Origin of the sequence: Bradyrhizobium cajani (assembly GCF_009759665.1) — a bacterium.
GTDB lineage: Bacteria > Pseudomonadota > Alphaproteobacteria > Rhizobiales > Xanthobacteraceae > Bradyrhizobium > Bradyrhizobium cajani.
In genome coordinates this window covers 1-44,481 of the sequence record NZ_WQNE01000048.1, presented here as the reverse complement: position 1 = coordinate 44,481, position 44,481 = coordinate 1, and the positions used below count along the sequence as shown (strand labels likewise).

The window sequence follows — 44,481 nt, the reverse complement described above, 5'->3', positions numbered from 1 at the left end:
GCGAACTCGCATCACCGTGACGCAGCAATTGAGTGCTACGGCTTGCGCTTCGCCTCACAAGGCTTAGCTAAAAGGCACGCGGATTTCCGCTTCACCCCCTTCCATGTAAGATCACGGCATGAGCGAGATCGAGACCCTGTTCGGTGTCCTGCGCCAGTCGGCCGACGCGCCCGTCGTCGACATGCTTGAACGCTTGGTGCGGGAGGGGCCTGACCATGCGCTGTGCAAGATCAACGCGCTGCATCTGGCGAGGGCTTCCGGCCTCGGCGAGGAGCAGGTGATCGCGGGGCTGCTGCATGCGGTCGGGCTCGGCATCCTCGAGATGAGCTGGAGCGTGATGTGCCCGAGCTGCGCCGGCGTGCTCTCGGCCAACAAGAGCCTGAAGACCGTCAACAGCCCGCAATATCACTGCGCCTTCTGCGCCGCCGGCTATGAGACGACGCTCGACAATCTGGTCGAGGTGACCTTCGCGGTCAGCCCGCGCGTGCGCAGGATCGCCGCGCATAACGCCGACGAGCTGCCTCTTGCCGAATATTACCGCCAGGTGTTCTGGAGCTCGGCGATCGAGCTTCCGCCCGATCTCGACGGCCTGATCCGCGAGCTGACGCTGGAAGCCGTCGACCTGCCGCCGGGCGAGCGCGCCATCCTGTCCCTGCAGGTGCAGCCGGGGATGCTGATCGTGTTCGATCCCGTGACCCACACGGCGCAGTACATCGAGGTGAAGGGCGAGGAGACGGCCGAGCGCCAGACCGTATCGCTGATCTTCAACAAGACCGAGGTCCCCGTCGACGCCGTGAGCCTGCGCCCGGGGGCGCTGCGGCTTGCGCTGGAGAACCGCACCGATGGCCGCGTGCTGCCGGCGGTGTGGGTGATGAGCCAGCGGCTCGATGACCTCCTGACGCGGCGCAAGCCGAGCCTCACCGCAAAGCGCCTCCTCACCAACCAGACCTTTCGCGATCTCTATCGCACCGACACGCTCGCGATCGGCCAGCGCCTCAAGATCCTCAGTCTGACCTTCCTGTTCTCGGATCTGAAGGACTCCACCGGGCTTTACGAGCATGTCGGCGATCTCGTCGCCTTCGATCTCGTCAACGAGCATTTCCGCCTGCTCCAGGAGATCATCGCCTCCGAGCAGGGCGCCGTGGTCAAGACCATCGGCGATGCCGTGATGGCGACCTTCGAGACGCCCGACCGCGCCATTGCCGCCGCGATGCGCATGCGCGAAGCCATGAGCGAGCTCGGCGCCCAGCGCCAGCACCAGGGCCTCCTGCTCAAGATGGGCATCCACGAGGGCTCGTGCCTTGCCGTCACCCTCAACGGCCAGCAGGACTATTTCGGCCAGACCGTGAACATCGCCTCCCGCGTCCAAGGCCTCGCGGCCTCGCGCGCGATCATGGTGACGGAGGCGGTCGTCGACAACGCGGAGACGCGGACGTTGCTGGACGCCGGCGGCCTCAACCCGACCCGCCGCAGCGTCGCGCTGAGCGGCATCGCGGACAAGGTTTCGGTGTACGAGATCCCGTGAGGCGGAGCTACGGGCGCGGCCGGTGAGCCATCAGCGGAACAGCGCGACGAAGATGACGTAGAGCCAGCCCAGGATGCCGTGGATGATCGCCCACAGGATCGAATGGTTGTTGGTGTAGGAGATCGCGATGGCGAGCGCCGAGCCGAAGCCCACGCCGTATTTCGCGCCCTCGACGCGGACGCCGTAATAGCGATTGCCGTTCATGACGATCCTTCCGGGAAATTGCGTGGCTCGCGTTGTCGCCCGCCGCACGGCAGCGGGCCGGTCCTCCATCTCTTCCTAAGGGCGCCGCGTCAATCCCTTGATGCACGTCAATTTCATCTTCGCAGACCATTCCGAGAGACATGTCGATTTGCCGTTCTAGGCAAGCCCCTTGATCGCGTGGGCCCGGGCGCCATAGGTGAGGCGGCCATCCGCGCCGGCGGGCAGGCGTGCCTGCACGCGCTGCCGCAAGGTGGCGATCTCGCCGGGCGGCATCGCTGCCATCACCGGAGCGATGGAGGGGGCTTTCGTCTCCACCAGCCAAAACTCTTCGAAATCGCGAAATGTCCGTTCGACGCGGATCTCGCGGGTTTCGATCTGCGCCAGCCCCGCTGTCGTCCAGAACGCGTTCAACGCATCGAGGCGCGAGGCTTCCATGCGGGGCGGGCGTGTCGGCGACAATCCCATCGCGTTCATCTCGGCAAGGATTGGATCGAGTGGAAAACCGCCATCCAGCATGTCCCACATGTAGGTTGCGACCAGACCGCCCGGCCTCGCCACCCGCACCAGTTCTGCAATCCCCTTCGCCGGGTCGGGCACGAAGACGAGGACCAGGGCCATCACCGCGGCATCGAAGCTGTCCGACGCGAACGGCAGCGCCATCGCATCGCCCTGCTGGAAATGCGCGCCGCGTGCCCCCGGCCGCGTTCGTGCAAAGGCGAGCTGCCCCTCGGACGGATCGATGCCCTGCACCTCGGCAGGGGCGCAGCGCGACAGGATCAGCTCGGTGAAGGCACCGTTGCCACAGCCGACGTCGATCCAGCGCAGGCCCAGCCCGGGCTTCAGCCAGTCGAGAAACACGTCGCCGGCCAGCCGGCTCCAGACCCCCATCATCTGCTCATAGGCGACACCATCGTCGAAACGAAGTTCGGGCATGCAATGGCTCCCTGGCGCGCGGCGGGTGAGGGGAGTGTAACTTCGTTGAGCCGCATTGCAATTCGTCGCCGCTGCGCCACTCCGCCTGATGGCCATCGGCGAGGCGTTGCGCTAGAGCGGCTTGGGTTCGGAGTACCGACGAGGGCCCATCATGAGCTTCCTCCTCAACATCGACGTCCCCGACGTCGAAGCCGCCACCACCTTCTACACCGCCGCCTTCGGCCTGACCGTCGGCCGCCGCTTCGGCGCCGATTTCGTCGAGCTGCTGGGCTGGCCCGCGCCGGTGTATCTGCTCACCAAGCGGGCCGGCACGGTGGGCGCCGGCGGCGACCGCCGCCGCTACGAGCGGCACTGGACGCCGCTGCATATCGACGTCGTCGTCGACGATGTCGATGCCGCTGTCGAACGCGCGCTGCGCGCCGGCGCGATCCTGGAGGTCCCCGCAAGCGATGCACCCTATGGGCGGATCGCCATGCTGGCCGATCCGTTCGGGCATGGGTTCTGTCTGCTGGCGTTCAGCGCGCAGGGTTATGACGCGTTGCTCGGGACGTAGGTCGAGCGCGGCAGCAAATCCTTTACCATGGCGTCCGGTCGCGGCTGAACCGGTGGCGGCGTTAAGGAGAAGTCTGCGAAGCTGTGCCTGAAGTTTTCGGGGACGCGCCGGATACGCCGGGCGACGTCGCCGCAGGAGGAGCGCCCAGCTCATGAGCGAACACCGCGCCGCCGTCAGGCATCACACGTTGCGGACCGGGATTGTCGAGTTCGACAACGGCACCGGCAGCATCATCAGCGTGCCCTGCACGATCCGCGATGTCTCAGGTACCGGCGCTCGCCTGCAACTGAACTCGTCGCTCTGGGTCGCCGAGCAGTTCACGCTGATCTTCCAGAGCGGGCTGCGCAAGGCCTGCAAGGTCGCCTGGCGCAAAGGGAGACTGATCGGCAGCGCGTTCACTGACGGCTATGCGAGCGCGGACGAGCAGGCCGTCATGATGACCGCGGACGAGCAGTCCCGGCACCGGCAGGCGATCGGCGCGCGGGTCAGAGCTGCGCGCGAGATGCGCGGCTACACCGAAGCCCAGCTCGCCGAGCGCATCGGCGTCGCGCCCGGCTTCGTGTCGCTGGCCGAGCTGGGCGAGGCGGACATTCCGCTCTACCAGCTCCTGCACGTCGCCGATCTGCTGATGGTCAGCCTCGACGGGCTGGTGGCAGGGCCGGCGCCTGAGGATGTCGACGCGGCGTAGTCGCGTTGCGTCAAAGCAAAACGACGAAAACAACCCCATGCACAGTAAAAATCCCTAGGGATTTCAAAATTCTGCGATACCGAAAATTTTGCGTAGCCTGGACGGAGCGAAGCGTAGTCCGGGACAGGTCCTCGCCGCGCGATTCCCGGATTGCGCTTCGCTCCATCCGGGCTACGTTCGCTCCGGGTTGACTTCGGCGATACCGAAAAGAGTTTGACTCGTCGGGCAAAACAGGGGCACATTGGCAGGGTGGCGCCGGTGCGACGGGGAGAGCTTGCGCGTCGCGTGGCCGCGGGGCGAGATGCCAAAGAAACTGCAAAGAAAACTGAAGACCTACCAGACCTCGCTCGGCTTCTACGACCAGGCGGTCGCCGCGCCCTCGATGAAGGCGGCGCTGGAGGCCTGGGGCGCCAGCTCCAATCTGTTCCATCAAGGCGCTGCCAAGGAGACCGACGACCCCGACATCGTCGCTGCGACCATGGCCAGCCCCGGCGTCGTGCTCCGGCGTCCCGTGGGCTCGGACGGCCCGTTCACCGAAAGCGCCGGGCTGCCGACCGATCTCGCCGATGGCGAAGCCAGGCCGAAACGTAAGTCCAAGAAGCGTCCAGCCAAGACCGCAAAGAAACCACCCCGCAAGACCGACGATCAACAGGCCCGCAAGGCCGCGGCGGCGTTCGAGAAGGAAGAGCGGCGGCGCGAAGCCGAGCGGCGGAAAGACGAGGCCGCACGCGCCAAGGAGCGCGCGCGCCGCGACAGAGCGGTCGCGAGCGCGCAGGCGGCGCTGGACAAGGCGAGGCGCGCGCACGAGGCGCGGGCGGAGGAGATCGAAACCGAGCGGACGGCGATCGATGAACGGGCGGAGGCGGAGCAGGCTCGGTGGGACAAGCAAAGGATGAAGCTGGAGGAGGCGGTACGCCGCGCGCGGGAGTAGGGGCGCATGGTGGGAGGGGGCCAGCAGCTGAGCGATACCTTCCCCTGATTAACGTCGAGGATGTGTCTACATTGTATCTACTTCGATCGGAGGTCGAGGATGGAAGTGGGGAAACAGCCTCGCGCTGCGCGTGCCGAAGGCGTTCGCCGATGAAATCGGTGCCCGTGACGGAAGAGCCGCGGAGATGACCGTGAGCGACGGCAAGCTGGTCATCGAGATCGCGCGGACGCAGCGGCGCAAACGCCGTTATGCGCTCGACGATCTGGTTGCCGGGATCACGCCGGCCAACCGTCATGACGAGATCGATTGGGGACCGGCTGTTGGCAACGAAGTCTGGTGACTATTGTCCGGACGCCGGGGACGTCATCTGGATCGATCTGGACCCCACGGTCGGCCACGAACAAAGCGGCCGGCGACGACCGGTCATGGTCGTGTCGCCGCGCAGCTACAATGCAGTCGCCGGCCTTTGCGTGATCTGTCCAATCACCAGTCGTGTGCGCGGCTATCCGTTCGAGGCTGCGCTGCCTGAAGGTGCGAGCGTCCGCGGCGTCGTGCTCGCAGACCAACCTCGGAGCATCTCCTGGGAGAAACGACCGATCACGCTTGCCGGACGGGCGCCGGACATGCTGCGCACCGAGGTTCGCGAACGGCTGGCTGCGTTGCTGGGAATTGACTGAACGACTCGCTGAGGTGATGTCACCAGTGTGCTTTGGTGCGGGCGGCGGCTAAAGTGCGCCACAGCCAACATCGGTCATTCGAGCAAGCCGAGCGCGAATTGGGCTTGCGTTGCTTTGCGTCCTTGAGCACTCTTCCAACGAAGGAGTCCAACGCATGAAAATAATGACCGTCGCGTGCGCGCTCGGAACGGCCCTGGTGCTGTGCAGCCTTGGGACGTCAGGTGCCGAAGCCCGGACGCGGAAGGCGCAAGTCGTTCGTGAACCGCAGCAGAGGCTCATCGTCACGGCGCCCGTGCTCAGGCCGACGCCGTGGGACTACAATATTGTTCCGCGATATCGTTATCGCCCCGAGGACGACCGGGTCGATCCCTACGCCCCGCCGCCGGTGCCCTCCTATGTCCTCTATGAGGGCTGGCGGTGGCCGTACTGGTGGTGAATAGCGACCACATTCCGGGCATGTGCTGATCGGCCGTCGACGGACGCCGAACTGACGAGCTTGTAGGGTGGGTTAGCCGAAGGCGTAACCCACCACGGGCCTATCAATGGGAAAACGAAAGAGGTGGGTTACGCCGAGCAGATGCGCTTCGTGCATCTGAGGGCTAACCCACCCTGCGCACGTCCCGGCGGACAGGTCGCGTTCGCGCCAAATTGACGATCTTCCCAGAAGTTGAGCGCTTGCAGGTCGACCATCGCTGCATGCGGCGTCAGAGATCGGGGAAAAATGGCAAACCCAAGACTGTCAAGGGCAGATCGGGGCTAGAATGGCATTTTTGCCCGTAATAAACCCAATGCTGTTGGGGGTCCGGGGCGTATTGGGAGGATCAATCAATGGCAAGTGTTGAACAATTGCACAGACGGGACGGAGTGAACCTGGTCCAACTTGAGGCGGACATTGCGTCGGTCCGCTCCGGAAGCTCTATCGCTTCCATTGCTCTGCCTGATTACGTCGAGCACACCGCGGGCGTGACACGCGTCGGCGCGCTCAGCGCTGAGGCGGTCATTCGCGACTATGAGTCCGCTGCAAAAGAGATCGAGGCCATGGGCGCCGAGTTGATCGACGCCGCGCAAAAATGCGAGGCGCTGACAGCCCAGGTCCATGATGCGATTGCCTTCATGCGCGAAACGGCGGCGGGGTATCGTGAAGAGGGACGGAAGATCTTCAAGCGCATCGAAGAATGCGCGCTGTTCACCGAAGACGTCCGCAAGACATGCGAAGAGGTCAAGCGCAGAATGGTGGAAGGCTCGGTCGGCCCATCTTCCGTTGAGGTGCTCGAGCCGCAAGAGCCGGAGCTGAGCGGGATCGCCGCCAAGGTGTCGATGAACGAGATACGGTGAGGCGGGCGTAGAGCTTCGTTCGCAGGATGGGTTGAGCTCTCGCGCTCGCCCATCCTGCGAGCTGGGCTTCAAACCGCATCACCCACAGCCGGGAAACAAGCCGTTTGCGAGTCCCGGTCCGCGGCAGGGCAATCCATATGAGGTGAGCGCTGGGGACGCTGACAGTCTCCACAGCGTCATGGCCGGGCATAGCCGTCCGAAGGACGGCGTCGCTTCCGCTCGCCTATGTCCCGGCCATCCACGCCTTGCCACGTGCACGAAGAACGTGGATGCCCGGGACAAGCCCGGACATGACGATCGTTTGTGAATGTTCAATGGGGTTTGCCCTCCAGTCCGCGGTTTTCGCCCCATCCGCCCCGCGGACTCACCAATCGTCGTAAGGGTCGCCCATATAGGGCGGGGGCATCCAGGGTCCTCGCGGCGGCGGCCTGGGCCGCCGGGGTGCGGCCGCCGGGACGTGAGACCGAGCTGGCGCAGCTTCGTTGTTCGCACTGCGCACGACGGGTTTAGCGGCTGCAGATGCGGATGAAGCAGTCAGTTGCGTTTGCAGCGCCTGGACCTGCGCGGCGAGGCGCGCATTGTCCGCCGCATCCTTCTCCTGCGCCGCCTTGAGCTGTTGAATGGTGTCGGCCTGCTCGCGCAGGGTCTGCTCGTTGCGGCTTTTCAGTTGCTCGAGCTTGCCATTGATGCTCGCAAGCTCGCTGGTGATGGCCTTGAGCGATTGCGCAAGATCAGACGATGATTGGTCGGGTGCTGTGGCGCCGGTTCCTGGAGCGCTGTCCGTTTCCTTGGTGACCTGCGGCGCGGGCACCGGAGCCGGCTGATCCGCAGCAGCCAGCTGCACGGCCGGCGGCGGCGCTGGGCCTTCCACCGCGGACGCTTGCGGGGGCTGGCTCGCGGCCGGCGGCGCCCATCGCGCCATGATCGACTTGCTGATTGACTTGGCCTCATCGCGATATTGCGAAGCGAAGGCGGCGCCGAGCAGGCCGATCACCAGCACGAGGCCCACCAAAGCGCGCAGCATGGTCCGATCTCCCTTCAAGCCTTGATCGCGAACCCCGGCATTCGAAACACCGGCATCCGGCGTCGGGGCCTTGTTTGCGGAAGTCCCGGCTGCCTTGACACCGGCGCTTGCGTGGGACGCCCGCTGGCCTTCGCTGTCGCGTTCCATTCCGGAAACCAGCCGGTCCAGCCGCGCAAGGTCTTCCCCCGCGCTCTTGATCCGGTCGTAGGCCCGCGCCAGCCCGCCGTCGGCGCGCGCCTCGTCCGGCTTGGCGGCATCAGGCTTGGAATGATCAGGGGTATCAGGCTTTGCGGTATCAGGTTTGGGGTCGTTCGTCTTAGGCACCGATGCGCTCTCCATCCGGTCGGGCGTCAATGGGAGGCAGTCCGATCAAGGAAAGGATAGGTCTCGCCGCTGCCCGACACAACGCGCGTGCAAAGGAAAAATTATGGCGGGTTCGGGAGCGGAGCGGAGGCGCTGCCTGTAGCCCGGACGCAGCGAAGCGAAATCCGGGGTCTTGCCTCAAACTGCGCTGGTCCCGGATTGCGCTTCGCTCCATCCGGGCTACGCTCCTCAATTGTCGTCGTTCGCCGCCAGCTGCAGAAACTGCCGTTTCACCGATGCCAGCTCGATGGCATGGCTCGGGATCTGTCGTTAGTGACGTGTCGTGCGGATTTCGAGCGTTGTCTGGGTGAGCCTGGCCACGAACCCCTCAAGATGCATGACCCTTTGTCTGGTCAGTTGTTCATGCAACTCGGCGATCTTCTGGGATTCGGCGACAAACGAGTCGCACACCTGTTTCGCGTACTCCATCTGAAGCTCGAAGGCCTCGACGGGTGAGCGCGCCGCCGCGAGCTTTCCCAGGAAGGTCCAGGCGTGCTCAAGCGACGTCCTGGTGTAGTCGCTATAGGCATCGGCAATCGCCTGCGTGCCAGCCTGGAAGGTTTCCACCGATGCGACGGGCGCGCTTGCGGCGATCTCCATCCCGGCAGCCTTGCCCGGCAAGGCTGCAGCCGAGGGTACCTGCGTACTGATCTCCCGGCTCGTCTCTTGCTCGGTCGCTTGCCTGTTCTCTGGCTCGGTCTTTTGGCTGATCTCCGCCGAGGCATCCGGCACTTGATGGGCTGCACCTGCGTGTTGCTCGCCGGCCCCGGTCCGTTGCCCGGCCTTCTTCTTCCCGCCGCGCCGGCCCGATTTTCCCGTTGGCTTATGTTCCACCGCACTCAACATTGCAGATGGCTCCTGAATATCGCTGAAGCCGCAAGCCTCCGCCGCGTTTGCGCTGAAATCGCGATTGTGGGTTGTCGCTTGCATGGCGGCCGTGTGGTGAGATTTTGCCGGGGACCGGCAGCGCGTAGGATGGGTTGATCTGTTGCGAAACCCGTCTTTTCGCAGAGCGATAACGATGGGTATCGCTTCGCTCCGCCCATCCTACGGGCTCTGCCCATCCTAACGAGCTAAAAGCTCGCGCCTGACGCCATCAGCACTAACTCTCACTGCCCACCCGTAACGGAGGCAGTACATTTCAAAGCAATGGAGGTCGAATAAGTTCCGCTACATCAAGCGCTGCTCGCCGAGCTACGGTAGATGCGTCGCTCCATGCCTCATCCTGCGGGCCAACCGTTGGCTCACCCTTGCCGGCGCTCGCTGGTGGGAGATCCCACACTCATGCGCATTCATTCAGAGGAACAGGCGTTGGGTCCATTCGTTGCGTTGAGGAGCTTTCGGGAGGAGTGACATCATGAAAACAACGATCATCGCGCTCTCTGCTGCTGTTGTCATGGCTACAGCACCGGCCGTGTTTGCTCAGGGCGTATCGAGCAAGGCGCCAGGTCAGGAGATGCAGCAAACAGGTTCCAAGAAAGGCCAGCCGGGCGCTTCCGGCTACGCTCCTGGACATAAGATGCAAAAGGCCTCGAAGGCCTCGAAGAGGACCGGCCCCGGCGCGTCGAATTACGCTCCAGGTCAAACCACCGGCTCGAGCACAAAGTCAGGGTATTGAAGTCCAAGTACTGACGGACACAACAGAGTTACGTGACAGTGCATTCAATTCAAAATGGTGCAGAGTTAACTGCACTGTCACTGTAATCCCACTGTAATCCACGGCGGACGCGTCGCTCAACCATCCTGCGAGCTAATCGCCGTCGTCCGCCGCAAGCCGCAGAAACTGCCGCTTCATCGCGTTGACCCGGGCGACATAGCCCGCGACGAGATGATCGCCGCAGCGCTCGCCGGCCAGCATCTGGAACTTGCGGCGCGCGTAGGCTGTGGCGGGACCTGCGCCGCAGAGATGGATGAAGGCGGTCAGATCCTGCTTCTGCTGCGCGCTCGCCTTCACATCGCCCGCAAGCGTGAGGACCATGGCCACCTGGCGATCCAGATACACCGAAGCCAGCTCGATGGCGTGGCTTGGGATCGCGCGGATGTAGAAGCTGGTGAAGCCGCAGCCGATGTCGGTGACCGCATTGCCACGGACGCAGAACCGCGCAGCTTCTGCAAAGGCCGGATCGGTCATCTGGAAGAGCCCGACGGCGCTGGAGGCCGGCCGGTAGATCGCCAGCGGATTGAAACTCCATCGCCAGCGCCAATAGGTCCGCGCCACCGGATTGCCCGAACTCTCGACCTGCGCCAGCGCGGCCAGCAATTCGGGCGGGATTGTTGCGGTGGCGTAGGTACGGAAGAGGGGGGCGTATTGGCGCCAAGTCTCGGCCGGCTCCTTGTCGAGCGAGGTGCCGATGACGACGAAGAGTTCGGTTGGTTTGCGAAGGACGTGGTAGGCGGTGTTGAGGAGGGCTATGGCCGCAAGCAGGATTGTCGCGACGCTTGCTATCCGGAGTGTCCGCGGTGCTCGCGCGAACGTCTTCCGCGCCCACCGGGCGCCCCGCCGGACGCTGCGAAGGCGAGGGAGGAGGCGTTTGCGTTTTCTCGGCATGGATCTCGGTGGCTAGTGAATCGTTAAAAAGTGAATAGTCTCAATGACCTATGGGGTCATTCCGTGACCCCAGGTTAATGATGAAGCAAAGGCGCCGGTTGAGGGTTTCTCCAAATGGCACCATATTGCGAGGATGTCGAAAGATGCGTTCGAGAACCTGACGTCAGCCGTGACGACGATCAACACGCCGATGCCTGCCAGCATCGACGAAGGGACTCTGCTGGCATGTCTGAAGGGCGAGATTTCCGAGCGAAAATGGCGCGTGTACGTGCAGGCGTTGTTCGACGAGGTCGATGTATCCGTCATCCACAATCTCGTCATTGATCAGGTCGTGACGTTCGATCAGTTATTGAGGGCAATCGACGCCTGGCAAGTCACGGAGTCCGAGAATGAAAGATGGGTCAGGGAGATGGCTTCCTTCGAGGTGGGAAGATCTCCTGCAGAAGGCGCTGATCGCCCTCGATAGTCTGGAGGGCGGCTCCGGACCGTGGACGTTCGGCGGCGGCACTGCCCTGGCGCAGATACTGGGTCATCGGATCAGCTACGACGTCGATATTTTCCTGGATTCAAGCACGGCCTTGAAGAACCTCGCGCCGAACATGAACCCGGTGACGAAGTCGCTTTGTGATACCTGGCAATGGCCAGGCAAGTACCTGAAGCTCATCCTGCGCGACCTGGGTGAGATCGATTTCCTGAACGCTCCGTCCTACACCGCCAATCCGACGTATGAACTGCGAGTTGGCGAGCGTTCCGTTGCGGCGGAGCGGTCCGCGGAAATCGCGACCAAGAAACTGGTCTATCGCGCATCGACATACACGGCGCGCGACGCCTTCGATCTTGCCGCGATCCATTTGCATGATCGCTCGGCGCTAGGCGAGATCGCGCAATCTCCGGCAGTCACCGATCATGTCGTGTCGTCCGCGCTGAACCGGCTCAATCTCGCGAAGCACCAGTATCAATCGGAGATGAGAAGCCTGATCAACGCAACTCCGCGGGGCGAGGAGTTCATCGACAGAGCTTGCGAGATTGCGCTGGAGGCGCTTGCGGAGATTCGGGATTTGATTCCCGAAAATGAGATCGAGCCAAACGCGTAGGATGGGTAGAGCCCTTGCGAAACCCATCATCGTATTGGCTGCGGTTGATGGGTTTCGCTGTGCTCAACCCATCCTACGGGCTGCCATCCTAGGAGCTGAGAGCTTTCAGCAACGCGATTCCACGCGGGGAAAGTTTGTAGGCGTAGGTGCCGTTCGGTGCTTGCTCTACACATTTGAGGTCGAGCAGATAGAGAACCGAGTGCCCCTGTCAAAAAGCCCGCACTTGCAGAGTGCGGACTCTTGTTGATGTCATCAATCTAGTAGGGTGATTCTCACGAACACCCCGTCGTGCTTCCGCAAGTATCGCACTTCATACACGTGCCATTCCGCACCAGCGTGAAGTTGCCGCACTCTGAGCACATCTCGCCTTCGTAGCCCTTGGCCTTGGCTTCGGCGCGGCGCTCGGCCTTGGTTGGCACCAGCGTTTGAGCGCTGCCGGCCTTGCTCCACTGGAGCTGCTCGAGCTTCTCCGTGGGGGAGAGGTCGTGGGCCGCCTCCTGCTTCAGGGCGACGGCGCCTTCGATGGCATCGCCGGCGCGGGCCGAGGTGCCGTGGGAGGCGAGGGCGGTGACCTTGCTGCCGCCGGTCGGCGCGCTGTCGTTGCCCTGGGCGACCGCGGTCGAGCCGCCGCGCATCACGACGAGGTTGTCGGTGCGGGAGCGGGTGAGGCCGCGCGAGACCAGCTTGGTCGCGTGGTGGCCGCCGTCCTCGTCCGGCTCCTTGCCTTCCTCGACGCCCTTGCCGAGCGCGTCAAAGCCCGTCTCGTTGGGATCGACGTGGGCGAGGTCGAAGCGCGAGAGGTAGCTCACCGCGAGCTCCCGGAAGACGTAGTCGAGGATCGAGGTCGCGTACTTGATGCTGTCATTGCCCTGCACGGGGCCCGCCGGCTCGAAGCGGGTGAAGGTGAAGGCGTCGACATATTCGTCCAGCGGCACGCCGTACTGGAGGCCCAGCGATACCGCGATGGCGAAGTTGTTGATGAAGGAGCGGAGCGCTGCGCCTTCCTTGTGCATGTCGATGAAGATCTCGCCGAGACGGCCGTCGTCATACTCGCCGGTGCGCAAGTAGACCTTGTGGCCGCCGACGACCGCCTTCTGGGTGTAGCCCTTGCGGCGATCCGGCATCTTCTCGCGCTCGCGCATCACGATGATGCGCTCGACCAGCTTCTCGACGATCTTCTCCGAGACCTGGGCGGCACGCGCCGCAAGCGGCTTCTCATAGAGCTGCTCGACCGCATCGTCCTCGTCCTCATCATCGCTGATGAGCTGCGAGTTGAGCGGCTGGGACAGCTTGGAGCCGTCGCGATAGAGCGCGTTGGCCTTCAGCGCCAATTTCCACGACAGCATGTAGGCCGACTTGCAGTCCTCCACCGTGGCGTCGTTCGGCATGTTGATGGTCTTGGAGATCGCACCCGAGATGAAGGGCTGCGCCGCCGCCATCATGCGGATGTGGCTCTCGACCGACAGATAGCGCTTGCCGATCTTGCCGCAGGGATTGGCGCAGTCGAACACCGGATAGTGCTCGGCCTTGAGGTGCGGAGCACCCTCCACCGTCATCGCGCCGCAGATGTGGACGTTGGCCGCCTCGATCTCGCGTTTTGTAAATCCGACCGCCTGGAGGAGGTCGAAGCCCGGCGCGGCAATGGCTTCAGCGCCAATGCCGAGCTGGTCGCGAATAAAATCCTCGCCAAACGTCCACTTGTTGAAGGCGAACTTGATGTCGAACGCGGTCGGCAGGGCCTTCTCGACCTTGGCGATGGCTTCATCGGTGAAGCCTTTTGCCTTCAGGGTCGAGGCGTTGATGCCCGGCGCGTTGGAGAGCGAGCCGTGGCCGACGGCGTAGGCCTCGATCTCCGCGATCTCGCTCTCGCGATAGCCGAGCGCGCGCAGCGCGGAGGGCACCGCACGGTTGATGATCTTGAAGTAGCCGCCGCCGGCGAGCTTCTTGAACTTCACCAGGGCGAAGTCGGGCTCGATGCCGGTGGTGTCGCAATCCATGACGAGGCCGATCGTGCCCGTGGGCGCGATCACCGTGGTCTGGGCGTTGCGGTAGCCGTGCTGCTCGCCGAGCTGAAGCGCCGCATCCCAGGCCGCCTTGGCGTGCGCGACCAGGTCTGCCTGCGGGCACGAGGCGTGGTCGAGCGGCACCGGGTTGACGGAGAGGGCCTCGTAGCCGCCAGGCTCGCCATGCGCGGCGCGGCGGTGGTTGCGGATGACGCGCAGCATGTGCGCGGCGTTCTTCTTGTAGCCGGGGAAGGTGCCGAGCTCTGCGGCGATCTCGGCCGAGGTCTTGTAGGTGATGCCGGTCATGACCGCGGTCAGCGCGCCGCAGAGCGCGCGGCCTTCCTTGGAGTCATAGGACAGGCCCATGGTCATCAAGAGGCCGCCGATATTGGCGTAGCCGAGGCCGAGCGTGCGGAACTCGTAGGAGAGCTCGGCGATCGCCTTCGACGGGAACTGCGCCATCATGACGGAGATTTCGAGCACGATGGTCCAGAGCTGGCAGAGGTGCTCGTAGCCCTTCACGTCGAACTGCTTGGTCTCGGTGTTGTAGAACGTCAGCAGGTTGGCGGAGGCGAGGTTGCACGCCGTGTCGTCCAGGAACATGTATTCCGAGCACGGATTGGACGCGCGGATGTCGCCGGACGCCTTGCAGGTGTGCCAGTCGTTCATCGTGGTGTTGAAGTGCAGGCCCGGGTCGGCCGACGCCCAGGCGGCGTAGCCGATCTTCTCCCAGAGGTCGCGCGCCTTCAGCGTCTTCGTCACCTTCTTCGAGGTGCGGGCGTTCAGGTTCCAGTCGCCGTCGGTCTCGACAGCGCGGAGGAAGTCGTCCTTCAGCGAGACCGAGTTGTTGGAGTTCTGCCCCGAAACCGTGAGATAGGCTTCCGAATCCCAGTCGGTGTCGTAGGTGTCGAACTGGATGTCCTTGTAGCCCTGCTTGGCGAACTGGATGACGCGCTTGATGTAATTGTCAGGCACGAGGCTGCGGCGCGCGAGCTTGATCTCGCGGCGCAGGGCAGGGTTCTTCTCGGGGTCGAAGCAATCGTCGCCCGAGCCTTCGCAGTTGACGCAGGCCTTCAGCACCGCCTTGAGGTGCTTCTGGTTGATCTTGGAGCCGGTGACGAGGGCGGCAACCTTCTGCTCCTCCTTCACCTTCCAGTCGATATAGGTCTCGATGTCGGGGTGATCGACGTCGACGACGACCATCTTGGCCGCGCGGCGCGTGGTGCCGCCCGACTTGATCGCGCCGGCGGCACGGTCGCCGATCTTGAGGAAGCTCATCAGGCCGCTCGAGCGGCCGCCGCCGGAGAGCTTTTCGCCTTCGCCGCGCAGGCGCGAGAAGTTGGAGCCGGTGCCGGAGCCGTATTTGAACAGGCGTGCCTCGCGGACCCAGAGATCCATGATGCCGCCCTCGTTGACGAGGTCGTCACCGACGCCCTGGATGAAGCAGGCGTGCGGCTGCGGATGCTCGTAGGCCGACTTGGACTTGGTCAGCTTGCCGGTGAAGGGGTCGACGTAATAGTGACCCTGGCCGGGGCCGTCGATGCCATAGGCCCAGTGCAGGCCGGTGTTGAACCATTGCGGCGAGTTCGGCGCGACCATCTGCATGGCGAGCATGTAGCGGAGCTCGTCATAGAAGGCCTTCGCGTCTTCGTCCGAGGTGAAGTAGCCGCCCTTCCAGCCCCAATAGGTCCAGCAGCCGGCGAGGCGATCGAACACCTGCTTGGCGCTGAGCTCGCTGACATAGCGCTCTTTCTCGGGGAGAGCGGCCAGCGCCTCAGTGTCGGGCACGGAGCGCCACAGGAACGAGGGGACGGATTCCTCCTCGACCTTCTTCAGGCGCGCGGCGACGCCCGCTTTGCGGAAATATTTCTGGGCGAGCACGTCAGAGGCGACCTGCGACCATTCGGTCGGCACCTCGACATTGTCGAGCTTGAACACGACCGAGCCGTCGGGATTGCGAATCTCCGACGTGGTCAGCCGGAAATCGATCCCGGCGTAAGGTGACTGTCCTGAAGTGGTGTGGCGCCGCTCAATCCGCATCGTCTTGCCCCGTCCTTATCTTTGACCAGACCGCCTCCGTTCAGGCGCCCGGGTCGACATTTCGCTTCGCGTTTCCCTGAAGGCCGTTCGGCCGCAAGGCACCGCAGTTCAGCCGGTGGATCCGGCCCTGTTTTTTCCCGACGCGACTCTTCGATGCGCGCACCGATCATCCGCCGGCATGTCCAGACCCCTCCGCCCCAGAGGGATGGGCCCGACCTGCGTTCAACGCCCCACAACGTCACTTCAACCATTTGCCATGCGAGCCTGTTGCCGGCCCGTTCTGGCGCCCGAAAAGTCCGCTATCCGAGGGCAGACAAGCCCTCATCCCGCAGCCCTTGGCCGGCTGGCGGAGTTGAGATTTGCGAGACCCTTTGGGGGAGTGCCGGCGGGACGCAAACTCACTCGCGCCGAACGGACCGAAAGCTAGGACTCTCCGCTGCGCCCGTCAAGAACTAGTGCGAGTTCCTGAATCAAATACTAAATATGGTGGAAAGCGGGGGATAACAGGGGGCAAGCCCGCGCCTGTTGTGGAGCAAGTATCAGTGAGTCCTCAGGGATTCCCAACCGAAAAAATTTGCATGCGATGACGATCTGCGCCCTTCATCCCGCTGTTCACAGGGCAGGTATATTTTTGGGCAACGGGATTGCGTCAGCAGGACTCACGTAGCCTTACGGAAGGTGAGGGCAGGCATGTCCGCCGAGGTGGTGGTCGCCCTCGCGAATCCGCGCCAAGCTGGCCTCGATTTGCCGGACTGCCCACATGCTTGATTCGACTCGCCCGGTGCTGCGGCCACGCATCGCCCCGGCCGGCCTGATGTTCCTCGCCATCACCTCGGTCGGCTGGGGCTTCAACTGGCCGGCGACGAAATTCCTGCTCGCCGAGCTGCCGCCGCTGACCTTGCGGGGCGGCACCGGCGTGCTCGGGGCGGTGCTGCTGGCGCTGCTCGCCCTGGTGCGCGGCGACAGTCTGACGGTGGCGCGGGCAATCTGGCCGCGGCTGCTGCTCGCGGGCCTGCTCAACGTCGCCGGCTGGATGACCCTGATGGGGCTCGCGCTGCTCTGGCTGCCGGCGAGCGAGACGGCGCTGATCGCCTACACCATGCCGGTCTGGGCCTCGCTGATCGCCTGGCCCGTGCTCGGCGAGCGGCCGACGGTCTTGCGCAGCATCGCGCTGATGATGGCCTTTGCCGGCCTTGCCTCGATCATGGGCGGCAACGGCTTTGCCGCCAGCGAGGCGAAACTCCCCGGCATCATCATGGCGCTGATCGGCGCCGCCGGCTTCGCGCTCGGCACGGTGCTGCTGAAGAAGTATCCGATCCAGCTGCCGCCGATCACGGCGGCGGCCTGGCAGATCGGCCTCGGCTGCCTGCCTGTCGTGCTCGCCGGCCTCGCCCTGGAGACCACGCACCTGTCCAACGTGACGCCGGTCGGCTGGGCCCTCCTGGTCTATTCGGTCGTCGGGCAGTTCTGCATCGCCTATGTCGCCTGGTTCGCCGCGCTCGCCCGCCTGCCGGCCTCCGTCGCCGCGATCGGCACCATGGCGGTGCCGGTGATCGGCGTCGTCGCCTCGGCGATCGCCCTGGGCGAGCCGCTCGGGGCGGGCCAGATCGCGGCGCTGATCTTCACGCTCGCCGCCGTGGTGCTGGCGACGCGTTAGGCTTTTTGTTTGAGCATGATCTTGTCGGAAAACCGCTGCACGCTTTGCGCTTACGCGGCCCTACGGGTCCGGATCATGCTCCCATCCCACCGCCGTTCAGCGCCTTGCGGATCATCTCGGCGAGCTGGTTGCGGCGGTAGGGTTTGGTCAGCAGCATCACGCCGTCGTCGAGCTTGCCGTGATGGACGATGGCGTTGTCGGTGTAGCCGGAGGTGTACAGCACCTTCAGCCCCGGGCGCAGCGTCGCCACCTTGTCGGCGAGCTCGCGCCCGCTCATGCCGCCGGGGATGACGACGTCGGTGAACAGCAGATCGAACGGCTCGCCGGCCTCGATCATCTGCAGCGCGGCGCGGCTGTCGGCGGCGGCGATCGTCCTGTAGCCGAGGCTCTGGAGCTGCGCGGTGACGAAGTTGCGCACCAGCGCGTCGTCCTCGACCACGAAAATGGTCTCAGCGCCGCCTTCGGCCTGCGGCGCGGCGGCAGCGGCCACGTCCGCCGTGCCTTCGCCGGGCGGCAGATAGAGCTTGATCGTGGTGCCGTGGCCTTCCTCGCTGTAGATCTTGATGTGGCCGCCGGACTGCTTGACGAAGCCATAGACCATGGAGAGGCCGAGGCCGCTTCCCTTGCCGACCTCCTTGGTGGTGAAGAACGGCTCGAATGCCTTCTGCTGGACCTCGGCCGGCATGCCGGTGCCAGTGTCGCTGACGGCGAGCATCACGTAGGGGCCGGGCCGGACATCCGGATTAGCCTGCGCATAGGTCTCGTCGAGGACCACATGGTGAGCTTCGAACAGCAGCTTGCCGCCATTCGGCATGGCGTCGCGGGCGTTGATCGCCATGTTGAGCACGGCATTGGTGAGCCGGGACGGATCGATATGCGACGTCATCGGTCCCTGTTCCAGCACGGTCTCGATCTGGATCTGCTCTCCGAGGGTGGGACGCAGCAGCTTTGCGATGTCCGCGACCGCGGCATTGATCTCGACGTTGCGCGGCTGGAGCGGCTGCTTGCGCGCGAATGCGAGCAGGTGCTGGATCAGCTCGGCGCAGCGCTCGGCGGCATCGTCGATCAGGCGCGCCACGCGCTGGAGCTCGGGCTGCTGCTTCAGGCTCGAGACCAGGGTCTCGGTATTGCCTGAGATCACCGTCAGCATGTTGTTGAAGTCGTGCGCGACGCCGCCGGTCAGCTTGCCGATCGCATCCAGCTTCTGCGATTGCTGAAGCTGCCGCTCGGTTTCGCGCGAGGCGGTCGCGTCGTGGTAGACGAGCACGGCGCCGGAGATCTCGCCATGGCCGTCGCGCATCGGCCGGCCGCTGATCATGAGATGGCGGGGAGGATTGTCGCTGTGCGGGCGGACGATCATCTCCAGCTCCTCGAACTGCTCGCCCCGCAGCACGCGCGCGGAAGGCAGCTCGTCGGCCCTGAGCGGGGTGACGCCGTCGCCGTGGTACACGTCCGACAGCGCCCGCAGATTGCTCAGGTTCAAGCCGGCACGATGCAGCAAGATGCGCTCCGCAGCCGGATTGGACAGCAGGACATTGCCTTCGCTGTCGATGACCAGCACCGCCTCCGCCATGCTGTGGAACGTGCTTTGCAGCACATTGACCGACAGGCGCAGCTCGTCATGCGCCGCGACGAGATGCTCGGTACGCTCGGCGACCGCCGCCTCGAGCACCTCCTTGGCGGCCTGGGTCTCGTGCAGCGAGCTCTGGAGCTGCACCGTCGCGCGCCGGCTCTCGCGCATCAGCAGCACGACCAGGAGCAGGATCAGCACCGCGCCGGCAACGTCGATGCCGAGCAGGACGATGCCGGATCGCCGTGAATCCGAGCTGCGCGCGGCAAGCAGCCGCTCTTCTTCCGCGGTCAGGCGGTCGAGATTGGCCATCACCGTGTCCATGAGGCCGCGGCCCTCGGCCCTGCGCTGGAGCGCGGCGATCCCGGCCAGGTCGTTCTCCGCGCGCAGCCGCATCGCTTCGGCCGCGATCTCGATCCGGCGCAGGGCGAGGGATTCGGTGCCCTCCAGCAGCGTGACCTGATCCGGATTGTCGCGGACGGCGCGCTTGAGCTCGGCCAGCGCGGGGGCGATCTGGACGCGCACCCCCTGGAACTCGTCGGAGAACGCCGAGCTGCGATAGAGCTCATAGCCGCGCGCAGCGCTTTCGGCCCGCCGCATCAGCACGCGCAAATCGGAGACCTTCTTCAGTGCATCGATGGTGTGATTGACCCAGGCCGCATCGGACCGCGACTTGACGTCGAGGCCGATCGAGGCGGCGGTGATGATCAGGAGGATGGCAAGTCCAGCACCGAGAATGACGCGCTGCGTGGGGATCAAGGGGCTTCTTTCTTGTCCTTCGGCAGTGCGCTCCCGCCGCCGCCGCCGAGGCATTCCCGGATGGTGGTGAGCAGTGCGTCCGGCGTGAACGGCTTGCGCAGGCAGCGCGTGGCACCCAGCTCCAGCGCCATGCGGAGAAAATCCGGAGAGGGCGCGGTCGACGATGCGAACGCGTAGCCGGACATCGCAATCAGCGGGATCGTCGGCGCGCGCTCGTGAAAGATGCGGATGGATTCGAAGCCGCGCATGTGCGGCATGAAGATGTCGACCAGCATCACGTCGAACATCTGCGCTTCCAGCGCCGCCAGTCCCGTTTCCCCGCCGTCGGTGAGCGTGACGTCGAAGCCCTGACGCTGCAGGAGGACCTCAATGGTCGCGCCGACCATCGGATCGTCGTCAACCACGAGAATGCGCCGCATGACACTTCCCAGCAAATCGAAGTCACCACCATATGGGTGATACAGGTGAATCGCGCACCGGGTCAATTTTGGATTGGATCAGAGTAGATATGCACGGTTCGGTGCATACGGGTCCGTTTATTTCGCAAGTACGGCCGGTCGCAATCGCGAGCGGAGCAGGCGTAGCGACGAAATGACAAAGGCGCCGCATCGCTGTGGCGCCTTTGCTTCAAATGCGATCGATCCGGTTACGGGCAGGGATGACGCTGGCCATCGTAGCCGAGATAGGTGCCGGAAGCCGGGTCGTACGATTTGTAGCGCTGCGCGCAGTAGGCTGCAGAGTCGCCGCCGCTATCGGGCACCACCGCCACGGACGGCTCATCATAGTAGCTGTCGCCATAGTAGTAGGGGTCGTCGTAATAGCCGCCGCCGTAATAGGCGTACGAGCCGAGCCCGCCGATCGCCGCACCCGCTGCGAAGCCGGGCCAGAAGCCGCCGCCACGGTGACGCCAGTGACCGCCGTGCCAGCGGCGACCGCTCCAATTGCCGCTACCGCCCTGCCAGTTGCCCGCGGTTGCGACGGGGCGTGGACCGCCGACGGATGGCGATAGCGCGGGGCGGGGCGGCAGGCTGGCTGCGAATCCGCCGCCGCTCGGACGTACCCCTGTGCCGGCCGCGAAACTGCCGCCGCTCGGACGCATCGCTGTGCCGGCCGCGAAACCGCCGCCACTCGGACGCATCGCTGCGCCGGCCGCGACATTGCCACCGCCACCTTGGAACGCCGGGCCGCCACCGCCGATCCGCGCGCCACCGCCGCCGAGGCCGCCGCCTCCCATGCGCGCGCCGCCACCGCCGACGTGAGCACCGCCGCCACCGCCGCCGACATGGGCGCCACCGCCGCCGCCCAAGGCGGGACGATTCTGGCCGAAGCTCGGCGTCGCCAACGGAAGTACCAGCGCCACGGCTGCCGCGGCGCTCAAAACTTTCAGACTTTTCATGACAAGACTCCTTTCCCGGAACCCAACCCTGCGAAAGGGCAGTGGTTCCCGGATCACGCCGGTTTGCGTGGGCGCCATGAGCCTCGCACCGGGCCGCTGTATCCGGCATGAACGGATCGCGTCCGATTTGCGGCAGCGCTGATCCCCGGGGGGCAACCCTATTCGCCGCGGGGCACTGCCGCGCCCGGCGAACTGGACATTTCTGCGCCCGGATGGCATCAGGACCCGACGAAGCAGGGCCCTTGCCGCATGAAACAATTCTTCCTCAAATTCTTCACCTGGTGGAACGGCCAGACTTTTGGCACCCAACTCTGGACCAAGCGGTATGGCGAGCTGGTCGGCCAGGACGAGGAGGGCAACCTCTATTATCGCACCCGCGGCGGGGCGATCGATCCCACGCTCGGTTTCGAGCGGCGCTGGGTGGTCTATAACGGCTACGCCGAAGCGAGCCGCATCCCGCCGTCCTGGCACGGCTGGATCCATCACGTCGTCGATACGCCGCCGACCGAGATCAACTACCAGCCGCGCGAGTGGGAAAAGCCGCACCAGCCGAATCTGACGGGCACGTCCAGGGCGTACCGTCCCTCGGGATCGACGCTGGCCAGCGGCCGGCGGCCGAAGGCAACCGGCGACTATCAGCCCTGGACGCCTGGCTAGGCTTCGCGCACCGCCGAATCTTCGTCGCTGGTTGGATGCACCCGCATCCGGCTCGTACAATTGTGGACAACGGGAACAGCGGGGACGCCGCCTGCGCCGGCGTTGCGCTCACGCGAGAGATCCGGCTCAATGGTCCCATCTTACGGAGATGGGAAACCATCGCGTTCGGTTCGGGCAACAGTTCGCGACTGTCCCGAGATGCAGCGGCCGCCGACCAGGACTCGATCGGGAGATAGGCCCCCGGTCTGGAAGTTCCGAAATCGCCCGATGGAATGTGCAGCCGCCGTAAGACAGGAAAGGCCGCTTGGGAAACCGAGCGGCCTTTTTCTGTTGGGGCACGCGTGGGACGAATGCTGCTGCTCCACGTTCCGTCATTGCGAGCCGTCGGGCCGTGCTACGCGCGGACCCGTTGGCTCGCGATGACGATGCCGATGCAGCTTGCGTCAAACTTCGCTTCGTGCCTCCAAAAGCTAAACCACCCTTTCCGCCGCGCGCTTGACCGCTTCCAGCCGTCGCGCCTGGTTCTGCGCGCCGCGCTCCTTCAGCAACGCCAGCACCTCGGCCGGCGCCGTGTCGGGCGAGCCTGAATTGAAAGGCGGGGCAGGGTTGTATTCCATCTGGAGCTGGATCGCTTGCGCCGTGGTGCGGTCGAGCAGGATCGACACTAGCGTCAGCGCGAAATCGATGCCGGCGGTGACACCGCCGCCGGTGATGCGGTTGCGGTCGATGCAGACGCGCGTCCTGGTCGGCGTTGCGCCGAACTGGCCGAGCATCTCCATCGCGCTCCAATGGGTGGCGGCGCGGTAGCCCTTCAACAGGCCGGCGGCGCCGAGCGCCAGCGATCCCGTGCAGACCGAGGTGACATACTCTGCGCCTTCGGCCTGCCTGCGCAGGAAATCGAGCACCTCCTCGTCGTTGAGCAGGTCGTTGGTGCCGCCACCACCGGGCACGCAGAGCACGTCGAGTTGCGGGCAGTCGGCGAATGTCGTGGTCGGCGTCAGCGTCAGCACGGAATCGCTCGGCACCGGCTCGATCCGTTTCCAGATCAAATGCAGTTCTACGCCGGGAACCATGGCGAACACCTGCAAGGGGCCGGTGAAGTCGAGCTGGGTGACGCGCGGAAACACCAGGAGTCCGATCTGGAGCGGTGACGACATGGGGGCCTCCAATTATGAGCTTGACGCCGGCAAACTGGCATGATGCCCTTCTGTCCGAAACGGCATAATTCCCTCACTTTCGGACATGGCCATGATCGGCATCCTGATCTTCCCGGATTTCCAGTTGCTCGACGCGGCGGGCCCGATCTCGGTGTTCGAGATCGCCGCGCGTTGCACCGGCAAGACGACGCCGGGAATCCGGGTGCTGGCAGCGAACGCGGGAGCCGTGCGCAGCTCGTCCGGCGTCGAGATGGTGGCGCGCGATTTCAAGTCGGTGAATGCGATCACGACGCTGGTCATTGCGGGCGGCGTCGGCGTGACGGACGCCGCACGCTGCGAGGTCACGCGCGCCTTCGTGCAGCGGCTGGCAAGGCGCGGCGTGCGGGTCGCCAGCGTCTGCTCGGGCGCCTATGTGCTGGCCGAAGCGGGCCTGCTCGACGGCCGTCGCGCCACCACGCATTGGGGGCGGACGCGCGAATTCGTCGCGCGCTATCCGAAGGTCAAGTTCGAGCCGGACCGGATCTTCACCCGCGACGGCAATGTGTGGACGTCGGCGGGCATCTCCGCCGGCATCGATCTTGCGCTCGCGATGGTCACCGAGGACCATGGCGAGGAGATCGCGCAGCAGACCGCGCGCCAGCTCGTGCTCTACCATCGCCGCAGCGGCGGCCAGTCGCAATTCTCCTCGCTGCTGGAATTGAAGACGCCGAACGGCCGCTTCGGCGCGCTGCTGTCATGGGCGCGCGAGAATCTCGATGCACGGTTGACGGTTGAAGATCTCGCCGAACGCGCCGGCATGAGCGCGCGGCATTTTGCCCGCGCCTTTGCCGCCGAGACCGGCGCGACGCCGTCCAAGGCGATCGAGCGGTTGCGCATCGAGGTCGCACGCGAGCGCGTCGAGGCCTCGCGCGAGGCGATCGAGCTGGTCGCGGAGGCGACCGGATTCCGCGACCCCGAGCGGATGCGGCGCGCCTTCATCCGCGCCTTCGGCCAGCCGCCGCAGGCGTTGCGGCGCGCGGCGCGGGCGGGTTAGGGCGCCCGGATCAGCCGAACTCTCGCGCGACCTCGCGTCCGGCGGAAGCGATCACCTCGTTTTGCCCGTTCATGTCGAGCGAGGCTCCAGTGAGGTAGACTGCGATGATGAGCGGCGAACGCTGAGGCGGCCAAACAACCGCAACGTCGTTGTTGGTGCCGTTTCCGCCGGCTCCGGTCTTGTCGCCCACGCGCCAGTTTTGTGGAAGACCGGCGCGCAATCGGTAATCGCCTGTCTTGTTTGCAATCAGCCATTTTGCGAGCTGATCGCGAGCTTCCGGCATGAGTTCGTTGCCGAACAGCAAGCGCCTGAAATTCCCTGCCATTGCGTTCGGACTCGTGGTGTCTCGGGGATCTCCCGGCGCGGCTTCGTTCAATTGGGTCTCGGTCCGGTCCAGTCGCGTCACCTTGTCGCCAAGACTGCGCGCGAAGGCGGTGAGGCCGGCGGGGCCGCCCATGTTCTTGAGAAGCAGGTTGGCCGCCGTGTTGTCGCTCCTCGTCATGGCGGCCTCGCAGAGTTCGCGCAGCGACATGCCGTCTGACCCGACATGCTCACGGGTGACTGGCGAGTTCTCGACGATGTCGGCTTGTTCGATCCGAATCCGTCGATCGAGGCGGTCCAGCTTGTCGCCTGCGCCTTTCAGTATCGCCGCGGAAGCAAGCGCCTTGAAGGTGCTGCACATGGGAAATCTCTCGTCTCCCTTGTGATGAATCGACGCTCCGGTCCGGGTATCGAGCACGGCGACGCCGAGCCGACCGCCGCTCCTGATCTCGAGTTGTTTAATGGCATCGAGCAGTCGTGTCGTTTCGACCGTTGCAGCACCCGAGGATTTCGGCAGGAAAAGACTTCCTGCGAGCGCAAGTGTGGATGTGCCGAACTGGCGTCGCGTTAGCATCGTGAACTCCCATTGACCGTAGGCGTTTCTTGCTGCGCGCTCTCGCGATTGACAAACGATGGTTCGTGAGGCCATCCATAAGCAAAACTTGGATCAGACGTGGCCCGCCGTCCTCTCAGCGTTTCCAGCCTTCCACTGAACGCGCTCCGCGCCTTCGAGGCGGCAGCGCGTCATCTGAGCTTCACCAAGGCCGGACTGGAACTTCGCGTGTCGCAGGCCGCCGTGAGCCAGCAGGTGCGGACGCTCGAGCGTAGCCTGCGCGTGGAACTGTTCAGGCGGCTCACTCGGGGGCTTGCTCTGACAGAGGAAGGCGAGGCGCTGTTGCCTGCCATTTCCGACGCCTTCGGTCGCATCAACCAGGTGCTGGACCGATTTGAGAATGGCCGCGTGCGCGAGACCCTGATGATTGGCGTCGTCGGAACGTTCGCATCGGGCTGGCTCGTTCCTCGCCTCAAGGGCTTCACTTCAAGTCACCCCCAGGTCGACATCAGGATCTTTGCGAACAACAATCGCGTCGACCTCGGCGCCGAAGGCTTGGACTACGCCATTCGATTTGGCGACGGCGCATGGCACGGGACCAACGCAGAGCGTCTGGTCGACGCTCTTTTCACACCGATGTGCGCGCCGTCCGTTGCGAAGCGTCTCAGAGGTCCAATGGACCTCCACGAAGAGGTGCTGTTGCGTTCGTATCGGTCAGGCGAGTGGGCGCAGTGGTTCGAGGCCGTGAAATGCAGGCAGCCCCGTATGACGGGTCCGACCTTCGACTCATCGGTCTCCATGGCGCATGCCGCAGCTCAAGGGGGCGGGGTTGCGCTGTTGCCAGTCGCGTTGTTTTCGGAGGATGTGTTGCGCAAGCAGCTGGTCTGTCCCTATGACGCCCGTGTCTATCTCGGATCGTACTGGCTCACGTCCCTGAAATCGAAGCGGCATACGCACGCGATGCAGGCATTCCGGGACTGGATCCTGACAGAATGCAAGAAGATCAAGCGGCACAAGGCGTGACCGTCATGGTGACGGCGCCTTCAAGAGCGCCTTCGGTGAGTTACCATGGCACTGCGGCGCAGGGCGCGGGCTGCCTGGGGCGTGTCCTCGTCAATTCGGCGCTGACTTTCATCGACCCGTTGTGATAGCGTGCGTTCATTCATCGATGCATCAGGTTGTCGACTGCAGACACAGGAACGTGTCGGGAAGGCAAGTGCAATGTCTTGGGAAGCCTGCAGGCGGCACGGGCGCATCTTGTTGTCTCTCCCTGCCACGCTCCTCTTTGTATGGGCGTCAGCGCATGCACAGGACGTCCTGAGCTCGCCGCGCCCCGGTGCAGGAGAGGCCGAGGCGGGTCCCGTCTTTTCGGACACCGGCCCCGATGCCGCCATCTACGGTGCGGCAGACGGCTATCCCGTCGGTTCGCGAGCTGCGACCACCCAGCTCGATCGTCTTGTCGGGACCTACAGCCATTTCGATGAGATTTTTCCATCACGCCGGATACCTGCCGCGACGACGCCTTGGCGGTTCAAGCGGCAGCCGGAGCCGCCTATCGAGTACACCTTTGGCTCGCAGCGGTTGACGATCGCCGACTACCTCAAGCGCAACCCGGTCACGGGTCTCCTGATCGCCAAGGACGACGCCATCCTCTACGAGCACTATCAATATTCGCGCACCGACCGCGACCGCTTCCTTTCGCAGTCCATGGCCAAGACGATCGTCGCGATGCTGGTCGGCATCGCAGTATCGGAAGGTCGGATCAAGTCGATTGACGATCCGGTCTCGACCTACGTCCCTCATCTCGCAGGAACGGAATATGGAAGCACTTCCATACGAGCCCTGCTGAACATGGCTTCGGGCGTGGCGTTCTCGGAAATATATGACGGGCAGGATGATATCGCCCGGCTTGCGAGAGCGCTGTTCAGCGGACAGGAAAAGGATGCGGCCACCATCATCGCGCAGTTCAACACACGTAGCGTGCCGCCGGGTACCAAGTGGCATTATGCCAGCATCGAAACCGAGATCCTCGGATTGGTACTCCGCTCGGCCACCGCTATGCCAGTTGCCGACTATCTCCACGACAGGATTTGGGACGCGATCGGCGCCGAAGCTGATGCTTCATGGGCCATTGACGGTGGCGGGCAGGAGATAGCGTTCTGCTGTGTCAACGCAACCTTGCGCGATTATGCCCGTTTCGGCAGATTGCTAGCCCACGACGGCACTTGGGAAGGTCGCCAGCTCATCCCCAAGCAATGGATCCTGGACGCAACAACGGTCAGGCCGGCTGACAACTATCTCTCTCCGAAAGTCGCGACCTCCTATTTCGGATATGGCTACCAGATATGGCTCCTTCCGGGAGAGCAGCGCAGGTTCGCTCTGCTCGGTATCCGCGGCCAGATCATCCTGGTCGATCCCGCTTCAAAACTTGTGATGGTCCACACCGCCGTCAGGCAAAAGCCATCCGAGCCCGGCTCGTTGAGGGAGCCGCTTGCCTTGTGGTTCGCCGCGCTTGAGCAGCTCGGAAAATAATCATCTGGAGCTTTCCCGAGCGGTGGTGCTGTTCGCAGCTGCTGCGGAAGTATCCGTGCGGGCCGTCAATCGCCGTGCGATCGGCATCAGCAGGTACGGCGCGAGATGAATCGGAAACTGCGTCAGCGCGAAATAGAGCCAGGTCGTCGCCGGCAGAGCGCCGGCGGTCGCCGCCAGCATCAGGCCGAGATTGCGTTGTGACACCATCAGGCCGATTGCGAAGGCGCGCTCGGTGCCGATGCGGCGAAAGATCAGCGTCGTCACCGCGAGCAGTGTGAAATAGACCGTAAACGCGAGCAACGCGACAGCGATCGTGAACAGGGGATCGGCGACGAGGTCGCTGGCGACGTCGCCCATCACCGCGGAGGCGAACACCAAGAGGATGACGATGTTGAGGCCATCGATCGGCCGCTTGTGGCGCTGGATCGCTTCGGTGCCGAACAGGCGGCGGACCACGGTAGCAGCCAGCAGCGATGCGGCGAGGATGCCGAGCAGCTTCAGGCCGAGCGCGGGCGGCGAAATGCTGAGAATGCCATCGAGGAAGAGGCTTGCGAACAATGATGCGGTGAAGGGCACGAGCGCGGTCGAGGTCACCAGTGTCACGAGCACCAGCGTGGCATCGAGGCCCATCAGCGCGGCGAGCGCCGGCGCGGCCATCATCGGCGAGGCCATGCCCTGGAGCATCAGCGCGAGGAAGAGGCCGGGCGAGCTGTTGGCAAGCCCGGTCGCATGCGCAGTCAGCCCGACGATCAGCGGCACGCCGATCGTGGTCCAGGCCGTGGCGGCCGCGACCAGCGCCGGCCGGCGCAGATGTCCGTAGAGCGCCACGAGATCGACGCGCATGAAGGAGATGCAGAGCAGAAGGAAAATCGCCTCGGTGACATAGGGGCGCAGCAGCGCGCCGAGCGGTGGCACCGCGACCGCAATGAAGGCGATGGCCGCCACCGCGCGGGTGCCCTGGTCGCCGAGCCACGTCAGGGCGCGCAGGGGAAGGGCGAAGACTTGTTGAAGGGCGGAAGGCATGTCGAATGGCGTCAGCCCAATCCCTTCAACCACGCGCCGATCTCGCGCACGGCGATATTGGCCTGCGGCAACAATTTGCCCATGGTGAAGAAGCCGTGGAACTGACCGGGATAATGCCTGGTGGTGACGGACACGCCGGCCTGCCTGAGGCGGTCGGCATATTCGGCACCTTCGTCGCGGAGGGGATCGGCGCCCGCGGTCAACACATAGGCCGGCGGTAGACCAATGAGGCTCGCAGCGCGCGCGGGCGAGGCGCGCCAGTCGTGGATGTCGGCGGCACCGTTGAGATAGTGGTCGCGGAACCAGCGGATCACCGAATGCGTCAGCAGCACGCTGGTCTCGGGCTCGCTATGGGAGCCATGCGTCATGGCGAAATCGACGGCTGGATAGATCAGGACCTGGCCGGCAAGCGCGGGGCCATTGCCGTCCCGGGCGGCGAGCGCGACGACCGCGGCAAGATTGCCGCCGGCGCTGTCGCCGCCGATCGAGAGGCGCGCGGCGTCGATGCCGAGCTCGCGCGCGTTCGCGGCAATCCATTCCGTCGCGGCAATCGCGTCATCGGCGGCGGCGGGAAACTTGTGCTCGGGCGCGAGGCGGTAGTCGACCGAGATCACGATCAGCGCGCCCTCGACCGCAAGCTGGCGGCAGACGACGTCGTGGGAATCGAGATCGCCGATGACCCAGCCACCGCCATGGAAGAACACCAGGGCCGGGGACAGGCCATCGTGCCGGCGCGGTTCCTTCGGAACGTAGAGGCGCGCGGGGATGGCGCCGTGCGGCGCGGGGATCGCGAGCTCGGCGACGCGCGCAAGCGCGGGCGGCTCGGGGGTGGTGGCAAACCGAGCCTGGGCGTAATCGGCGCGGGCTTCCGGCGCGGTCAGTGTCTCGTAGGCCGGGCGGCCGGCCTCCAGAAAGGCCCTGTAGACGGCGGCGGCATCGGGATCGAGCACAACGGGCATGCGGAGCGCCTCAGGGCTTCTGGTTATCGTTGGACGTCGTTTTCGGGAGCAATGCCCGCCTCGGGCCCCGGGGAAAGGGCGCCAACTATCCCATCCGGGAGGCGGTCTGGCCAGACGGCGCCCGGGAAGGGCAGGGATGCCGCCCTTCCCCCGCCGTATTCGCCGTGTTAACCGGATGGCCTGCGAGCGGCGGTAACCCCTGTAGAATGTCCAACAAGCCCGATTCGCTGTTGAAGCCGCGCGAGATGTTCCGAACCTATACCCTGACAGGCCTTGCGGCGCTTCTGGCCGCCACCGCGCTGACGGTTGCGACGCCCGCGCAGGCACAGATCGGCACGATCTTTTCCGATCCGCCGCCGCTGCGGCCGCCCGGCACCATTCCGCGTGGCCAGCCGCAGCCGCAGCAGATCCCCGAGGACGATGAGGAGGTGCCGGAGCTGCCGCCGCAGGGGCGGGTGCTGCCGTCGCGCCCGATGCCACCGCCGCCGGGCCGCCAGGGTAATGTGATGCCGGGGCCGGTCGAGACCCAGCCCCTGGCGCCGCCGCCGGGCTCCACCGTCGCGCCGCCGAACCAGCCGCCGTCCGCGGCGATCGCGCCGCCCGGACCGCAAGGAGCTCCGGGTGCGCCCGGTCAGCGCCAGCCTCAGCAGAAGGGCGCGCCGGGCACCGTGCCGCAAACGCCGGCGAGCCTCCAGCCGGGCGACGAGGTCGTCACCGAGCCGCCGGCCCAGAAGATCGTGAACAAGAAGGCGACCTTCTCGGGCCTCGACAAGATCACCGGGCGCATCATCAATTTCGACGAGGAGATCGGCGAGACGGTCCAGTTCGGCGCGCTGCGGGTCAAGACCAACGCCTGCTACACGCGACCGGCGACGGAGGCCACCAACACCGACGCCTTCGTCGAGGTCGACGAGATCACCTTGCAGGGCGAGGTGAAGCGGATCTTCTCGGGCTGGATGTATGCGGCGAGCCCGGGCCTGCACGGCGTCGAGCACCCGATCTACGACATCTGGCTGACCGACTGCAAAGAGCCGCAGCAGACCATTGCGACCGCCGCGCCCGATCCTGCAAACAAGCCTGCGCCACCGCCGCCGCCCGCGCAGAAGAAGGCCGCGCCCAAGCAGGCCGTGCAGCAGCGACCGCCGCAGCCTCTGCCGCCGGTCCAGCAGCAACCGGCACCGCCGCCGCCTCCGCCACCGGAGCAGCGGCCGGGTCTGTTCGGTATTCCTGGTTTCGGCCGCTAAAGCGCGATGAGATTGGGATGAATCGTCATCGCGCTTTAGGTTATTGTTTGAGCATGATCTTTTCGGAAAACCGCTTCACACTTTTCCGGATTATGCTCTAAGCCAGCTATCGATCATTGCCGCGAGGCGATGATCTCGAGCGCGCGCGCGCCCGGGATCACTTCACCGGCGGACAGCTTCAGGAAATCGCCGGGCGCGCCCGCGAGCGCCCTGTCGAGCAGCGCGGTGTAGCGCCGCCGCGAGATCTCGACCGCGCCGAAGCTCTTCAGGTGCTCGGTGACGTATTGCGTATCGAGCAGCTCGAAGCCGCCATGGATGAGCCGCGCGACCAGATGCACCAGCGCGACCTTCGAGGCATCGCGCGCAGTGTGGAACATGCTCTCGCCGAAGAAGGCGCGGCCCAGGCTGACACCGTAGAGACCGCCGACGAGGTCGTCGCCCTGCCAGGCCTCGACGCTGTGGCAGTGGCCGAGCTCGAACAGGCCGCCATAGAGGTCGCGGATGCGCTTGTTGATCCAGGTGTCCTCGCGCCCGGCCTGCGGCGCGGCGCAGCCGGCAATGGTCGCCTTGAACGCCGTGTTGACGGTGACGCGAAACGAATCCGAACGCACGGTGCGTGCGAGCCGCGAGGCCACGCGAAATCCGTCGAGCGGGATGACGCCGCGCAGCTCCGGCTCGACCCAGAACAGGGTCGGATCGTCGGCGCTTTCGGCCATCGGAAAAATACCGCAGGCATAGGCGCGCAGCAGTACGGCCGGCGTGATTTCAGACGAAGCGGAATCGCGCGAAGTCATGGCGTGCGACAATAGCAGGATCGCAACGCGGTTGCGATGGGGGGCACGGATCAGCTCGCGGCGGCAGTGCTGGTCTTGCCGGGAGCTGCGGGTACGCGGCGGAACCTGAGGACGATGCGGGTTCCGGAATGGGCGGGGTCGCGCTCGACCGACGCGTCGAGCTTGGTCGCCATGGCCGCGACAATGCGCTGGCCCATGCCGGTGGAGCGAGGATCCGCTTTGACCTTGTCGCCGACGCCCTCATCGGTGATCGACAGCAGGAGATCGTCGTCCTGCGAGGTCAACTCGACATGGATGGGGCCGGCGCCGTCCGGATAGGCGTACTTCACCGCGTTCATCACCAGCTCGTTGACGATGATGCCGACGGCGACCGCACGGTCCGGATCGATCTCGATCGGCTCGGCCTTCACCGTCAGGCGCGACATCCGGTTGCCCTCGGCCGAGCGGCGCAAATCCTCGAGCAGGGAGTCCAGGTACTGGTTCAGCACCACGCTCTTCAGGTCCTGCGAGGTGTAGAGGCGGCGGTGCACCTGCGCGACCGCGGCGACGCGGCCCATCGCATTGGTCAGCGCCGCCTTGACCTCCTCCTGCGCGGCCGAGCTCGCCTGGAGGTGCAGCAGCGAGGCGATGATCTGGAGCGAGTTGCCGACGCGATGGTTGACCTCGCGCAGCAGCAGCTCGCGTTCGGCGGCAAGGGCTGCGTAGCGGTCGCGCGAGGCATGGACCTCGGCTTCCGCTTCATCGCGCGCCTTCTGCAATTCGGCCTGGCGCAGCGCGCCGTCGGCTGCGACGTGAAGCAGGGGGATGAAGTCGCCCTTGACGTCCTTGACGAGATAATCGACCGCGCCCGCCTTCAGCGCCGTCACCGCGATGCTGGAGTCCTGCGAGGCGGTGACGAACACCACCGGGGGCGCGCCGGGGATCGCCATGATCTGCTCGAGCGTCTCCAGCCCGTCGAGGCCGGGCATGTACTGGTCCAGCGCCACGACGTCGATGCCGCCGTCCGTCTCCGCGCCGCGGATGCGCTCCAGGCCTTCCTCGCCGCTTGCGGCATGGACGACCTTGTAGCCGCGCCGCGTCAGGCCGCGATCGACCAGGCGCGCCAGCGCGTCGTCGTCGTCGATGTAGAGCAGTGTTGGCGTGCGCTGATTCATGAGGCGGCGGATGGGACCTGGATGACCGAGAAGAACAGGCCGAGCTGCCGGATGGCGTTGGCGAAATTCTCGTAATTGACGGGCTTGGTGATGTAGACGTTGCAGCCGAGCTCGTAGCAGCGCTTGATTTCCTGGGAGTCGTCGGTGGTGGTCAGCACCACCACGGGCGAGGCCTTCAGATATTTGTTCTCCTTGATCTGCTTCAGGATGTCGATCCCGGTCATGTCGGGGAGGTTAAGATCGAGCAGGATCAAGAGCGCATTGCCCTTCTGCACGAGCCCGCTACCGTCGGTACCGAACAGATGCGTCATCGCGTCGGTGCCGTTGGCGAAGGAGACGATCTCGTTGTTGACGCCGGACCTTCGGATGTTGCGCTCGATCAGCCGCGCGTGTCCCTCGTCGTCCTCGATCATGATGATGGTGACAGGCTGAGTCATCGATCTGCGTTCCGGTTGCTGGCGTTCCAGGCAATGGGCAGCGTGATCGTGAAGGTGCTGCCCGCGTTCAGTTCCGACGATACCGACATCGTGCCGCCGAGGCGGCGCACAAGTGCACGCACGTGCGCAAGACCTATGCCCTGGCCGGGCTTGTCCTGGGTTCCCGCACGGCGAAACAGGTCAAAAATCCGCTGATGATCCTTCGGATCGATGCCGCGGCCGTTATCGCTGACCTCGAAGATAGCGTATCCGAGCTTGGTACGCCCGCGGATTCTGATCTCGCCGGGAACCCCGGCCTTGAGGTATTTGATCGCGTTGTCGATCAGATTGGAGAATATCTGCTCCAGCGCAAGGCGGTCGCTGATGATGTTCGGCAGGGCGGCGACATGGATCTCGGCCTGCGCTTCGGCCGCCTGATGCGCCAGCGTCGATGCGATCGCTTCGATCAGCTCTTGCGTGTCGATCTTCTCCGGCTGGAACTCGCGCCGGCCCTCGCGGGTGAGATTGAGGATCGCCGAGATCAGGCGGTCCATCTTGGCGATCGAGGACTTGATGAAGCCGAGCGCTTCGGAAAAGTCCGCCGAAAGCTGCTTGTCGGGGCCTTCGAGCGCGATCTCTCCGGAGGCGAGCGGCGGCCTGTCGGCCGGGACGTGGGTGAGGCCGCCGATGCGGCGGAAGATGTCGCCGCCGAGCTCCTCGAGTTCGCTGGTGAAGCCCATGATGTTGACGAGCGGCGAGCGCAGGTCGTGGCTCACGATATAGGCAAAGCGCTGGATCTCGTTGTTGGCTTCGCGCAGGTCTGCCGTGCGTTCGTCGACCACGGTCTCGAGATTCGCGTAGGCATCGCGCAGACGTGTCTCGGCCTCGTCACGGGCGCGCGCCGAGCGCCGCACCAGCCAGATCGAGATCAGGGCGAGCAACACCACGAGGCCGGAGCCGATACCCGTCAACGATGCAGCGAGCGTCTGGCTGCGGTCGGCGTTTGCCGTCCGGACCCGGAACAGCCGCTCCTCCTCGGTGATCATCGCCCCCGCCACATTGCCGATCGTGGTGGTGGCGCCCTCGGCAGATGCCTCCCGCGCCAGCGCCGTTGCCATGTCCGGCTGGCCCTGCCTGATCGCGGCGATCTCACGCGCGAATTGGCCCAGACGAATCTCGATCGTCGCGCTCAGCTTCTCGAGGTTTTCACGCTGCGCGGGGTTGTCGTGGGTCAGGCGCGTCACCCTGTCGAGCGCGGGAATGATCGCGGCGACGGCCTTTTCGTAATCTGTCTGGAATTCCGGTCCCAGTGTCAGGAGGTAGCCGCGCAGGGCGCTTTCGGCACGCCGGACCTCGAGCAGCAACGCGTTGATCTGGTTCTGCGCCTCGATGGTATGAACCACCCACTTGTTGTCGTCCCTCGCCTTGTTGACGAGGTAGACGGAGCCGGCGCTGATCACAGTCAGCACCAAAAGACCCGCCGCAAACAGCAGGATCTGCCACAATGCTCGCCGTCGATGCCCCTCGGCGGTCACGACGGTCTCGCCCAATGATGTTCAGTGGAATTCAAAACACCCCCTTGGAACTGTCCCAACCGTCCGGAACGCGATTGGGGCCAAAGGGTTCCATGGGGTCGGAAAATTACTGCGGCGCAGGTTCCGTCTTGCCGGCGAGGTACTGTTCCAGCCAGTGGATGTGATAGTCGCCATTGATGATGTCGTCTTCGCGCACCAGCGCGCGGAACAGCGGCAGCGTGGTTTCGATGCCTTCGACCACCATCTCGTCGAGCGCCCGGCGCAGCCGCATCAGGCATTCGGCGCGCGTCTTGCCGTGCACGATCAGCTTGCCGACGAGGGAATCGTAGTAGGGCGGGATCGTATAGCCCTGGTAGACGGCGGAATCGATCCGCACGCCCAGCCCACCCGGCGGATGGTATTGCTGGATCCGGCCGGGAGAGGGGCGGAAGGTCTGCGGATTCTCGGCATTGATGCGGCATTCGATCGCGTGGCCGATGACCTGGACTTCCTCCTGCCGCGCCGGCAGATCCCCGCCGGCGGCGATGCGGATCTGCTCCAGCACGAGATCGATGTCGGTGATGCTCTCGGTGACGGGATGCTCGACCTGGATACGGGTGTTCATCTCGATGAAGTAGAACTCGCCGTCCTCGAACAGGAACTCGATGGTGCCGACGCCGAGATATTTCATCTCGCGCATCGCCTTCGCGCAGGTTTCGCCGATCTTGGCGCGCGCAGCGGCGGAGAGGACGGGCGAGGGGCCTTCTTCCCAGACCTTCTGGTGGCGGCGTTGCAGCGAGCAGTCGCGTTCGCCGAGATGGATCGCGCCGCCGCGGCCGTCGCCGAGGATCTGGATCTCGATATGGCGCGGCCTCTGGAGATATTTTTCCAGGTAGACCGAGGCATCGCCGAAGGCGGATTTGGCCTCGTTGGCCGCCGTCGACAGCGCCAGCTGGAGGTCGGCCTCGCTCTTGGCGACCTTCATGCCACGGCCGCCGCCGCCGGCCGCCGCCTTGACCAGCACGGGGAAGCCGATCTTCCTCGCGATCGCCATCGCGTCGTCGTCGGGACCGACCGCGCCGTCGGAGCCGGGTACCACGGGGATGCCGAGGCGCTTGGCGGTCTTCTTGGCCTCGATCTTGTCGCCCATCAGGCGGATGTGCTCGGCTTTCGGGCCGATGAAATGCAGATTGTGCTCCGCGAGGATTTCCGCAAAGCGCGCGTTCTCCGACAGGAAGCCGTAGCCGGGATGCACCGCATCCGCGCCGGTGATCTCGCAGGCCGCGAGCAGCGCGGGCACGTTGAGATAGCTGTCCTTGGAGGGCGGCGGACCGATGCAAACGCTCTCGTCCGACAGGCGCACATGCATGGCGTCGGCGTCGGCGGTCGAGTGCACGGCGACGGTCGCGATCCCGAGCTCCTTGCAGGCCCTGAGGATGCGAAGGGCGATCTCGCCGCGATTGGCTATGAGGATCTTGTCGAACATGGTGCCTCAGCGGGCGAATAGGGAGTAGCGAACGGCGAATGGCAAGACGGGCACCATTCGCTATTCGCCATTCGCCACTCGCTATTCAATAATGACCAGCGGCTCGCCGTACTCGACCGGCTGGCCGTCCTCGACCAGGATCTGCGTCACCGTGCCGGCGCGCGGCGAGGGGATCTGGTTCATCGTCTTCATGGCTTCGATGATCAGCAGCGTCTGGCCGACCGAGACCTTGTTGCCGACCTCGATGAACGGCTTGGCGCCGGGCTCCGGCGCCCAATAGGCGGTGCCGACCATCGGCGAGGTCACGGCGCCCGGATGCTTCGACAGATCGGCCGCGGCGCTGGCGGGTGCGGCGGCTGCCGGAAGGGCGACGGGAGCGGCTGCCACCGGCATCGGCATGGTCGCGGCAACGCTGATGTTGCGGGCGACGCGCAGGCGCAGGCCGGCACGTTCGATCTCGATCTCGGTGAGGCTGGTCTCATCGAGCAGCAAGGCAAGCTCGCGGACGAGCGCGGAATCCTCGCTGGAAAACTTTGCGGCTGCTTTGTCGTCTGGCTGGCGCGCCATGTTGTCTGATCCGAATGTTCTGTTGGAAGGGGCGTCAGGCTTTGGGCTTGATGCCAAGCTTGGCGGCAAGGCCCTGGATCGCGAGGCGGTAGCCCTCGATGCCGAAACCGCAGAGCGACGCGAAGGCCGCGCGCGCGGTGTAGGAGTGATGGCGGAAGCTCTCGCGGGCGTGGATGTTGGTCACGTGCACTTCGACCGTCGGAATCTGCACCGCGAGCAGCGCGTCGTGGAGCGCGATCGAGGTGTGGGAATAACCGCCGGCATTGATGATGATGCCCTTCATCTTGCGCGCATGCGCCTCGTGGATGAAATCGATCAGCTCGCCTTCACGGTTGGACTGCCGGCAATCGGCCTTGAGGCCGAACGTCGCCGCCGTCTCCCGGCAGAGCGCCTCGACATCGGCCAGCGTCGCATGGCCGTACTTCTCGGGTTCGCGCGTCCCCAGCATGTTGAGGTTCGGCCCGTTGAGAACGAGGATCGTGTCGGTTGTAGGTTCGGCCATTCCAATCCCGGACGAGGTGCTTCAGCGTGGCGGGGGTTATAGGTAACAAAGCGCGTGAGGGGAAGCCTTGAAGGGCCTCCCGGGCGGCTTCAAGTACCTCATCCAGTGTGCAAAAACCTGTGCGGAAGCTGCGGAAATTGCTTGTTAACCAGTCTAAAGCATGGCTGTCGGCCGAATGCAAAGGGGCGGGCATCGCTGCCCGCCCCAAGAGGTTGCCGTCATCCGGCCTTAGACGTTCAGGACCGCCACGATCTCGTAGGTGTCCGGATTGATGATCACGATTTCTTCCTTGACCAGGATGTACCTGTAGGTCCGCCACTCCGGATAGATCGTCACGACCCGGGACGGCAGGGCGTGAAGCGTGATGCCCTCGCGCGGCACGCGGGTGCCGACCGAAATGTTGAAGTTCACGTTGGTCACGGGGGCGACGCGCTCCTCGCGGATCACCGACGTGATCTGGGTCCGCTGCTCGGTCGAGAGCTTGGCGGCCGCGCCAGCCTGGCCGGTCGTGGTCTGCGACCGCTCGGTCCCGGTCTGGGTCTGGGTCTGGCTCTGCGAACCCTGATGGCCCGGCGCGTTCATGCCGCTGCGGTCTTGCTGACCTTGGGCCTTCATGTCCTTGCCGCCCTTGGTCTCGGTTTCCTTGCTCATGCTACCCTTGGACTTCTCGTCGCCCCGCGGGCTCTGGCCGACCGTCGACGACTTCTCCGACTGCGTCGACTTCTCACGCTTCGCACCCGGCTGGTCCTTGTTCATCTTGTCGGACTGAGTTGACTTGTCTTGAGCGGCCGGCTGATCCTTCATGCCGCCGGACTGACCGACCGTTCCCTTGTCACGCTTGTCTTGCTTGTCCATGGACTCTTGCTTGCCCATGGAGCCACTGCGCTCGCCAGAAGGCTGCGTACTCTGCTGGCTCTGCTGGCCACTCCCGTAGTCCTTGGTTCCGGTTCCTTGTGCGTTGGCGAAACCGGTCCCGGCGATCAGCGCCAAGGCTGCAACCGAGACCAAAAAGCGATTAGTCATTTGAACCTCTCCTCACGTGATTTCTTTGCGTCATTGCCCGCGCCGACAACGAAAGGAGAGCGCGGTCGTTCCGAATTTCAGGGGTTCCGAAGGGCTTTGTTTGTTGAACGCCAGATGAACGGTCGCGCCCGGACCGCGACAAACCGCGACGGTCCGAACCGCGCAAAAAAAGAGGCCGGCTGTGAGCCGGCCTCTTTCAACGCAATGTCGCAGCGCTCAGCAGGTCGCCTTGCCGCAGCGGGCGATGCCGATCTTTTCCCGGAGGCCTTCGACGCCGACGGCGCCGACAACGATCTGCTTGCCGATCACGTAGCTGGGCGTGCCGTTCATGCCCATCGCTTCGGCGAGCTTGAAATTCTCCTCGAGAGTGGCGCGCACCTCGGGGCTGGCGATGTCCTTCTCGATCTTCGCAGTGTCGAGGCCGGCCTCCTTGGCCGCTTGAAGCGCACGCGCCTTGTCCGCGGCGCCACGACCGCCGAGCAGCTTCTGGTGGAAGTCGAGATATTTCTTGCCTGAGGGATCCTGCATGCGCACGGCGACGGCAACCTGCGCCGCCTCGACCGAGCCCTGGCTCAGCACCGGAAATTCCTTCAGCACGACCTTGAGCTTCGGATCGCTCTTCATGAGGTCGAGCATGTCGCCCATGGCGCGCTTGCAGTAGCCGCAATTGTAGTCGAAGAATTCGACGAAGGTGACGTCGCCGTCCTTGTTGCCGAGCACGACCTGGCGCGGCGAGTTGAAGATCGCGTCGGCGTTCTGCGCGATGCTGGCCTCGTGCTTCTGCGTTTCGGCCGCGGCCTGCCGCTTGCTGAGCTCGGTCATCGCCTCCTCGAGCACCTCGGGGTGGCTGACGAGGTAGTTCTTGATGATCGCCTCGATGTCGGTGCGCTGGGTATCGGAGAAGCTGTCGGCCGACGCGGGCGCGGCTGCGCCGAACATGGCGAGTGCAAACAGCGCGGGAGCAAGCGAGCGCAGCGAAGGCATAGGCAAATCCTCTTATCCAAAGCAGGTTTCGGGAAACGTCCCGGCGGACTTAAGCTCAGTGTCGTGACGTCGTGGTGTCAGGCGTCGTTCAGTCTGTCAGTTGCGCGGCGGCTTCGCCGCCACGATGTCGTCGGCCTTGACCCATCCGGGCGTGCCGATGGCGAAACGGGTTTTCGCGCGCGTGGCAAGCTCGCGGGCGGTCTTGTTGTCGCCGCGCAGATACGCGGCCTGGGCCGAGGCGAGATCCGCCTCGGCATAATCCCCCTTCCGGCCATAGGCCATCGCGAGCTGGATATAGCCGAGCGGTGCCTCGGGCTCGCGGGCCACCGCGGCACGGAGAATCCGAATGGCGTCGTCGGTGTAGGCCTTATTATCGGTTCCAACCAGAGCCTGCCCAAGTAACATCTCGATGAGGGGGGCGTTGTTCGAAAGCTGCGCCGCCTTGCGCAGGGGAGCGATGGCCTCGGCAGGCTTGCCGCTCTCCAGAAGGGCCTGGCCGCGCACCTCGTAAAAATACGGGTTGTTCGGCTGGACCTGAATCAGGGCGTCGATCTGGGCGAGCGCGCTGCGCAAATCGCCGTGCAGATAGGTGCTGATGGCGCGGGCGTAGCGCGCCGGCAAGCTGTCGTTGGTCTGGGGATAGCGGCGGTACACCGTCTCCGGCCGCTCCATGAAGGCCGAGATCTTGGCACGCACCATGTCATGGCGGAGCTGGAGCGCCGGATCGTCCTTCTTGTCCCAATAGGGGCTGGTGCTGGCGAACTCCTGGAGCGCCGCGACGCGCTCGGCCGGCATCGGATGCGACTGAAGGTAGGGGTCTGCGCCGCGTGAGGCGAACAGGCTCTCGCTGGTGAAGCGCTTGAAGGTCTCGTACATGCCCTTCGGCGACTGCCCCGTCGAGGTCAGGAATTTCACGCCGGCGCGGTCGGCGTTCTCCTCCTGCTGGCGCTGGTAGGACAACAGCGTACGGCGGATCATCTCCTGCGGACCGGCGATCGCGGCCGCGCCGGCATTGGCGAGCCCGTTGTTGCCGGCGCTCCCGCTGCGGGTGCTGCCGACGAGCGCGCCCGCGCCGAGCAGCATCGCGATGATCATCTGGGTCTGGGCTGTCGCGAGCTGCTCGCGCATCTTGGACAGATGGCCGCCGGCCAGATGCCCGGTCTCGTGCGCGAGCACGCCGATGATCTGGTTCGGCGTCTCCGACTGAAGGATCGCGCCCCAATTGACGAAGATGCGGCGGCCGTCGGCGACGAACGCGTTGAACGAGCCGTCGTTGATGATCACCATCTGGATGTTCTGCTTTTCCATACCGGCGACCCGCAGGATCGGGCGCGTATATTCGCGCAGGAGCTGTTCGGTCTCGGTGTCGCGCAGGACCGGCGGTCCCTTGGCCTGCGCATGCGCGGCCGAGAATGGCGTCAGCGCGATCGCCGCGGCCGTCAGGAGGGCGGTGAGGGCGGAGGCCTTCTTGCGCAATGCGATCTGGAGCAACATCAGGCGGTCTGGGTCAAACGGTCTTGATCAAGCAGTTTCGTGATTGGTTTTTGGCGATTGGCGGCGGACCGGATACGCGATATGCCCTTGTGAGCCGTAGCCCTTATGAGCCGTACAATGCGGCCAGTCTGGGGCGCAAGCGCCCCGTTCCTGGACCGGACGGACCGGTCCGCCAGCGAAATAGCAGAAATCGATGCACGAAGCGACATTGAGGAACCGGTTGGGGCAGTGGCTCGAGCCCTCCCGCCGCAGTGATGTTCCCCCGTTCATGGTGATGGACGTGATGGCCGCAGCGGCCCGAATCGAGGCGGCCGGCGGCCATGTCATCCACATGGAGGTCGGCCAGCCCTCAGCGTCCGCGCCGAAGACGGCGATTGCCGCAGCGCACGCCGCGCTCGAATCCGGTCGGATCGACTATACCTCCGCGCTCGGCATCCCCTCACTGCGCGAGCGCATCGCGCGCCACTACCGCGATGCCTATGGCTGTACCGTCAGCCCCGAGCGGATCGTCGTGACGACGGGCTCCTCCGGTGGCTTCATTTTGGCCTTCCTGTCGATGTTCGAGCCCGGCGATCGGGTCGCCGTGACGGTGCCGGGCTATCCGCCGTATCGCCATATTCTGACCGCGCTCGGCTGCGAGCCGGTGCTGATCGAGACCACGAACGAGACGCGCCATGCGCTGACCGGCGAGGCGCTGCTGGCCGCCCATCGCAAGGCGCCGCTCAAGGGCGTACTGGTCGGCAGCCCCGCCAATCCGACCGGCACGATGATGTCCCGCGAGGCGCTCTCCGGCCTGATCTCGGCGGCGGAAGACGCCGGCATCCGCTTCATCTCGGACGAGATCTATCACGGGCTCGACTATGCGTTTCCGGCGGTGACAGCGGCCGCGCTGTCCGAGCACGCACTCGTGATCAATTCGTTCTCGAAGTATTTTTGCATGACGGGCTGGCGCGTCGGCTGGATGGTCGTGCCCGAGATTTTGGTGCGGCCGATCGAGCGGCTCCAGCAGAACCTGTCGATCTCGGTGCCGTCACTGTCGCAGATCGCGGCTGAGGCCGCCTTCGACGGCGCGGCCGAGATGGAGGCGATCAAGCACGGCTATCAGGAGAACCGGCGCATCCTGATCGAGGGATTGCCCAAAGCGGGGCTCAGCAAGTTCTTGCCTGCCGATGGTGCGTTCTACCTCTACGCCGACGTCTCGGACTTCACCTCCGACAGTTTCGAATTCGCCAAGCAGATGCTGGAACAGGCCCATGTTGCGGCCACGCCGGGCGTGGACTTCGATCCCGTCCATGGCCGTTCATTCATACGGTTCTCTTATGCCCGTTCGGCAGAAGAGATGCGGGAGGCAGTTGACCGGATCGCTCACTGGCTTAAATAGCCGCCAGTTTTCGCCAGCCTTCCGGAGTTCAACTTGTCTGACCGTTCCGTCCCGTCCACCGCCACGCATTCTTCTCTCGCCGCATTGATGTGGCCGACCCGCCCGGGTGAAACCGTCGGCGCCCTGCGTGCATTTGTGCTGATCGCGCTCGGTACCGCCTTGATGGCGCTATCAGCCAAGGTCAGCCTGCCGCTACCCTATGTGCCCATGACGTTGCAGACGCTGGTGGTGCTGATGATCGGTGCCGCCTATGGCTGGCGCCTTGGCAGCGCAACCATGATCGCCTACCTCGCCGAGGGCGCGATCGGCCTGCCGGTGTTCGCAGGTCCCGTGGGCGGGATTGCACCGCTGGTCGGCCCGACCGCGGGTTATCTGTTCGGCTTCATTGCCGCGGCTTTCGTGACCGGCTGGCTCTCCGAGCGCGGCTGGGATCGCAGCGTCGTGCTGCTGTTTGCGGCGATGGCGGTTGGCCACATCGTCATCCTGGCGGCCGGGTTCGGCTGGCTGGCGTTCGGGCTTGGCCTCGGCGCCGCGAAGGCCTGGCAGGTCGGCATCGTGCCGTTCATCGCGGCCTCGCTGGTCAAGAACGCGCTTGGCGCGACACTGATGCCGGCGGCACGCCGGATCGTCGATCGCCGCCGGTAAAGCGCGCAATAACGAGCAGTTCCGATTGACAGGGCCGGCCAAGTTGATCTTGGCTGGCTCTGAGTTTGAGGGGGAGTGAAACGATGACGACGACAACGATGGCGGGAGCGCCGGTCGCCCCGACCGCCGCCAAGCCGTGGTACAAGGTCCTCTATGTCCAGGTGCTGATCGCCATCGTGCTCGGCGCCATCGTCGGCTGGCTGTGGCCGTCGCTCGCCACCAACGACTGGATCAAGGCGATGGGCGACGGCTTCATCAAGCTGATCAAGATGGTGATCGCCCCGATCATCTTCTGCACCGTCGTCTCGGGCATCGCGCATATCCAGGACGCCAAGAAGGTCGGACGCATCGGCGTCAAGGCACTGGTCTATTTCGAGGTCGTCTCGACCTTCGCACTGGTGATCGGCCTCATCGTCGGCAATCTCGTCAGGCCCGGCGCCGGCTTCGGCAATGCCGCAGCCAGCGAGCAGGCCGTCGCCAATTACGCCAAGCAGGCCGCGGGCCAGAAGAGCGTCGACTTCGTCCTGCACATCATTCCCGACACCGTGGTGGGTGCGTTCGCGCAGGGCGAAATCCTCCAGGTGCTGCTGTTCTCGGTGCTGTTCGGCTTCGCGATCATGAGCCTCGGCGAGCGCGGCCACACCATCCGCGCGTTCATCGACGACGCCGCGCATGCGGTGTTCGGCGTCATCTCCATCGTGATGCGGGCGGCTCCGATCGGCGCCTTCGGCGCGATGGCCTACACGATCGGCAAGTTCGGCACCGGCGCGATCCTCAACCTGCTCGGGTTGATCGCAACCTTCTACCTGACCGCCGCGCTGTTCGTGTTCGTCGTGCTCGGCCTCATCGCGCGGATGGCCGGCTTCTCGATCTTCAAGTTCCTCGCCTACATCAAGGACGAACTCTTGATCGTGCTCGGCACCTCGTCGTCGGAAAGCGCGCTGCCGTCCCTGATGGAGAAGCTGGAACGGCTCGGCTGCTCCAAGTCGGTGGTCGGCCTCGTGGTGCCCACGGGCTATTCGTTCAATCTCGACGGCACCAACATCTACATGACGCTGGCGACGTTGTTCATTGCGCAGGCGCTCGGCTTCGACCTCAGTTTCAGTCAGCAGCTCACGATCCTGGTCGTGGCGATGCTGACTTCGAAGGGGGCCTCCGGCATCACAGGCGCCGGCTTCATCACGCTGGCCGCGACGCTCGCCGTGGTCGATCCGCGGCTCGTGCCGGGCATGGCGATCGTGCTCGGCATCGACAAGTTCATGAGCGAGTGCCGCGCGCTGACCAATCTGTGCGGCAACGGCGTGGCCTGCGTGATCGTCGCCTGGTGGGAGGGCGAGCTCGACCGTGACAAGCTCACCGCCAACCTCTCCAAGCAGATCGATCCGACCGACATGGAGACGGCGATCACGACGGACTGATCGGATACTGCATCTGATGGCCGTCAGGTCTTGAAGCAACAGGGCTGGTCGAGATCCTCGATCAGCCCTTTTTCTTTCGGCGTGACAGCGCCTTTGCGGCCGCGCCATGCTCCAGCGCAAGCCGATAGACGCGCGCGGCATCGACGCGGTGCGCGGCCAGCACGCTAATCTTACTGTGTCATAAAATCATTCGCACGGTGCGGCTTTGGATAAGAGCAGTACAGCACGGACATCGTCGCAGGCGATTGATGAGCGCAACGCTCAGGTATCGTCGCATCGTTGCGATCGAGTTTGGGATGTGACGTTCGGTCCTGAACGGCAGAG

Annotated in this window: 43 protein-coding genes; 20 read left to right on the top strand and 23 right to left on the bottom strand. The window is 64.8% G+C overall.

Features of this window, described 5'->3' with window-relative positions:
- The first annotated feature begins 118 nt into the window (after positions 1-118).
- Positions 119-1,525 (top strand): adenylate/guanylate cyclase domain-containing protein, encoded by a 1,407-nt coding sequence (locus GPL20_RS35140; protein WP_157336743.1) that lies wholly within the window; start codon positions 119-121, stop codon positions 1,523-1,525.
- Positions 1,526-1,555: 30 nt separating this feature from the next.
- Here the strand turns inward: GPL20_RS35140 and GPL20_RS39100 are convergent, their stop codons facing one another.
- Both GPL20_RS39100 and GPL20_RS35135 read right to left on the bottom strand, forming a co-directional pair.
- Positions 1,556-1,729 (bottom strand): hypothetical protein, encoded by a 174-nt coding sequence (locus tag GPL20_RS39100; protein WP_018644642.1) that lies wholly within the window; start codon positions 1,727-1,729, stop codon positions 1,556-1,558.
- Positions 1,730-1,885: 156 nt separating this feature from the next.
- A complete protein-coding gene (locus tag GPL20_RS35135) occupies positions 1,886-2,662 on the bottom strand; it encodes a class I SAM-dependent methyltransferase (RefSeq protein ID WP_157336741.1) in 777 nt (258 codons plus the stop codon).
- A gap of 151 nt (positions 2,663-2,813) precedes the next feature.
- On the opposite strand from GPL20_RS35135, the gene GPL20_RS35130 reads away from it, so the two are divergent.
- The 7 genes from GPL20_RS35130 (at position 2,814) to GPL20_RS35100 (ending at position 6,846) form a co-directional block, all read left to right on the top strand.
- Complete coding sequence (locus GPL20_RS35130; RefSeq protein ID WP_157336739.1) at positions 2,814-3,215, top strand: VOC family protein; 402 nt, start codon at positions 2,814-2,816, stop codon at positions 3,213-3,215.
- A 151-nt stretch (positions 3,216-3,366) separates the two neighbouring features.
- On the top strand, positions 3,367-3,903 hold the full coding sequence (locus tag GPL20_RS35125) for a helix-turn-helix domain-containing protein (RefSeq protein ID WP_157336737.1): 537 nt from the start codon (positions 3,367-3,369) through the stop codon (positions 3,901-3,903).
- A gap of 301 nt (positions 3,904-4,204) precedes the next feature.
- Positions 4,205-4,834 carry a cell envelope biogenesis protein TolA gene (locus tag GPL20_RS35120; RefSeq protein ID WP_157336736.1) on the top strand — a complete coding sequence of 210 codons (630 nt, stop codon included), beginning with the start codon at positions 4,205-4,207 and terminating at the stop codon, positions 4,832-4,834.
- A gap of 70 nt (positions 4,835-4,904) precedes the next feature.
- Positions 4,905-5,174: an AbrB/MazE/SpoVT family DNA-binding domain-containing protein gene (locus tag GPL20_RS35115; RefSeq protein ID WP_347340051.1), complete on the top strand. Its 270-nt coding sequence runs from the start codon at positions 4,905-4,907 to the stop codon at positions 5,172-5,174.
- The gene (locus GPL20_RS35110) at positions 5,155-5,511 is read left to right on the top strand and encodes a type II toxin-antitoxin system PemK/MazF family toxin (RefSeq protein WP_205751227.1); all 357 of its coding nucleotides are present in this window, start codon (positions 5,155-5,157) and stop codon (positions 5,509-5,511) included. The genes GPL20_RS35115 and GPL20_RS35110 overlap by 20 nt, the downstream gene beginning before the upstream one ends.
- A gap of 154 nt (positions 5,512-5,665) precedes the next feature.
- Positions 5,666-5,947: a hypothetical protein gene (locus tag GPL20_RS35105; protein ID WP_157336732.1), complete on the top strand. Its 282-nt coding sequence runs from the start codon at positions 5,666-5,668 to the stop codon at positions 5,945-5,947.
- Positions 5,948-6,339: 392 nt separating this feature from the next.
- The gene (locus GPL20_RS35100; protein ID WP_157336730.1) at positions 6,340-6,846 is read left to right on the top strand and encodes a hypothetical protein; all 507 of its coding nucleotides are present in this window, start codon (positions 6,340-6,342) and stop codon (positions 6,844-6,846) included.
- A 364-nt stretch (positions 6,847-7,210) separates the two neighbouring features.
- Here the strand turns inward: GPL20_RS35100 and GPL20_RS35095 are convergent, their stop codons facing one another.
- Entirely contained in the window at positions 7,211-8,209 is a 999-nt protein-coding gene (locus tag GPL20_RS35095; RefSeq protein ID WP_157336755.1) for a hypothetical protein, read from the bottom strand.
- Positions 8,210-8,503: 294 nt separating this feature from the next.
- Complete coding sequence (locus tag GPL20_RS35090) at positions 8,504-9,163, bottom strand: phasin family protein (protein ID WP_246251199.1); 660 nt, start codon at positions 9,161-9,163, stop codon at positions 8,504-8,506.
- Between the two features lie 427 nt (positions 9,164-9,590).
- On the opposite strand from GPL20_RS35090, the gene GPL20_RS35085 reads away from it, so the two are divergent.
- The gene (locus tag GPL20_RS35085) at positions 9,591-9,851 is read left to right on the top strand and encodes a hypothetical protein (protein WP_157336728.1); all 261 of its coding nucleotides are present in this window, start codon (positions 9,591-9,593) and stop codon (positions 9,849-9,851) included.
- Positions 9,852-9,983: 132 nt separating this feature from the next.
- Here GPL20_RS35085 and GPL20_RS35080 read toward each other — a convergent pair whose 3' ends face one another.
- The gene (locus GPL20_RS35080) at positions 9,984-10,781 is read right to left on the bottom strand and encodes a transglycosylase SLT domain-containing protein (RefSeq protein ID WP_157336726.1); all 798 of its coding nucleotides are present in this window, start codon (positions 10,779-10,781) and stop codon (positions 9,984-9,986) included.
- Positions 10,782-10,914: 133 nt separating this feature from the next.
- Here GPL20_RS35080 and GPL20_RS35075 point away from each other — a divergent pair, with 133 nt between their 5' ends.
- Together GPL20_RS35075 and GPL20_RS35070 are read left to right on the top strand one after the other, a co-directional pair.
- The gene (locus GPL20_RS35075) at positions 10,915-11,247 is read left to right on the top strand and encodes a hypothetical protein (protein WP_157336724.1); all 333 of its coding nucleotides are present in this window, start codon (positions 10,915-10,917) and stop codon (positions 11,245-11,247) included.
- Positions 11,171-11,875: a nucleotidyl transferase AbiEii/AbiGii toxin family protein gene (locus tag GPL20_RS35070; RefSeq protein ID WP_157336722.1), complete on the top strand. Its 705-nt coding sequence runs from the start codon at positions 11,171-11,173 to the stop codon at positions 11,873-11,875. Before GPL20_RS35075 ends, GPL20_RS35070 begins: the two co-directional genes overlap by 77 nt.
- A gap of 272 nt (positions 11,876-12,147) precedes the next feature.
- On the opposite strand, the gene GPL20_RS35065 is transcribed toward GPL20_RS35070, so the two are convergent.
- On the bottom strand, positions 12,148-15,918 hold the full coding sequence (locus GPL20_RS35065; protein WP_157336720.1) for a vitamin B12-dependent ribonucleotide reductase: 3,771 nt from the start codon (positions 15,916-15,918) through the stop codon (positions 12,148-12,150).
- A 760-nt stretch (positions 15,919-16,678) separates the two neighbouring features.
- Here GPL20_RS35065 and GPL20_RS35060 point away from each other — a divergent pair.
- Positions 16,679-17,575 carry a DMT family transporter gene (locus tag GPL20_RS35060; protein ID WP_157336718.1) on the top strand — a complete coding sequence of 299 codons (897 nt, stop codon included), beginning with the start codon at positions 16,679-16,681 and terminating at the stop codon, positions 17,573-17,575.
- Positions 17,576-17,648: 73 nt separating this feature from the next.
- On the opposite strand, the gene GPL20_RS35055 is transcribed toward GPL20_RS35060, so the two are convergent.
- The 3 genes from GPL20_RS35055 to GPL20_RS35045 all read right to left on the bottom strand — a co-directional run bounded on the left by GPL20_RS35055 (position 17,649) and on the right by GPL20_RS35045 (position 21,300).
- Positions 17,649-19,904, bottom strand: coding sequence for a CHASE3 domain-containing protein (locus GPL20_RS35055; protein WP_157336716.1), 2,256 nt, complete (start codon positions 19,902-19,904; stop codon positions 17,649-17,651).
- The gene (locus tag GPL20_RS35050) at positions 19,901-20,323 is read right to left on the bottom strand and encodes a response regulator (protein WP_157336714.1); all 423 of its coding nucleotides are present in this window, start codon (positions 20,321-20,323) and stop codon (positions 19,901-19,903) included. The genes GPL20_RS35055 and GPL20_RS35050 overlap by 4 nt, the downstream gene beginning before the upstream one ends.
- Before the next feature lie 227 nt (positions 20,324-20,550).
- Positions 20,551-21,300 carry a BA14K family protein gene (locus GPL20_RS35045; protein ID WP_157336712.1) on the bottom strand — a complete coding sequence of 250 codons (750 nt, stop codon included), beginning with the start codon at positions 21,298-21,300 and terminating at the stop codon, positions 20,551-20,553.
- Positions 21,301-21,549: 249 nt separating this feature from the next.
- Between GPL20_RS35045 and GPL20_RS35040 the strand changes: the two genes are divergently transcribed.
- Positions 21,550-21,957 (top strand): NADH:ubiquinone oxidoreductase subunit NDUFA12, encoded by a 408-nt coding sequence (locus GPL20_RS35040; protein WP_157336710.1) that lies wholly within the window; start codon positions 21,550-21,552, stop codon positions 21,955-21,957.
- 470 nt (positions 21,958-22,427) lie between these two features.
- Here the strand turns inward: GPL20_RS35040 and GPL20_RS35035 are convergent, their stop codons facing one another.
- Entirely contained in the window at positions 22,428-23,114 is a 687-nt protein-coding gene (locus tag GPL20_RS35035; protein ID WP_157336708.1) for a DJ-1/PfpI family protein, read from the bottom strand.
- A gap of 91 nt (positions 23,115-23,205) precedes the next feature.
- On the opposite strand from GPL20_RS35035, the gene GPL20_RS35030 reads away from it, so the two are divergent.
- Positions 23,206-24,147 (top strand): GlxA family transcriptional regulator, encoded by a 942-nt coding sequence (locus tag GPL20_RS35030; RefSeq protein ID WP_157336706.1) that lies wholly within the window; start codon positions 23,206-23,208, stop codon positions 24,145-24,147.
- Positions 24,148-24,157: 10 nt separating this feature from the next.
- Here the strand turns inward: GPL20_RS35030 and bla are convergent, their stop codons facing one another.
- A complete protein-coding gene (gene bla, locus GPL20_RS35025) occupies positions 24,158-25,042 on the bottom strand; it encodes a class A beta-lactamase (protein WP_157336751.1) in 885 nt (294 codons plus the stop codon).
- A gap of 99 nt (positions 25,043-25,141) precedes the next feature.
- On the opposite strand from bla, the gene GPL20_RS35020 reads away from it, so the two are divergent.
- Both GPL20_RS35020 and GPL20_RS35015 read left to right on the top strand, forming a co-directional pair.
- Positions 25,142-26,044, top strand: a complete 903-nt coding sequence (locus GPL20_RS35020; protein ID WP_254126071.1) for a LysR family transcriptional regulator — start codon at positions 25,142-25,144, stop codon at positions 26,042-26,044.
- Between the two features lie 198 nt (positions 26,045-26,242).
- Positions 26,243-27,553, top strand: coding sequence for a serine hydrolase domain-containing protein (locus GPL20_RS35015; protein WP_157336704.1), 1,311 nt, complete (start codon positions 26,243-26,245; stop codon positions 27,551-27,553).
- On the opposite strand, the gene GPL20_RS35010 is transcribed toward GPL20_RS35015, so the two are convergent.
- Together GPL20_RS35010 and GPL20_RS35005 are read right to left on the bottom strand one after the other, a co-directional pair.
- Complete coding sequence (locus GPL20_RS35010) at positions 27,554-28,576, bottom strand: Na+-dependent transporter (protein ID WP_157336747.1); 1,023 nt, start codon at positions 28,574-28,576, stop codon at positions 27,554-27,556.
- Between the two features lie 11 nt (positions 28,577-28,587).
- Complete coding sequence (locus GPL20_RS35005) at positions 28,588-29,535, bottom strand: alpha/beta hydrolase (RefSeq protein ID WP_157336702.1); 948 nt, start codon at positions 29,533-29,535, stop codon at positions 28,588-28,590.
- Between the two features lie 206 nt (positions 29,536-29,741).
- On the opposite strand from GPL20_RS35005, the gene GPL20_RS35000 reads away from it, so the two are divergent.
- The gene (locus GPL20_RS35000) at positions 29,742-30,779 is read left to right on the top strand and encodes a DUF2155 domain-containing protein (protein ID WP_157336700.1); all 1,038 of its coding nucleotides are present in this window, start codon (positions 29,742-29,744) and stop codon (positions 30,777-30,779) included.
- Positions 30,780-30,892: 113 nt separating this feature from the next.
- Here the strand turns inward: GPL20_RS35000 and aat are convergent, their stop codons facing one another.
- The 10 genes from aat to GPL20_RS34950 all read right to left on the bottom strand — a co-directional run bounded on the left by aat (position 30,893) and on the right by GPL20_RS34950 (position 40,713).
- Positions 30,893-31,573: a leucyl/phenylalanyl-tRNA--protein transferase gene (gene aat / locus GPL20_RS34995; protein WP_157336697.1), complete on the bottom strand. Its 681-nt coding sequence runs from the start codon at positions 31,571-31,573 to the stop codon at positions 30,893-30,895.
- Between the two features lie 50 nt (positions 31,574-31,623).
- A complete protein-coding gene (locus GPL20_RS34990; RefSeq protein ID WP_157336695.1) occupies positions 31,624-32,727 on the bottom strand; it encodes a sensor histidine kinase in 1,104 nt (367 codons plus the stop codon).
- Positions 32,724-33,164 (bottom strand): response regulator, encoded by a 441-nt coding sequence (locus GPL20_RS34985; RefSeq protein ID WP_157336693.1) that lies wholly within the window; start codon positions 33,162-33,164, stop codon positions 32,724-32,726. The genes GPL20_RS34990 and GPL20_RS34985 overlap by 4 nt, the downstream gene beginning before the upstream one ends.
- Positions 33,161-34,678 carry a sensor histidine kinase gene (locus GPL20_RS34980; RefSeq protein WP_254126075.1) on the bottom strand — a complete coding sequence of 506 codons (1,518 nt, stop codon included), beginning with the start codon at positions 34,676-34,678 and terminating at the stop codon, positions 33,161-33,163. Before GPL20_RS34980 ends, GPL20_RS34985 begins: the two co-directional genes overlap by 4 nt.
- 106 nt (positions 34,679-34,784) lie before the next feature.
- Complete coding sequence (accC, locus tag GPL20_RS34975) at positions 34,785-36,143, bottom strand: acetyl-CoA carboxylase biotin carboxylase subunit (RefSeq protein ID WP_157336689.1); 1,359 nt, start codon at positions 36,141-36,143, stop codon at positions 34,785-34,787.
- Between the two features lie 81 nt (positions 36,144-36,224).
- On the bottom strand, positions 36,225-36,710 hold the full coding sequence (accB, locus tag GPL20_RS34970) for an acetyl-CoA carboxylase biotin carboxyl carrier protein (protein WP_157336687.1): 486 nt from the start codon (positions 36,708-36,710) through the stop codon (positions 36,225-36,227).
- 34 nt (positions 36,711-36,744) lie between these two features.
- On the bottom strand, positions 36,745-37,212 hold the full coding sequence (gene aroQ / locus GPL20_RS34965) for a type II 3-dehydroquinate dehydratase (RefSeq protein WP_157336685.1): 468 nt from the start codon (positions 37,210-37,212) through the stop codon (positions 36,745-36,747).
- A gap of 228 nt (positions 37,213-37,440) precedes the next feature.
- Positions 37,441-38,235, bottom strand: coding sequence for a DUF1236 domain-containing protein (locus GPL20_RS34960; RefSeq protein ID WP_157336683.1), 795 nt, complete (start codon positions 38,233-38,235; stop codon positions 37,441-37,443).
- Between the two features lie 216 nt (positions 38,236-38,451).
- Positions 38,452-39,219: a DsbA family protein gene (locus tag GPL20_RS34955; protein ID WP_157336682.1), complete on the bottom strand. Its 768-nt coding sequence runs from the start codon at positions 39,217-39,219 to the stop codon at positions 38,452-38,454.
- Between the two features lie 96 nt (positions 39,220-39,315).
- Positions 39,316-40,713 (bottom strand): M48 family metalloprotease, encoded by a 1,398-nt coding sequence (locus GPL20_RS34950; RefSeq protein ID WP_157336680.1) that lies wholly within the window; start codon positions 40,711-40,713, stop codon positions 39,316-39,318.
- A 193-nt stretch (positions 40,714-40,906) separates the two neighbouring features.
- On the opposite strand from GPL20_RS34950, the gene GPL20_RS34945 reads away from it, so the two are divergent.
- The 3 genes from GPL20_RS34945 to GPL20_RS34935 all read left to right on the top strand — a co-directional run bounded on the left by GPL20_RS34945 (position 40,907) and on the right by GPL20_RS34935 (position 44,157).
- The gene (locus GPL20_RS34945) at positions 40,907-42,094 is read left to right on the top strand and encodes a pyridoxal phosphate-dependent aminotransferase (RefSeq protein ID WP_157336678.1); all 1,188 of its coding nucleotides are present in this window, start codon (positions 40,907-40,909) and stop codon (positions 42,092-42,094) included.
- An 87-nt stretch (positions 42,095-42,181) separates the two neighbouring features.
- On the top strand, positions 42,182-42,739 hold the full coding sequence (locus GPL20_RS34940) for a biotin transporter BioY (protein ID WP_157336745.1): 558 nt from the start codon (positions 42,182-42,184) through the stop codon (positions 42,737-42,739).
- A gap of 83 nt (positions 42,740-42,822) precedes the next feature.
- Entirely contained in the window at positions 42,823-44,157 is a 1,335-nt protein-coding gene (locus GPL20_RS34935; protein WP_157336676.1) for a dicarboxylate/amino acid:cation symporter, read from the top strand.
- The last annotated feature ends 324 nt before the right edge of the window (positions 44,158-44,481 follow it).

What these genes read in the sequence shown, in the direction of transcription:
- GPL20_RS35140 (WP_157336743.1), top strand. Translation starts at nt 119, where the DNA reads ATGAGCGAGATCGAGACCCTGTTCGGTGTCCTGCGCCAGTCGGCCGAC.
- GPL20_RS39100 (WP_018644642.1), bottom strand. Translation starts at nt 1,729, where the DNA reads ATGAACGGCAATCGCTATTACGGCGTCCGCGTCGAGGGCGCGAAATAC.
- GPL20_RS35135 (WP_157336741.1), bottom strand. Translation starts at nt 2,662, where the DNA reads ATGCCCGAACTTCGTTTCGACGATGGTGTCGCCTATGAGCAGATGATG.
- GPL20_RS35130 (WP_157336739.1), top strand. Translation starts at nt 2,814, where the DNA reads ATGAGCTTCCTCCTCAACATCGACGTCCCCGACGTCGAAGCCGCCACC.
- GPL20_RS35125 (WP_157336737.1), top strand. Translation starts at nt 3,367, where the DNA reads ATGAGCGAACACCGCGCCGCCGTCAGGCATCACACGTTGCGGACCGGG.
- GPL20_RS35120 (WP_157336736.1), top strand. Translation starts at nt 4,205, where the DNA reads ATGCCAAAGAAACTGCAAAGAAAACTGAAGACCTACCAGACCTCGCTC.
- GPL20_RS35105 (WP_157336732.1), top strand. Translation starts at nt 5,666, where the DNA reads ATGAAAATAATGACCGTCGCGTGCGCGCTCGGAACGGCCCTGGTGCTG.
- GPL20_RS35100 (WP_157336730.1), top strand. Translation starts at nt 6,340, where the DNA reads ATGGCAAGTGTTGAACAATTGCACAGACGGGACGGAGTGAACCTGGTC.
- GPL20_RS35095 (WP_157336755.1), bottom strand. Translation starts at nt 8,209, where the DNA reads ATGGAGAGCGCATCGGTGCCTAAGACGAACGACCCCAAACCTGATACC.
- GPL20_RS35090 (WP_246251199.1), bottom strand. Translation starts at nt 9,163, where the DNA reads ATGCAAGCGACAACCCACAATCGCGATTTCAGCGCAAACGCGGCGGAG.
- GPL20_RS35085 (WP_157336728.1), top strand. Translation starts at nt 9,591, where the DNA reads ATGAAAACAACGATCATCGCGCTCTCTGCTGCTGTTGTCATGGCTACA.
- GPL20_RS35080 (WP_157336726.1), bottom strand. Translation starts at nt 10,781, where the DNA reads ATGCCGAGAAAACGCAAACGCCTCCTCCCTCGCCTTCGCAGCGTCCGG.
- GPL20_RS35075 (WP_157336724.1), top strand. Translation starts at nt 10,915, where the DNA reads ATGTCGAAAGATGCGTTCGAGAACCTGACGTCAGCCGTGACGACGATC.
- GPL20_RS35070 (WP_157336722.1), top strand. Translation starts at nt 11,171, where the DNA reads ATGAAAGATGGGTCAGGGAGATGGCTTCCTTCGAGGTGGGAAGATCTC.
- GPL20_RS35065 (WP_157336720.1), bottom strand. Translation starts at nt 15,918, where the DNA reads ATGCGGATTGAGCGGCGCCACACCACTTCAGGACAGTCACCTTACGCC.
- GPL20_RS35060 (WP_157336718.1), top strand. Translation starts at nt 16,679, where the DNA reads ATGCTTGATTCGACTCGCCCGGTGCTGCGGCCACGCATCGCCCCGGCC.
- GPL20_RS35050 (WP_157336714.1), bottom strand. Translation starts at nt 20,323, where the DNA reads ATGCGGCGCATTCTCGTGGTTGACGACGATCCGATGGTCGGCGCGACC.
- GPL20_RS35045 (WP_157336712.1), bottom strand. Translation starts at nt 21,300, where the DNA reads ATGAAAAGTCTGAAAGTTTTGAGCGCCGCGGCAGCCGTGGCGCTGGTA.
- GPL20_RS35040 (WP_157336710.1), top strand. Translation starts at nt 21,550, where the DNA reads ATGAAACAATTCTTCCTCAAATTCTTCACCTGGTGGAACGGCCAGACT.
- GPL20_RS35035 (WP_157336708.1), bottom strand. Translation starts at nt 23,114, where the DNA reads ATGTCGTCACCGCTCCAGATCGGACTCCTGGTGTTTCCGCGCGTCACC.
- GPL20_RS35030 (WP_157336706.1), top strand. Translation starts at nt 23,206, where the DNA reads ATGATCGGCATCCTGATCTTCCCGGATTTCCAGTTGCTCGACGCGGCG.
- bla (WP_157336751.1), bottom strand. Translation starts at nt 25,042, where the DNA reads ATGCTAACGCGACGCCAGTTCGGCACATCCACACTTGCGCTCGCAGGA.
- GPL20_RS35015 (WP_157336704.1), top strand. Translation starts at nt 26,243, where the DNA reads ATGTCTTGGGAAGCCTGCAGGCGGCACGGGCGCATCTTGTTGTCTCTC.
- GPL20_RS35010 (WP_157336747.1), bottom strand. Translation starts at nt 28,576, where the DNA reads ATGCCTTCCGCCCTTCAACAAGTCTTCGCCCTTCCCCTGCGCGCCCTG.
- GPL20_RS35005 (WP_157336702.1), bottom strand. Translation starts at nt 29,535, where the DNA reads ATGCCCGTTGTGCTCGATCCCGATGCCGCCGCCGTCTACAGGGCCTTT.
- GPL20_RS35000 (WP_157336700.1), top strand. Translation starts at nt 29,742, where the DNA reads ATGTCCAACAAGCCCGATTCGCTGTTGAAGCCGCGCGAGATGTTCCGA.
- aat (WP_157336697.1), bottom strand. Translation starts at nt 31,573, where the DNA reads ATGACTTCGCGCGATTCCGCTTCGTCTGAAATCACGCCGGCCGTACTG.
- GPL20_RS34990 (WP_157336695.1), bottom strand. Translation starts at nt 32,727, where the DNA reads ATGAATCAGCGCACGCCAACACTGCTCTACATCGACGACGACGACGCG.
- GPL20_RS34985 (WP_157336693.1), bottom strand. Translation starts at nt 33,164, where the DNA reads ATGACTCAGCCTGTCACCATCATCATGATCGAGGACGACGAGGGACAC.
- accC (WP_157336689.1), bottom strand. Translation starts at nt 36,143, where the DNA reads ATGTTCGACAAGATCCTCATAGCCAATCGCGGCGAGATCGCCCTTCGC.
- accB (WP_157336687.1), bottom strand. Translation starts at nt 36,710, where the DNA reads ATGGCGCGCCAGCCAGACGACAAAGCAGCCGCAAAGTTTTCCAGCGAG.
- aroQ (WP_157336685.1), bottom strand. Translation starts at nt 37,212, where the DNA reads ATGGCCGAACCTACAACCGACACGATCCTCGTTCTCAACGGGCCGAAC.
- GPL20_RS34960 (WP_157336683.1), bottom strand. Translation starts at nt 38,235, where the DNA reads ATGACTAATCGCTTTTTGGTCTCGGTTGCAGCCTTGGCGCTGATCGCC.
- GPL20_RS34955 (WP_157336682.1), bottom strand. Translation starts at nt 39,219, where the DNA reads ATGCCTTCGCTGCGCTCGCTTGCTCCCGCGCTGTTTGCACTCGCCATG.
- GPL20_RS34950 (WP_157336680.1), bottom strand. Translation starts at nt 40,713, where the DNA reads ATGTTGCTCCAGATCGCATTGCGCAAGAAGGCCTCCGCCCTCACCGCC.
- GPL20_RS34945 (WP_157336678.1), top strand. Translation starts at nt 40,907, where the DNA reads ATGCACGAAGCGACATTGAGGAACCGGTTGGGGCAGTGGCTCGAGCCC.
- GPL20_RS34940 (WP_157336745.1), top strand. Translation starts at nt 42,182, where the DNA reads ATGTGGCCGACCCGCCCGGGTGAAACCGTCGGCGCCCTGCGTGCATTT.
- GPL20_RS34935 (WP_157336676.1), top strand. Translation starts at nt 42,823, where the DNA reads ATGACGACGACAACGATGGCGGGAGCGCCGGTCGCCCCGACCGCCGCC.